The sequence below is a fragment of the Sphingobacterium alkalisoli genome, from assembly GCF_005049105.1.
In the GTDB taxonomy this organism is placed as follows: Bacteria; Bacteroidota; Bacteroidia; order Sphingobacteriales; family Sphingobacteriaceae; genus Sphingobacterium; species Sphingobacterium alkalisoli.
The window spans coordinates 1-56,760 of record NZ_SUKA01000003.1 but is presented as its reverse complement, the minus strand read 5'-3'; the positions used below and the strand labels follow the sequence as shown (position 1 = coordinate 56,760).

The following is a 56,760-nucleotide window of genomic DNA, read 5'->3' as shown; positions in this document are numbered from 1 at the left end:
AGATTCATCCTTTACGTCGAATGCTTTTTGACCCACGAGTTCTCCTTTTTTAAATACTTTGTGATATGTCTTGATATCGTACTTATATTGATCCAAGAAAGTCTTCTTGATATCATTGGGTATATTATCTGGAAAACGGAACATCTTCGGGTTTGTTTCTTCTGCTGAGACCTGTGTGATTCCGGTGTCTAAAGCACATATCAGCGCGTTGAACTTACGGGAGAAGCTCGAGCCGGCATCCTCCGCCAGACGGCGGGCATACAAGCGCTTCAAATCTTCCTCCGCTATTCCTTCTAATATCGGATAGATGCGCAGCTTACCACTGAAAAATCGATAAGCATCCAGTAGTAACTCGACATTATTCTCGACGGCTTTGGATAAAAACAGCTGGTTTGGCAATGTCATACGTTCGATGGTCTTCTTCGCACCTCGGTAATTATCGCCAAACTTGATGTCTTTGCCTTTCTCCCTGCTGAAAAGTAGCGATTTGTAGTTACCATTGAATATACTCAGCTCCTCAAATTCTACTTCTTTTCGTGAATACGAAATCAAATATTCGTAATGCGTCTCGTTAGAGATGAAGTCTATTTCAAACTTTACGGGCCTATCTTGGGCCTCTTCATCCAACAAGAAAGGTTCATAACACTTAATGGATTTATCAGGCTTAAAGTCGGCTGAGTTAAGCACCAAGAACTCCAGTGCCTGAAAGGCTTTTAAAAACCCACTTTTGCCGGAAGCATTAGCACCATATATAACCGAAGTCGCCAAGAGCTTGCGGTCCTGTGCTTCGAAATAATTTCCAGTGTGCCCCTTCAAAGCGGATCTGGTCATATCTAATTCGATACGATCCCGTAATGACCTGAAGTTTTCTACTGTAAATTTTAATAACATAATTTTATATTTTATCCATTACAAAAATACATAATAATGGATATAAAAACGAATTTAACAAAAAATCCGTTTTATTTGTAATTATATCTATCAAAATTTGTTTAAAATCAATATTTGTAGCTGATAGACTACAAATGGTTATTAAGGGAGGGTTCATAAGATATTCTTATTTCCCCCTGTTAACATCTTCTGTACTATCGTCGACTTTTTCTTTGCCGTTCTTCCAGATGGCATTCAATCCGTCGATCATAATATTTTGACTCCTGATGATGGTATTCATCTGATCAATCTGTTTTTCCTGATTTCGTACTATAGTGTCCACTCTCCAATACCACAGCATAACACCGCGGAAGAGTAGAAATATCACAATGGCTGTGGCTAGAGAAAACAAAAACACAAAAACAGATGCGATCCCGGATAATTCTGAAACTGCGGCTTGTAATAATATTGTATTCATGACTTATAACTATTTAAATTAAAATTTTGTATGGCATCTAGTACTACTACACGTTACTGATAGAAGTATTTCATTTTAATGATCGAAGCCAATGAATTATTTATGTTGCCAGCACCTTCCTCCCCCACTCACTTTGCGTTGACAGGGCCCTCCTTTTTGGGTGGGTGCTCCGCAAAGAGTAGAAGTTGAGGGTTGTTCGGTTGACCCGGAAGATGGTGCATTATATCTTGTCGTTACACTACTATTACCCGACTGTGTTGTCAGTCTAGAACCATTTCTTAATATATGGACATGCATTAATCCGTCGTTAGCGGAAAGTGTATTAGCCGTCACGTGGAGGTCAAAAATAACCGTGTTACGGAATTCAATCCTCCAATGTTTCCGTTGGTCTTGAATGGATACGTAACGTTCATTTGCATCGAGATAACTAATACTACAATGATCGCACTCCACCTCATAACCGTAAACATCTTCATCCTGCTGCTCTTTACTACATCCGGTGAGTAGCAAGAGCAAAATAAGTACTGGTAAAAACTGTTTCATAGGATATTTTAATTTTAGCTGTTAATAATTAGTCACCGTCTCAGTGATTTGTTCCGCGTGTGCATAGATATCATCGAGCGCTACCAAATCATGTTTGGTCTCCTTCTTGTCCTTATCGAATAGTCCGATCCGTAAGCGATTCGGGGTGAAGTAAAATCGGCAAATAGGTCTACGGTTATTATCATCTAGCAGGATACCGCAATAGGATTGACTATCTCGCATAAAGATCCGCCCGACTTCGATCTCCTTGCGAAGAATAGATTTAACGATCAGGAATCCGTCAATTTCATCCTGTGTGGTTACAACCAGCGACTCGGGTTCTAATGATGCTGGGACATGCTGCGCTTCGCTTTCTGTTTCTTTCTTCAGCGCACTTTTCAATCGCTCACTGATCTGATCGTGTACAATTTGCGTAAACACCCGCTTAACCAACGGCGTGAACTGCTCCAAGATCTTGGCCGTAACTACGCTTGGATAAACCTGCTTGGCAAAGTAACGTACGAATTCGTCGCTAGGGGTCTGCATTTCGCCGGTAGCAAGAATCGTAAGCTCATTAAAATACTTGAGTTCGCTGGCTGCACTGGAAATACTATCCAGATCAAACACCGATTTATGAAACTTCCGAAGCTCAGCAATCTCCGTGTCCTTGATATCTGTAATCTTAAATTCAAAAAATGGCTTCTCGTCCATTTTATTGGAAGTAACGAGGTCTGTATAGAATCGATATTCCAACCCATTTGTCAATAAGCTAAATCGGGCTTCGGTGGTGTGAAAATAGCGAAAGAGCTGCGAATTATGGGGATCAAGTCCGTCTGCATAGTGTTTGCATTCGATCAAGATTACCGGCTTGTCGTCGCGAAGGATAGCATAGTCTACCTTCTCCCCTTTCTTGATGCCGATATCGGCAATAAACTCAGGGTGCACCTCAAACGGATCGAATACATCGTATCCCAATATTTTCAGAAAAGGCATAATAAGCGAGGTCTTGGTCGCTTCCTCTGTTTTGATCTGTGGTAACAACCTGTCGACTCGTTTGGCAAATTGCCGTATTTCATCTTTAAAATCCATCATGTAATCAGTTAATATTTTATTCAGTTATTTATTTTTTATTCTTCCCAACCGCAAAGTGTCTTCCCTTCTTTGCTCGCCTTCTTGATGGTGGTCTTTATGGTTTTAGCACGACAGTTGCTAAATCCCCTACAATTTTTCGTCAAATGGTACCGCTTACCGTTGTTACTTCCGCAGATGTATACAGTGTTTTTATCGGCTTCTAATCCTACCGTTGCCTTGACACTAGTACAATTATTATACAATAGCGTTAGCAGAAAAATGGTAATCGCTTTTATCATGGTTTAAAGTTATATAGGTATAGCCGGGTTGCCTTACGGGAAACCGTAATCCATCCGCAATTCTTTTGATTTAATTTGACAAAATATATTTAGAATTATATATACAGGGACTTACGATAAACATATTACAGGACGAAAAAAACGTCCAGAATATCACACTAAATCTGTAGTCATAATAATAATTGTTTAAAAGAATACATCTCTGCTAAACGTATAAATTGAAAATAAACAAAAAAACTATGAAAAACCAACCAGTGTCTCTTTTAACCAGCCTATTTTTCTTAACAGCTTTATATGGCTGTAGTGGTGTCTCTCAGAAAGAGCACGATAAACTAAAAGAGGAAAATAAAGCACTCCAAGAGCAAATCGATGAACTAAAGTTTGGACCTTCAAAACTTATCTCCCAGGCCAAAATATATATTGATAATAAGAATTTCAACAAAGCTAAATCGGAGATTGAAACGCTAATGAACAAACACCCGTCGTCTCGAGAATCGGCAGAAGCTAGACAATTGGTACCCATTGTCAATAAAGGTATAAAGGACCAAGAATTGGCTAAGGAAAGACTCAAACTTGAAAAAGAGCGAAACGAAAAACAACGACTTGCAAATGCAACAAAGAAATTACGGACGAACTACGATGACATTAAAGAAGTCACTTGGTACTACGACAGGGGAACTCCTCAATATACTAATTACAACAGCTTCCACATCTATATAGGCAAAACAAAAAATGGAGCACCTTGGCTGCGGCTTCGAATTCAATATACTGGCGATGACTGGCTGTTTATCGAAAAATATGTTATAAAGACAGATACTGATTCTTACACAATCGAAACTACCTATCGTGACGTAGATAAAGATAATGGTTCCGGTGCTATCTGGGAATGGTACGACGCACAGATGAACGACAAGCTATACCGCATCGTGAAAGAGGTAATTAAATCGAAGTCAGCAAAAATTCGTCATAATGGAAAGCAATATTACGAAGACCGAACAATAACACAAAAGGAAAAGCAAAGTCTTCAAAATATCCTTGACGCTTACGAAGTTCTCGGTGGTAAAACAGATTTCTAAAGCCTTGATAACTAATTCAAACCAGATCGGAATTAAATATGAAAGAACTTTTACGTGTAATAATCCTGATAGTGCTTGTCTGTACGCTCTATGCCCTGAATCAAAATGCTAGTACTCAGGACAGCCAAACACTTTCGCCACAAAACAATGAAAATCAGGAACATGTCAGTGACGATAAAAACGCGAGCACGCTCACAAAAAAGGCAGCAACCAAACTCGCCACCTCTACAGCAGGAAATAATAACAATACAACTTCGAAAACGCGTAAACCGTCTGCAAAGGAAACTTTGGCAAGAAACCATATTACTGGTCCTCGTGGCGGTTGCTATTACATCAATAGCAATGGAAATAAAACTTACGTAGACAGAAGCTTCTGTAGATAGCTATCTACAGATAAACAACAAAAAGCTTTAGGTACATAGCACCTAGAGCTTTTGTTGTTTATCAAAGTCTGAGAGACGCTACGGTGTCCTCAATGCAAGGACTGTACTATAAGATGTCCCCCTGCTATTGGTCGCATAGCTCCTAACATAATATGTGGTATTGCGCTTCAAACTGCTTATATTGACTTCGAAACTACCGGTGCCGTTACCGACCTGCACACGTGTGCCATAATTTAGTGTGGGATTTGTAGTCGCTGAACTATAGACAAATCCTCTACTGGTAATCGTCGCTCCACCATCTGTGCCAATACTTCCTTTTAATAAAGCGGTAGTGGATGATAATGCACGAGCAGAACTCGTGACCACACCCCCTGGTGCAGATGCCGAGGAGGTAGTGAACCGTTGCGTAGAGCTGTAGCTGGTTCCAGCTTCATTCGTCGCATAGGCTCGGTAATAATAGGAAGTAGAGGCATTCAATCCCCCAACGGCTACTTGAAATGAGCCTGTCCCCCCTCCTGAACTAAAGACCACACCATTCCCTACAGTCGGTGTGCTTGTAGTACTACTGACAACAATACCACGTTGTTTTATGATTCCTCCGCCAGCATTAGAGACAAACCCAGATATTGACGCTGAGGTTAGTGTAATCGAATTTGCCGCATATGCACTTATTCCCGAAGGAAGATTGGGTTTAGCAGTGCTAAAGGTATAAGCGTTACTGTAGGACGTACCGGCTTCATTGGTTGCATACGCGCGTACGTAATACGTAGTAGCGGGATCTAAACTATTGATCGATGTGCTATAGGAACCAGTTCCCGTACCCGAAGTGATTACTGTCCCGTTTGTTATTGTCGGCTGCGTTGTAGTCCTGCTAAAGCATATCCCTCTTGCGCTGATTGTACCACCGCCTGCATTTCCGATGGTACTGTGGCATACTGCTGAATTCGTTGTGACTGAAAATACATTAGTTACAAGGATCGAAGAAGGCAAATTTGGAAGACCAGTCCTAACGCTCACGAGATTACCATATGCAGTACCTGCGCTATTGGTTGCGAAAGATCGGATGTAATACATAGTACTAGCCGTTAGATTGGTCAATGTACTCGAAAAGCTTCCTTTTCCACTGCCTGCTTGAGAAATGGTAGCATTTGTAATAGTTGGAACATTTGTCGTTCTGCTATAACAAAATCCACGAGCGGTAATAGCCGAATTGTTATCCTGAAGTATCTGCCCGCTTATGATCATAGAACTAGCGGTAATATTTGTAGGATAAGTGGTTGACAATCCTGTCGCAAGAATGGCTGGGCTTGTGGTAAAAGATACAGAATTACCGTATGCTGTACCCATGCTAGTGACTGCGTATGCCCGGGCGTAGTATCGCTTGCCCGCCTGAAGATCGGCTAACATGATATGGAAGCTCGTACCCTCTCCTTGAAAATCAACGACTGTATTGTTGATGGTCGGCGTACTGGTCGTATTGCTATAGCAGATCCCCTTTCTGGTCACCTTGTACCCTCCATGATCAGTTACAAGACCAGAGATGGATGCTGATGAGCGAGTGATTTCTGTCGCTTCGCCAGTAGTCAACGACGCAGCAGTTCCTTGCAGTGTAGAAAAAAACAAAGTTTTACCATAGGCTGTACCATGCGCATTCTTTGCGTAAGCCCGGTAATAATATTGTGTACTAGGAGTGAGCTCGGCAATTTCTATTGAAAACATACCGGTATCACTCTTATCATGGCGATTCACGTACATGGTCAGAGACTCAGGTCGATCAGAAATACCGTATTCGAAACCCACTTCGCTCAACTTCGATTTGTTCACGGTATTTACTTGGCCCAAAAGTATCGCGGTATTCCGATCGAAGTCGGTTGGCTGATGACTTGTCACTGCTTGAACATTTTCATGTTCGTAACTGAACTCTGACCCCTTCTCACAGGCTAATAGAAGAGTTAATAGCACAAGTAGGCTAATTGGCTTAAGGTAGGAAAACATGCTATTTAAGGTTAAAGGTAATTCCGATGGTATATTCGGGTTTGGTAAACTGATCTGTATATTTCTTGTTGATATCCATAAAAGATGCGCCTCCAATAAAGTTGAAGACAGATCCTGTGCGAAGTGTGACACCGGTATATCCAGATATATAACTAGATTTCTTCACGCCACTTAGATCTCGGTAATCGTCACGATAGTTGTGGAAGAAATATCCGTATCCGGCACCTATATTCCAAAATAACCAGCTGGCCAGTTTCACATTAGGCCCTGCAATCACTTCATTCTTGTTGGGAACAGCACCATACGTGGTTTGTACATCTTGCGAGTTTACCAACGAAGTACGCACTGTGGTAAAAAGGCCTATGGCTCGCCCTCCTACTTCAAATCGCAATCCATAAGGAGCGATCTCTCCATACTCATAACCTACACTAAAGAACATACGACGTTTAGCTCTTCTGATGGCTTTTTCGCGCTGAGCAAGCGAAGATTTTTTCAGCCTATTGAATTGCTGGTCATTTGCGCCAAAATTTCTATTGAGATCTGCAAGTGCCATATCAATATGCCGTCGATTTTCAGGTTGGGTAACGCCATAAAATTCTTGATAAGCGACTAAGTCTGTCCTCACCTTACTGACATCGGGTGCAGCGATCTTACTGTAATAGGTATCTTTTTGATCAAGCAACTGCTTATAGGCAGACATCGCTTGAAAAAATGCAAAAGACGCTGCCATCTCGGACTTCGGCTCGAACGTATCAGTGGCCTGCATAACGATCGTATAATGTCCACGGTAGTAATCAGATTGTAGCTTTCCCAACTTTTCTCCTCTTGACCTTTCTATTGCGGCCAAGCGCTCTGATTCCAACATGGTTTGGAAATCTTCAAGCGTTTTCGGATATTTTTGGACTATCTCCTCTACAGTACGACGCGCTTCATCATCGAGAGTATTCTCATTTAAGTACGTCTCTGATAAGAGATGCAACTCTTCGATAGCACGAAAATCTTTTCTGTTAGTCAATTTGAACAGCTCATTCTTGGCAAGAATCTCATAGTAATCAAATTGGTGCGAGCCAATCCCATCCTGTCTCGCATCGGCAACACGTTTCAGTACCGCTTCATATTCATGAGTATGGTATGATCTCTCCAAAGTAGCCAAAGCATCTGCCTGCCTACGTTGAAAAGCTAAGCGATGTTGTTCGGTTAGCCAATCATCATAGTCCGAACGGGTCTTCGGATAGTGAAGGTCTAGATTGTCAGATATGTCGGTGATCTCCGCACGCTTCCCTGTTTTAAATTTTTCTAGATACTGTTTTGATAATGTGCGTATTGCTTGGATGTTATCGTACCCCTGGTTTTCGTAGCCTATAAGGACCTGGTAACGGGCTTTGATTGAAAAGTAATAAAAACGCTCATCTATCACCGCTTGTCTCTTCTGACCCTCGAGCTGTGCTAGTGCAGATAGCGCTGCCTCATACTGGCCTGTGCCAACATGATCTGCCGCTTGTCTAATGATCCGATCGTGCGACGACGGGGAAGTTTGTGCCGATAAAAAAGTTGATATCAGCAGACTACAAATTATTAAAAGTAATATTCTCATTTCTCATTAATGTATGTATGGACTATTCGGATCAGGTTTTATTCGTGACTACTGCATAACAGTTCTATACCACTCCGCATAACCTTCATAATGTAGATGTAACTTCTGAAGTGATTGAGCGACATGGTTACTGACGGATTTTCGTTTTCTTACGTCGGATGGAACAGCATTCAGTTCCTTTTTGAGCATACTGTATTTTTCTTCATTGAACCCACCGTATCCTAAAGCAATAAATGAGTTAACTTTCTGCGGTAAGGTGCTGGAATAGTATGTTATCGTTTTAAGATTTGACTTGATGGTGGAGAGGCGTTTGTTGGTACCAAATGTACTTTCCAAATGTTGTACAAGTGTATTGATCTGTCCATAATCCAATGAAGTAGCGGCCATCAATACCTGTAACTTTTGATAGGCAAGATCTTGATAACGTGTATCTAATTGCTCAACCAACATCTTTTTTATATCTGCATTGAACAGGTTCTGATCGTATCCTGTGTTGATCTCGATCAATAAGACATTGTACAAACTGGGACTGAAACTCTTCATATCCATATTATCGATCTTAGCCTCCAATCCACTATGTACACCGGTAGCAATTGTACCTGTCTCCTTAATTGGTGGAGTATGTATTGACTGGCTAACGTACATCATGAATATGATTAGGAGCCCAACGCTGACTGTTCCTACTAAAAAGTAAAAAGTCCTGTATTTGCTATTCAGTATTGATTTCATTTTCATGCTTCAGGGCTAGTATTTGTAGTCTTATTATTTACAGCACCTTTGGACTCGACACCATTCTTGGTAGTCGAAGCTGCTTTTTCGTACGAAGTGCTTTCTGTGCCAGACTTTTTCTCGCTTTGCCTAGTAACCTTCGGTAGACCGCTTGGCAAACTATCTTTCACGGAAATAGCAGAAAACCGTTTCAGCTCCTCAATGAATAAATCGACCATTCCAGTGTCATTTTTTAACAAAGAATTTAGTTCAGTTCTTGTGAGTTCTTTTTCATTCGCCCCCTTATCCTTTTGTACGAGTCGCCATGTCGGCTGCTTTGGATCGTATTTGAAATAATATTTATTTAGGGTATCGCTTGCTGCAGTATCCGTCTCCAATAAAAAGGCGTTACTGTTGCTATTATTGATTGTTAAATGGAAGTGATGAGTCGGTTCCTGTACCAAAACCTCTGCTGGTTTTAAAACAGTTCTTTTGAAATACGGAAAATCGAAATATTGACCGCCAAAATAACCGCCTGCAACCCCTACCACTAGCGCTAACAAAGCGAGCCAATAAGGTCCAGATGATGAAGAACCGCGCGATGAGCGATGCTTATATGTTGGTCTAGGGGCAGGCTGTGGCCTCTGTAACACTAAATGATTGTTGGATAGAAGTGTTTTTTTATTGTTATTTAAAATAGAGGTATAATGAATTTGATCCGTACTCAAACATGCGAGCTTGAAGGTACTTGTTTTGATTTGGCTATAGTCCAAACGGATATCATTTATCCATAATCCGCTCAAAACACTCTCCGGGTTTTCGATAGTTATGTCTTTAATATGGCCATACATAGCCTTAAAATCCTTCATACCTGCGTCCCTCAAAGATGACTCACTATCTTTATCGATTTCGTCTAACAAATAGGTTTTGTGAAATAGTTCGAGTTTAAAACTATTGAGTACGCTATCGCTTTGCTCCGCAAAATCGATAAAGGTATAGCAAGTTACTTTATAGATAGTGTTACCTAAGAGCATGCCTAGCGGCTGAGTATTAGCATTGAGTTCTTGTAAGATACCATCATAATTTAATGCGTTGATGGTATTACTCTCGAGATGTTGATCATAGTTTTGAGCAATCTTTTGCAATACCTTATATACATGGGGTATTCGCACATTCCGAGGAACTATCAATCGAATGGCATAAAAGCCCTTTCGTTTGGAAACATCCAATACGCGATTATTGATGTACGAATATACTTTGGATTCCGCTGTATTGGTGATGGAAAGCACCACGCTACAATCTAATTGATTGATTTCCTTCCGCTCATCGTAGAGGATTCCGCTTGCTTCAAACTCTCTTTCATTGATGGGTTCGGATGTGTAGTCGATGTCTAATCCATTCAATGTACGCTGTATAATTAATTTTATAGTATTCATCTATATTAAAATCTAAATTTCCAAAATGCTCCGCCGCTTACCACAAAACTGTCTTCCAACAGATTGTTTACCAAAACCTTTGCATGATCACCCTTGTATTCCAAAAGAATCTTTTCATTAACTACGTCTCCAATAGAAAATGGCAACGCTTTAATTTTAAACTTGTTCCGGGCTCTTTCCCTCGCGTCTTTACAAGCAGCCAAAAGGGATGAAAAATTTTGCTCAAGAAATTCAAGTGCTAGCTCTTCATCTGGACGCTCATCAAATAAATATCGGTCTTTCTTTAGCGCGTCAAACTTGTTGACCACAAAATAGATCGCATCCGTGCGATCCAATATTCTATGGTCGCGAAACATAGCCAATATATTATTATAGGCTATACTTTGATCAAGCGCATTAAAGTGTTCCGGATTGGTGAATTTTTCGATTTCGGCAATTACGTCAATCACGAAAACCAAAATCTTCTTGTTCTTATTCTTGATGTAATTAACAAAACCCTTGATGTATTCCGTCTCACTCTTTATCCCCTCTGAAAACATCCTAGCATAATTCTCACCGGGTACTTCGACAATATTAAAAGGATGCTTCGTACCCTTTTGGTCTTTGAATGACGTAGCTATGTAATTGTAACTCCCTTTTACCGTACCCATGGGAAGTACGCCGTAATCAAGATCCCGCTTTAACTGGCCCATGTAGGTATTACCTTCTTGGTTGTAGGTGTCCGGAATGAAAACAGCATTGTCATCCGCATACTTAAACATACCGGCTAACATAGTTGATTTTCCGGAAGCAGCCATACCTACCATATATACATCGGTACGACCTTCCTCCATGGGAGCCAGATCTGTTATATTGTAAAATTTTGAAATACCCTTCTTAGTATTAAAATATTTTATTGAGTTAATCGCTTTTTGCAATACTCCTCCCGTCTCTAGGTCTTCAAAAGACAACTTACGTTCCTTTAACAGAAAATCGATTTCCTGTAGACTTAGCTCCCCATTTAAAATTTTCTCAATAGGAGTTGGTGCCACTGGAGTAGCTTTGGGTTTATCCGGTAAAGCTGGGGTTGCTGATAAAGTAGCGACCGTAGGTTCATCCTGTAATACGCCACTTCTAATATCAGCGAGACGCCGTAGTTCTTTTAACTTGTCCGCTGATAAGCGGTGCGATTCAAACTCTTTGATCTCGAACACCCGGTTCGAGATATACTGATCCAGCGCCTCGACTGGAATATCGTTACAGTTCAATAAAATGATTTGCTTTTCGTGTCTATCCATAATATCTATAATTCTATTGTGCCTTTGCGGGCATGGTTACTATCTCCTTCGGATAATCTCGGGTAGATTCTAATCTTATGCGTAAAGAAGGGAATAAGGATAAACAGATGCATGATCAATACAATAACTGCGGGAACCAGATAATCGGGTTTATGCAATTGCGCTAATCGAACGGGATGATCTAACGGCAGAGACGCATTCCGCTGGACCATTGTGATCTGCTCCTTCTGAACGGGAAGCTCTTTAATTCGTGCATTAATGTATACTTCTGTCTCCTCTAATGCTTGATTCATCTTAAGGTATGATTTCATGACGTTCAACCTATCCCAGTAAAGGATAGGCGCGGTACTACTCGCGACTTGCTGAACCTGAAGGCTATCAATATTTTTTTTGTTTAGCGCAATCTTGGAGCGATGTGCCTGTAAGATTGCATTACTGCTTTCTGCTATATCGATCGCGTTGGAGGGACTCTTTAATATGGCTTCTGGTAGCTTATAGGGTTCGTTGCTAAGCTCATCCCAAAGAATATTACTCCGTGTTTGTTTATACGCTTGCAGCTTGCGCTTGAAATTAGACTCAAAGGTCTGCATAGCGTCGGATGCGAGTGCAAAGTAATTTTCAGAAGCTTCTTTTGCTTCGGATACAATTTGTTTCGCTTCGGATTGGATATGTGGCTTTACATTATGCTCAATATTAATCAAGTGGGTAAAAAGCAGAAAGCTACCAGTTCCAAAAATGAAGAAAATAAAAAAGAATAACATGCCGGGGTCTTTATACCTCTTATTAGCCATACGCTCCTTGCTTCGCTTCAACAGCTGTAAAATGAAGTAATAAAATACAACGACAAGCAGGCTTATGATTAGGCTTACACCAAAATTAGCGTCAGTAATGTACAACAGACCTAAGAAATTCACCATCAATAATATTAATAAGAAGATAGAGGACACGATGTCTACGAATAAGAAATTCTCCTGTTTCATTTGATTTAAATGTTTATGGTTAATTATATAGAAAATTGGTTTGAAGACCCGATGGATCGGGTTGTATCTACGGGCACGAATGTCTCGATATCCGGGACGGCTTCGTTCCGATGAAAAAAAATGGGTTGGCTCGTAAAAAGTCTGTACCAAAACACCATAGCAAAAATCAAAGCTACAAGTAAGATCAGATAGTAGTAAAATGGGTATCGAGTATGCATATCAGTTAGTTTGGACAGTTTACAATATATTCCCATACGGTATTGTCATTGGGTGCTGACACTTCTACATAGCAGTAGTTGGGTTTACCGGAATCGACGTCATAGTGCCATTTAAGTTCGCCCTGACCTGAAACCATGCCATCGGTTACAGCCACGACCTTATCTTCGTAAATCAGCTTAAGTTCATCCGGTACTAGTTGCGTGTCGTACTGAAGGATTACAGTGCCCGAATTATTTCCTAAGACATGCTTCGTCCGAGTAAAACCTTGTCCCCCAGAATTCACCTTAGCATTACAATTGACGGTGGTAATAGGTAATGTAGGTTTCGTTGCCGCTATCGTCGCCGCCTGGCGACAATCTTCCAGTTGTTTCGTCAATACCTGTACATGCGACCGCTTTACGGGTTGCCATAGTAGCGCATAGATCAATACTCCAAGAAGTAGGAAGAATAAAAGATAGTATAGCCACCAGGTTTTATAAAAAAATGTATTCATCGATCTAGAATTATTAAATGGTCACTGATTTGTACATAAAAACGAACGCGATCAAGACCAAAAGGATGATCAATAACCACCAATATCGGCCAGCGAAATATTTTAAGAAAGCCAGAAAGCTATGGTTCAAAGGAGGCTTGACATACAGGTTGTCTACTTCTTCGGCAGGTAGATCCATAGGCGGTGGCTCCACCCTATCCGACCAAAAATCGTCTTCGATAGGTACGGCCGGTTCATCGGCCGGTGTGTTTTCTTTGGGCTTTACGCTGATCCTGTCGTTTTCCCGATCCGAATTTGCCTCGAATTCATTTAATTCTGAAAGTTTCTCATCCTCCGCAGTGCCATTTTGCAATAGATCGGGTCGTCCTATCTGATTGTTCTCGAACTTCCATCCCCAAATAATACTGATATCTGAGCCATTCGTAAACAGCAGATTATTCTCGGGGTTGAAAACTTTTTTTAACAGGGAAACCCAATCCCGTGTATTGTCATTATCTTGCCGTCCTAACTCGAGTATCTTAGATTCTAGCGCTGTGTAGAAATCCCAATACGCTCGCTGCGCATTCTCTTTTACGGCAGACGATTCAATAGACAGCAGCTCGTCGTAAGGTGAGTACCAATGGATATCGAAATTGCTTTTTATCGGTTTGGCCAGCATATGTCGATATTTCTTATCTAAATGAAGGGACAAGAAATTAGCTAACTTGTCATAGTGATTGAACAAATAAGCATTATCATGCGATAGCGGGACAAAGGAGTCTGTGGGTATACTATAAAAATGGTTCATGTTAGGAATGCAATTGAATAGGTTTATACTGATCGATCATGCTTTTCAAACTTTCATTTGCCTTCTCATCATAGTCTACGAAACCGGCGTTAACCAACAATGATGCGCGAAAACTTTCAATCCATTTGTTATATTTTTGGAGCGTAATCGTGCGTGTATCTAGATTGTTGTTATCGAATAGTCCTGCGATGGCATCGCTGGATTCATCTTTTGCATGATTCGGTGCAAATAACTTACTATTTGAAAACATGTGTCTAGCTTCATCAAGTTCGGTCTCCGAGAAGAAGTTCGTATCAAAATTGACAGCAAGGTCGTTGACGATCAATGTAAAGGTTTCAGCGAGAAAGAATTCATGTCCGTGATTGACATGAATCTGCGAAACGACACCGTCTAAGATATAAATCAGTTTGTCCGCAATCTTTCGCTTCTCTAAGATATGCTGCAGATGTGACGTGATAAAATCGATGCTCCCCCGGGTTAATCCCAGCTCTGCAAGTTGGTCAAAATTGTTACTGGAAGTGATCTGGTTCTTCCAATATGCCAGGACCAACCTTGTGTAGTATTCTGATTTTGACTCTGATCGATGATCTGTATACAATTCTTCTAATTGGATCCCTCCGGCTTGAAGGAAATTGATTACATCTACTTCGTTAGCCAACCATAATTTTTCTTTCAGCACGTTAATGACTTCTGCTTTGGATTTGAGATTAGCTAGCTCCGCATATTGACTCTTTAAAATAGCGGCCGGGGTATTCTCGTCTGTGACCTGGTCACTCATCTCCAATACCATATTTTGATTTAATAGCTGATATATATCCAACGGTATCAACGAGATCTTTTCAATGAACGTATTAAACAGACTTAAATTCCGTGCTAAAATTGTATTAAAGGACATCTGAAACTGATTTACTTTGGCCATACTAGATGCGCGGTGCTTTGCAATATCATCTGTATAGACGAATCGTCCTAAATCTTCTTTAATCTCTTGAAGCAGGTTGTTAGCTCGGTTGAGATAATGGTTGATCTTTGTCTTATTATTTGATACTTGGGCTAAATTGTCCACGATCAACTGCGCCCCATCGTTATTCAACGTAGCAGCAGAATCCCACGACTGACTTGGCGAAGCAAAATGACGCTGTACGAAGGGGTGGTTGATAAAGGATGACTGTAACGACTTCAGGAATTTCGATCTATCTGGATTCACCTCGGACTCTTCCCCCTGCTCTGCATAACCTCGAAAACTATCCTCTGAATATTTAAAATCCCTTAATAAATAGAAGTTTTGAAAATACGGATGCCTATCTGACCAGTCGGTATGCCAGTCTTTGCTCTGCGTAACGATCTCTTGCTCAAAAAAACGCTCAAAGCGGATCTGCCATTTATAATCAAGATGGTTAGGAGACAATGCATACTGTGTATCATTTGTGGTATCGTACTTCAATTGGTTGTTGAAGAATGTAAAAATCACGAAGAGTGGCGGGATACCAACGTTTTTTAGCGTGATACCTCTATCCCGTACGTTATCACCAATATTGTTCGAAATCCAATCGGACAGAAGCGAGGGAATCTCGCTAACCTCCAGCTGCTTATCATTTGTGCAGAATAGGAGGTTATTGATATTGAAATCGTCTGAATACTTATTGAATAAATAAGATACCTTCCCGCGTAATAACATACCGTCTAGATGTTTCTCGGAGACTTCTTCTTGATCCAGTGGCATACGGCTTCTGGCTCCGGGAAAATCCAATAGGTCAGAATGATTGAGGAATTCCCGCCCTTTACTCAACTCGGCAGGAATGGCCAGCACAAGTTCGGCTACCAATGCTGCAAGATATGAAATCTGTAATTCGACTACGGTTCCATCAGCTCTCTTAACTTTGGTGTATCTGTCGCACTGATCCAACTCCTGAAGTCTTTTGACATCAAGGATTTCGCCTTTGCCGCGAAGCACGTTGTCAAATGCGATGTAGCCGCTATCCACGAAGCCCAATAATTCCTGCTTCGCTATCAATCCGCTAAATAAGCCGGAAAGATATTCATTCCGATTCCATAGTACATTGAATACATCCGTCCATCGCCTTGGCGGTATGTGTAGTATGATATCAGCAATGCGTTCGAAAAAGCGGATCTCGTACAATGACTGAAAAAGGATGGTATGCTTCGACAAATGCTTTTGAAAGTAGCTTTGGATCTCCAAAATATCATATTCTGATAAATAGGATTGCGTATCGTGCCCCTGATGTTGTTCGAGCTTCAATAGATGTTCTTCAAGGTCTTTCTTACTGATAAACGACGTAATCTTCTTGAGATCTAAAAAGTAAGAGTCTAAGATAATATTCAGCACATCTTTGGGAGAGAGTATATTAATTCGTATAGGATATTCTTCAAAAAGTGTCTTGTTATCGGCCGTGAACCGGGTAACTACACCTGTGCTCTCCGCGCCTGTTCCCGGGGGATTGATATCTTTTAAGAAATCATACTTTTCACGTCCATTATTGATATAAAATGGTTGTCCTTTGCTACTAAGCAGATTTTTAATCAAATAGGATTTGCCCACCTGACTCGCTCCGAAAACTGCCATCACAGGTTTGTTTCCTATACCCCTATCTATCTTTCTAAGGGTATTCAGATTCTTCTTGCATGTGGCCAATAGCTTGTTGCGTTCCTCATACTTCAACGAATTGTCAACCCATTGAATGGTATCATTGATAAGAACAATATTGTCAGAAAGTATTTCTTTAATCTTTGTGACGTCTTCTTTAGAATAATTTTTCATCTTTACCTGTTCTTATAGCACGAATTCGCATGTGTCCAACCAATATCCCTCGGCGCTCTCGAGGGTCTGATAACCCAGCGATAAATGCTTTACGGGAAGACTATTACCGAGGATATTCTCGACTTCTAATATGCGAAGCAATTCTTTGCTCTCCTCTATTTCTCTACTTACAGTTACCTTAAGCGGCATATTTTGAAGGATGTTATTCCGCTCAATACTGCCCTGCTCGCGGTAAAAATTTTCATCTCGACCAACGTAACGCTGCCGAACACTTTTATCAATCTCCTTCATATTGACGTTAAGGCTGTAAAGTGAAGAGTACGGATAGTTGCGCGCCATGAATTTGCTATAGCCAAATTGGTAAGGTAACTGCTTGACGAGAAAATTGCGATCAGACAATGTGGGGGATAAAATTTCTTCTTTCACATTACCGTTTAATTTGACAATATGGTCTGCGGTTGAGATCAATGACTGAGACAGAGACGTGGTATTCAGCTTAAAATCTGGAAGCTTTTTCAGCTTACCGGACATCAGTGAAATTATAGCCCCGACACTAACGATGGTCTTGGGATCATTGATTACGCCCGTATGATCAGCGAAAGGATACCATTTGCCTATCCAGTACTTATTCAGGTTCACAATATTGTTGGGCGAGCAGGATAAATACTGTTTGAAAAGATTTTCGAAACTCGACAATGACGCTGGCTTTCCAGAGAGTACGACATAGTCGCATTCGTAATGATTGAGCACAACGGCTATCTGGCGTACCATCGAATCGAATACGCCGTGGACAATGGCATTCACCGTTGCGCTAGATATGTTCCATTTCACATCAAGAAAATTAAATCCAAAATGCTGCTCGAAATAGGCCACTAACTCCTTATTTTTAAACGCTTGGCCTATGATCTCTTCAAAGGTCTTTGTCTGATCCGAGCCCTCGTTAGCGCACTCAAGGCATTTATAGATAATAGGAATACCTACTTGGTGAACGAAGGCTTTGCGCATCATCTTGGCCGCATAGCCCATATTATTGGTATTCTCGCCGAAAAATCCATTGAGTTTATTGTAAGTATTTTCGATCCCCTTATCGAGGGCGTATTGTTCAAGAATTCCAAGCCCGTTTAATTGTTCCGTTCCAAAGGAATTTCCTTTGATAAGTATCTTTAGCAATAGCTCCTTCAGCAAGTCATCGCCTGCCAACTTAAAGCTATCCCAGAAGAGCGGTTTGGGTTCGAAATTCTGGACAGTCAGATCTTCGTTTAAGTGATACTCATTGATCATGAGATCGGTCGTGCCAGCTCCTATGTCGATAGATCCAATCCTTAGGCCATTCTTTCCTTTAAACAGGAAGTGGTCGATAACATAATTGTTGCCCTTAAGCTTTTTGGCCAAAAGGCTGTATACAAACACCAACTGACTACAGGTGGCCTCATCATAAATCCAATCTTTTCTGGTATCCAGTTGACTTATCCGCTTTGCTATGTCCTGCGTAGCGGGTATAATTTCGGGTATGGTAAACCAATTCCGGTTCTCATCCTGATCAAAATAGAACTTCTGATAATTGGATAGTAGTAAACAGGCTTCTTCAGCCGCCCTTCTTAGCGCAACCTGTTCGTGCTGTATCATACCTGTAGGACAGGATATCGTAATCCGACGAATACTCCGAGGCACGGTCATATCGCCGTGCTCTTCTCTAAATTTGAACGAATTAATCTGTATATGTGCGTGGATCAGCAATTCTAAAAACACGAATTTCATTAAGGATCCCTTGGAAAACAGCGATTTACTACCAAAAAAACCTTCTTTATCTAACAACGACCCATCGGTATTGAGCTGCTCTGAAATACCATTGAGGTAAACTTTTTTTACGGAACCAGAACGATCATGCGGATGAAACTCCCATTCCCTTTCAGAAGGATTGGTATCCCACAGGTATCTCTTTGGACTTGAATTATAAGTTTTTAGCTCATAGCCCAGATCCAGATTAAGCATTGAGCCGTTGATCAATTCTTCTGCTTCATAACCGATACGTACTAAACTGGGTATGATAAACTTTTTGTTGTGATAGATATCTTTATTAATTTCTCCAAATTTTGACTCAGCAAATACGACATTCATCGGAAATGGCTTATCATATTCCTGATGTGGATTGGAGTAATCCTGAATAATGAGCTTCTTGACGCTATCAAATTCGAAGGTGCTATCATCCTTGTTCTCAAACAGTAGTGCACAGGTGGCTGAATTTCCGATATCGACTACTAAATCGACGGTTTTCTTACGTATATCGTCGGTAAACAACTGCACTTCCGGAAAGTCCAGGTGGGATGACAGCCATTTGATCAAAAGGATATAGCTGCCGAGGTACTCCTTAAATGGCTGCTCATAGCGGCGGTCATCATTTTGGCCATAGTACAGGTTAGCAAGGTATTTATCTATCCATGCATTTGTAGATTTATTCGCGTAGAAGTTACGTGCTATATTTAGCTCCTTTGACTCCAGCTTAAAAATATTTTCGTCTGGATTTAAACTTAATGTTGGGCTAGTCTTATCGTTATCACTGCGTGATAAGGTTGTATCTACTGCAACAACAATCCGTGCCATAGTATACTGCTCGTCGCAGCTGATATACAGCCGCACCCAGTCTGTAGGGTACAAGAGATCTTTATTGATTGAATTGTCTTTGAAATACGGAAGTGGTATCCAACTGTTTTGATAATTCTTTAAGACGCGTTTAAGATTGAACTCTTCAAAGCTATCAAAAACTTGATTGCAAGACGATAGGTCGACATCGTCCTTCAATCTATTATTGACAATAAATCCATGATCTTCGAGTTCTTCTCTACGGTAGAATATTTCGACGCCTTCTTGGTTAACTTTGAATAAGGGGTCTAGTATAAAACTTAGGACGCTTTTATCATAAGGTTGATGGTAATAGACTCGATTTGACTTTCCAAACGCCAAATCGATTTCTACTTCGTACTTATAATACTGAATATTTGAATTCGCTATTAATGAAATTCTTCTCATGTTTGATCTGATACGCTATAGGAAATGATTATTGAAAGTCTCTACCTTTGGGGTTGGTGCCATACTCGTTTTGCCCAACGTCGCTATCTCCAAAGGCCAGCCAAAGTGCATAAAAAGGAACCAATATGAAAAATCCAGAATTTCCACGGTCATGACATCTTTTAGTTCCTTGTGCGAGCGCAAACCATATTATAGGTATGTAAAGTAGAACTGCTAAACCATTAGACGCGGTGGAAGTATTCGACTCTAAAGCAGCGGCGACTAAGGCGGTAGTTATGTGTACTATAATAACTGAAACCCACCACTCCGTACGTCTAATCCGACCATTGAAACTAAAGGGGCGCTTGAAAAACCCATTATTATCGAGAACGGTATATTGATTGCTCACCTCGTGAACTGTACTTTCGGCGTATGCGACTTGGGAGATATCCTCAGCTTCGATGACAGGAGTTCCCGGCTCTTCTTCTTTTTCTTCTTCGATAGCAGCAGGCTCGTCAACTTCGACCTGTTCGACGGGATGAAAAATACTTTGGATCTCTTCGACGTCTTCGGCATATTGCCAGGATGGTAGGCCTTCAAACCAAATAAGTGTTTGAGGAGTGATATTCTCAAACCTCAGTTCTACTAAGCTGTATGGTCCAAACTTTTCCGAATTTCTGGCGTAATAAAATTCTTTCATATCTTTATTCGTTAACTATGGTATAGCTTCTTAAAAGCTAACGAACAAATCTACTGCCGTGACTTAAATATAATTTACGGTTTCCCGTAACCCATATAGGTTTTGCAAAAAAAAAGACTGCCGATTTCGACAGTCTTTAGTTAGAATTAATAATTGCAAATATTATTCAGATAGTTCACCCCAAAGCCCTCGTTTCTTCTTGCGGGCTTGTTTTTGAAGATTGGTAAACAGCTCCGCATATTTTACATTAGGTGGATAGGTATCGACTACAGCATATCCTTGTTCTACCAAGGTGGCATTTAGAAACGTATTATCCTCTAGATAAATGTAGGCAAGCTGACGCTTATACCTATCGACAGATTGCACATCGAACTCCAAACGTACCCATTGATGTTCTGTTTTAAACCGAACGTATTCTTTAGCTTCCTTAGCGTAGTGCCCTTTCTCTTTCCAGCGAGAGTTCCGTGTTTCCGGAGCATCAATACCGATAAACCTTACTTTGAAAGTTTGCCTACCGTTATCTACCCAAAAGGTATCACCATCAATGACTTTAGTCACGTAGGTAAAACCGTCCTTCCAGCGTTTTTCTTTTTCCGTAAGTGAAGGCTCATTTTCATGGAGCGAATGCCTTTCTTCGTTCCTTATATCTTTCGTATAGTCGGATTGACTTTGACAAGAGAGCCCAACAAACAGAATAATAAAACCATAAGTGAGAACATGCGGGTATGTACGCATACACCAAAACTTCATATTTCTAGTTTAGATAAGTCCTTTTTCTTTGCAATAAACTGCAAGTTGCTCGTTCTTGGTAAACCCTAGCGTCTCTTTCATTAAATTGAGTCTCTTCTCCACACTGCTCAGGCTAGAGGGCTTGATGTTTCTTCGTTTCAAACATTCCGGGATATTCTTTTGAAGTTCGCCCTGATACAACAACGAAACGATCGCGATATCTACTGTTGTAAATTCATACGAGTTCTTGTCACGAATGGATTGCTTAACGTCGGATGGTTGATAAGATTTGTGATTATATACTGCTCGAAGGGCTTCTTTGAGGTGATCGGCGTCGTGCCTTGCTTTGCGGACGTATCCGTCAATTCCGTGCACCTTAAATAGATCATCGATAATACTTGGACGGCTCTCGACCGAAAATACGATCACTTTTAGATCGGGCTGGATAGCGCGGGCTGCTTTAATAAGATCGATGCCATTGGTAATCTGTTGGGTGGTATTATCTTCCTCAAAACTGAGGTCGGTAATCAACACCTCGTAGGGATCTTGATCGCGAATGGCATTTTTTAACCAGCTAAAAGCGTGATCGCAATAATACACGTAGTCTGCATTATCGATAGTTAAATCTTGAAGTGTCTTCTGCACCGAAATGTTGGAACTTTGGTGATCTTCAGCAATGAGTATTTTTTTAAACATACATTATCCTTTTAAAGAAATGGAATCGTGATCTCTACTTTGAGTCCTTTTACCGTTTCATCGTCAAAGTTAATTTTGCCTCCTAATTTTTCAATACGGGAAACCGTATTTGTTAGTCCATTGCCGTGAACGGTATCTTTTTTTATGCCAATACCATCATCACTATAATAAATATGTAATTGATGGCCTGTCTTTTCGAAACGAACCACGACATGATCAGCTTGGCTATGTTTATCCATATTGACCATCAACTCTTGTAACACGTGGCGAATATTGTCTTTACCTTCTTGATCGGCGGCATGCCATAGTTCTGCGTCATTCCCGGCTATCAATACTCGGCGGTTCTCGGTAGCAAAAGATTTGATGAGCTCGGTGAGCCGCTCGTGATAGGGTTGTTCAATTTTCGGTTGCTCCTCGCTTTCATATGATATATCCCGGGACCGGTTGTACATCTCTTCCAACTTATCAAGTGTATACTCGCGATCGATTACCTGCTTATACTCGATTTCTTTCATGACGCGGTAGAGGCCATTGGCAACGACATCGTGTACTTTTTTGGAGGTTTCTAATTTGCTGGCCTTGATTTGGTTCTGTGCTTCGAGCTCGAGTCGTTGCTTGCGCTTTTTGTAATAGAAGCTTCCGCCGAAAATCGCAACAAAGAGAACAAGGCTTACGCCGCCAGTGATCGCGCGTTGTTGGGTGAGCCGGTTGGCTTTCTCTGCATTGTCTTTTTGCAATAGTAAATTATCGGATTTGTTTTTTTCTACTTCGTAACGAATTAATGCAAATTGATTCTTTGCGGCTGCTCGGGCAACCTGGACGCTGTCTTTAAGGGTACTATAACTTAAGAAATAATTCTTGATTGAGTCGGAAGGTCCCACTGTTATCTTTTTTTCTAAAGCTTGAATTTGATCGGGCGCGCTACGTATTTTTTGAGCTGTCGTGTACATTTTGCTGGCGTAGAAAAAAGCAGAATCTGTTTTTTCTTTTTCATAATAATCAGCAAGATGGGAAAAACTCGCATTCTGTCCCCAGAGATCCTTTTCTCTTTCCCTGATTTTCAATGCAGTTAAAAAATCCGGAACCGCCTGATAACCTGGGTCTTTTAACCATTTGGCTCTTGCAAGATTAGACAACACCCGTGCGTATTCTCGCGAGTTATCAATTGTCTGGTTAAGGATCTCGTTATATAGATCTATTGCTTCATCATACCGTTCAAGATATTGATAACTTATTGCCTTATTGTTTTGGTAAATAAGGGTATTTAAAGAATCATCGGAAAACTTAATTGCTAAATCATAAAAGGAAATCGCTTGATCAAAATCTTTTAAATTATCACTTGTAGTGGCGAGATTGTTGTAATTTGTACTAATATAGATCCGATGGTCGGGGTTTAGCTCGTCTAGATAGTCTCGGGCTTGTAATGATGTTTCCTGGGCGCCAAAATAATCTCCCTGCTCGCGCTGTGTAATCGCCATATTGATTAAACAGTTTGCTGTATTGAGGCTATCTTTTGCTTCAATAAATAGATTTTTCGCTTTGTCGAACGTGAGGAATGCACTATCTGTCTTGCCTGCATCGAGATATTCGAATGCTTTCGTGTAGTACGGACGTGCATCGACTGGGGGTTGTGTAACTTCTTCTTGTGCACAGGACAAGAGGGTTAAAAATAATAGGTATAGGTATAAGTATTTCAAGGCATTCAATTTGAATTTGAATGTACGAAAAAATATAGAATAAAAAAGGGACAGCCGTAAGCTGCCCCAAGTTTAAAAATAAATAATACTTCCCTAGGAACTATGGTAACATAGGAGGTATAGGTAGTGGACAAATTGGAGGTACAGGAATCGGAAGCGGTGGAATTGGAGGGCGAACTGTACCTGTTTCTCCACCTGTTCCACCATCGCCATCGCCATTATCGGTGACCTGTACGGTGATCTGCGCATTGTTTATAGGTGTAATGGATGGGGAACCTAGTCCCATTAAAGCGGTGATAATTAAATAAAGCATTGTTCAAAAAATTAAAAAGTCAAAAACTTGGTAGGTCCGCGTGCTCCATGCACAGGATTGCTACATTTGTTTTCAGAAGGCCTTCTGAATTTTTTGGGAAGTATGAGCTTCAATCGCGGGAGTCAGTAACTGCTTCCCAAACCGGCTAATAACTACCGCGATGTCTTCTCGTTTTGAAATCTGTTTCGTATCTTTATTCTGCTCGAACTAATCGATATGTGAACTGATTACGAAAGCAAATTTATGACGCATAACAACCTAATCATCAGACAATTCCGATGTTTCCGATAATTCCGATACTATTCCGAAGATTCCGATGGATTTCCGATTATTCCGGTAAAGGATGGCTTGAAAAAGAGATAATTAGTTTACGGTTTTCCGTAAATTCCGATGGTGCAGTTGATTTAATTTTGTGGTGATGTTTGAAAAGTTTCAATTGGCAGTACGAAATGCCTACCTAGATTTAAAGAAAAATAATAAGCTTCGCTTTGACCGTGAATGGCCATCTCCTGGTGAGCTACAAGATTGGTGCTTGGTAGTGTACAGTAAAGGCATATCTAAAGATGATGAGATTATATTCACCAGAGTTTTCGATCGTGACAATACTGCTGGGACACTTGAAACACTGATACAAAACTTTGATATCGACAGGCTCCGACCTTTACGGAACTTTATAATTGGTGAAACTAACAGAAGACCTGACGAAAATCTTGTGAAGCTACTAGCTATACTTATTGATTTTAGCCCAAGACCATACAGGTTTCAAGATTGGATTATTGATCAAAACCCCGAAAATTCAGATGTTAATATTGATAATAAAATAGGGGATAAAAATGATCAAGATGAACATAACATCTTATCAGATGAGCCGACAAAAAATGAAATAAATACTGATCTAGAAAAAGGTGGTCTGACTTCAACGGAAGATGGAAGACAGACAGTGGAAGAGGAAGTTATTGGCATTGTTGAAGAGGAGGAATTTAATAACGTAGAAGAGATTAAGGGTAAAGATACTGGAAAAAAGGAGTCGCCTTTTGTGAAACCGGCTTCATTTTTTAGGCCTACCACACCGATTCCACCTAAGCAAAATCGGCGGATATTTTACCAAACAGGGGCTGTATTGGCAGCCATTGGGCTATCTATTGCAATATACTTATTGCCCCAAAACCAATGCATGTGCTGGCAGGAGGATCACTACGTGGCGGTGGATTGTGAGGAGAAAATATTAGGTACTGAAGTCATCGCTTTAGACGATGATAAATTGAAATACTTTGAAAAGATTACCAGGCCAGACACCCTCACCAAGGAGCATGTAAATAGGGTTTGGTATTCAAAGATTAATAATCAGGTGGAATTCTTTACGGGTCCTGGAATGCACCCGGTGCATGATCATAGGTCGCTAAAGGCTGCGACCATCCATATCATAGAATCCTACGCCTTAAACGATACCACTGCGAATGACCTCGTGCGGGACTGAGGCATCAACCATCAAATGAGGACTTTCTTAAATATACCTATTACTTTGAAATCAAGCAGATCATCGTCTGCAAGTTCAATAGGTTCGTAGCCGAGGTCGTGCGAAAGAGGTCTTAAGATGATCCGCTCGTGTTGCCAAGTCTCCTCTCCTACGGCTTTATGACTATCATATTCCTTAATGGTATAACGGCCTCCGTGGTCCGGATCTTGTATATTCGACGAGCTAACCAACGTGATCAGGCCTTTGCGGCTGCCGCCAGCATATCTTTTAAAAAGGCACACACTTCCATCTGGAATGATCTTATTCATAGAGTTCCCTATTACCTGACACGCAAAAAGGTCGTCGGAATATTGGACATCTTCTGGAAGCACGATATAGCGAATCTCGTCCGATACTTGCTCTCCCGTAAAATAGCCGGCTGCAACCTTAACATCATAAAAGGGTACTGACCGTTCGGTCGGCAAATCGGAAAACTGTATCGTGGGTTTCTGAGGTTGGCTCGATACCATCTCTATATACTGCGCAAAATAGGCTCGTAAACGTGGATTACAAACGTAGATATATGTTCCGCGGATGCCCCGAAGACAGATGGTCTTGTATATATTGAGGATATAGTCGTGCAGTTCTTGTTCCGAGCGGACGGACGTCTTTCCTGCTTTGTCGTGGTAAGCACTTTTGTTGACTTCGATATGCTGGGTCTCTGGATTATAGTCTATCTCGTTTCCGAAGATTACTGCAGCATAATTGAGATCATACCCTTGCGTGGTATGAATGCATCCCACTTCGTCAATCGCAGTTTTACTGTTCACCCAATCGGTACTGGTCTGATTCCAGCGGAGCTGAATATCATCGATTTCAATATCGAAAAGGCTACTGTCTTTCTTCGATTTCCAGGGCCAGGCATAACCTGCTATTAATCGGGCTAACCCATATTCTTTTTCTCGCTGCTGCACGGCATCAATCATGTCGGAAAGCTTGTCGAAGAGCTTAAGATCGTAAGATTTCGGTGTGTAGCGCGCCGCCTCGCCCGGTCGGTATAATATCTGCTCTAGAAAATTGACATAGTCTTCACCGCCCAGTACCCGAAACTGCGTTTTTAACCGTAGCTCCTGTGTGTTCGGCTGCTGTAAGAGCTTATCGAATTCGTCTTGCCGGATATCGGACGGTTTGATGCTCTGCTGCCTGTCGTAAAACAGAATGGCTTTGTTGGACTGTTCCTGTATCCACTCTAATTCATTTGTCTCTTCCGGGATCTTACCCATCCGCTGTGCGGCCTGATCGAAGTAATTGAAGTAACTACCTAACACCACCCTTCGCCGTAGGCGATGGGATTCGTCAACTAATACGATGTCGTACTTTCCGTTGGTCACCTCGCTCGGGCCGACGACCATCTTGGGTGACAGTCCTTTTACTTTCTTGAAGACCTTCGCGAGTGTCTTCCGGAAAGATGCCATAGGTACGACCAGAGCCATTTTAGGGTGCGGATATTTTGCTTTTAACTGTTTAACGAGTGTGACAAAATCCCGCTCACGCTCGCCAAATTCGGTGAAGTTAAAATCGGCAAGATCGGTATTTAATAGTTTGAATAGGAAGATCGCCAAGACGGTTTTACCTGTGCCCGCACCACCATGTACAAGTACATTTTTCTTCTGATCGTCGAGAAGTACCTCCATGATTTGATAAAGCCCTTCAAGTTGATCTTTGCTTAAATTCTTGTAGGGTGAATATTTAAATAGATCGGAATTGCTTATCGTCTCGATGGATTGTGTCGTGATGCCTTTCTTGCGAAGTTCATCCCATATTTCGCGAAAGATATTCCAATAAACGTCTTTGCGTTGGTAAAAGTTGTGATTGGCTAGACCAAGATTTCCGTTCTGGAGCCGGTACTTGCCGTCGCCAGCCATATAGCGGATCAGATTGGCTTCAATATCCAGTGTGGCCGATTTATTGAAGAGTTCGGAGGATATGAGGTGAACGGTGGTTAAATTCCTTTTTCGCTCGTGTTGGAGGTGCTTCGTCATACGGCTAATGCTATCGGCCGTCTCGCCCACATAGGCCTCGCAGATCTTTTCATCGCTCAGGATATAGACTAACGGCCAATTGTCGTATTCATAGATATTGGACTGTACGGATCTGCCCAGCCCGTTGTTAAAGGGATATTTGTTTATGGCAAACTTTAATCCGTCACTCATAGTTCGTTATACTTCTTTGCTGTGCCTTTGGCTTTATCCACTGGATATTTTTGATTATTGAGGGCTATTTTGTCTTGAATAATCTGCTTAACATCAAACCCATTCTTATCGGCTAATAGCAGCGCATACATAAATACATCGGCTAGCTCCTCTTTCAGCTTGTCCGGATTAGCATCCTCATTGCCTTTCCACAGGAAGAGTTCCAATAGTTCCGATGCTTCGATATTTAGCGCCAATGCCAAGTCCTTAGAATTGTGGAATTGTTCCCAATCCCGCGCATCCCTAAACGCACGTATCTGTTGTATGAGTTGTTCAATATCTGTCATGATCTGCTTTGAAGATAAGCTACTGGCTAAATTTAAGAAATTTATGCTTGCCTTGACACATTAAATGTAAAAGATGGATTACTCCTTGCTCTTACATCTATTATATGTGGATATGTTCTGAAGCGATGGGGAGAAACTTCAAATTAGTATACCCCATTAATTTCAATGGGAGTTTTTGTTGCCATTTTGATGTTTATAGATATTTTCATTCTGTAATTTACGCTAATAACTGGGATACATATCGCAGCAGGTTTCTATACAATATAAGTCGTTTTGACGATTGATTTCAGCAAAAATTGCTATCTTAGTCCTTTATATCTAGCAGTTTATGAGCAGCATTATAGTCCGTTTCAAGGAAATTGTGGTCAAACAAAAAGAATTGAATTACCATTTCCCGAACATACTACGAAAACCTGCTTCCATGCAGGATATCCGAAAGACTGAACTAGCACTTGACCTAACTTTTAATGACGAGCTCAAGGAACTTTATCTCTTCGCTGATGGAACCGATATTGATAATGTAACACCCTCGGGCTTTACAGGGCTAATACCGATACACAACTTTTTATCGTTGGAAGACGCCGTACGCTACTACTATGAAAGTATGGAGTTTGAAGAAAGCTTTCATAACTGGACGAGAGACTTTTGCCCAGGTCGGCACTTATTTCCTTTCCTGGAAGATGGTGCCGGAAATTGCTATTGGGTCGACTTAAATGAGGGCACACCCGACTATGGCAAAATATTTTGGACAAATACATTTGGTACGGATCCTGATTATTGCTACAACTCATTGGCAACTATGTTCGAGGTCATTGCAGATGCTTATCGGACAAATATCATATTCGTGGATGATGAAGGTTATCTAGACTGCAATTTTGAGGCCTTTGAAAAACTTTCTCAAAAGACTTCCAATTAAATATGAATAAAAAAGATGGTCATATTGTATTCGGTGTTACAGGCAAAGCGATATTAAATGTAAAGGAGCAGTTGTTGCAATTTTTGCGACAAATTATTTAATTTTCCCGTCTTGCTTTTACTTGGGTATAACTTTCTAATCTATGTATAATTTCTTTATCAAACCGCGTTTCTATTCTTTCTCTTTCCTGCTTATATAAATCGTTTTCCAATATCCAACCCGTGCCTCCGTTATATACCGCCCTTATAGCTATACTTATCTTTTCCGAGTCGGCAAGCATTGTGGAATCGCCCATAAAAGACACGTAATACATCTCTTCCGGGTTTTCGTTAAAGTAAAATATTCTGGCTTCCAAAAATCCATACCCTCTCTCTGCCCAGTTATCTCTATCCTGCCATTTATCCGGCATTTTATATTCGGGATATCTTAAGTAAAAAATATCTATAGCGTTATTTAATGCTCTTTTTGATGTTGGAAAAGTGCGTTTATCGAATCCACCTAAGGTGCCACCCGATATACAGCTGCTAAAAAATATTATTATTATAAATATTTGCTTTTTCATCGTAACTATCTTATAAGTACTCCAACAGTTGAGGTTCCTTTAATGGACGCTCTCGTCGTCACAAAATCTCGCATCATTACGACCTCTCGGACTCAAATAAAAACGTTCGTCATTCTATTTTTGAATTTTCAATCTACATAATGATCCACGCCATTCACCATAATAGAAGATATGATGCCCAATCTACCTTTCGCCCATACTTGCAGACCAACATTTTTATACTCATAAACATAATGTGGCTCGTCTCCTTCATCTGTATAAAGTTCATCCTCCTCACCATAATCTTCATCAACTAATACAGAAAATTGATCTATATGCAGCCCTATCAAATTAGTCCCTTTATATAGCAATTCCTCATAACATCCTATGAAATCAATCAGGTTATCACTTACAAATAAAGTTATTTCAGGATTAGATAGCCTATAGTTTATCGTGGGAGCAACCATATACTCACTCATATCATCGACTTCAAATTCAAACTTTTCCAAATATTGAACAATCTCTGTCCCTAAGACAAAAACACCGACTTGTTTAAATGGAATTAATACTGGAACCATATCTATCGTTTATTAGCCTTAGAATGTTCTTCTCCCCTCTTTGCCTTCAGCGCACTTTCTTTAATATTTTTTGATCTTTTGCAATATCTTTTTCTTCTCATTTCCAATAGCAGACAACAATTCTCTTCAAGGTCACGTAATTGCTTTTCCACTTTATTTTCGGTTTTTCCGGTATCTCCGTGACGACCATTTTTCCCATTAGAACCACTCTCACTATTTATACGGTTCATCCATTGCGTTAGCCATCTATCCCATACGTATTTGCTATATCAAGATAGATCTTTGCTATTTCCTCGTTTTTATTTATACCGATACCATAATAATAACATCGTCCTACTTCATAAATTGCTTGTTTATCTCCCAATAAACAGGCTTTTGAATAGTACATAAAAGACTTTCTTGTATCCTTTCTTACTCCGAATCCATTTTCATAACACACGGCTAAATCGAAACATGCCGACTCATTATTCTGTGTCGCAGCACAATGTAATAATTCAGTTGCTTTTTTATAGTCTCTTTTTACGTATTTACTGTGAAGATACCATGTAGCCAAAGCATATTCAGCCTTATTATACCTAACTGTGTTTCTTTACCTGCTTCTTGAAGAGCTTTTAAATAAATCCTGTCTCCTTGTGGCATAATATATTTTTTTATTGTTCTTAGGGGGCCATGGGCCTTCCCAATTCGATGGTACTTTTCGTAGAGGCGACCTATCCACGATTAAGCGTATGGAGATTTACCCATATGCTTTGTATGCTGCGTCAACGGATCCATCGCGTTCCTCCATCCAATTGCATCATAAAATCTCGAACCGTAATTGGACTGTCATCCAAACTCGCCCTGGAGTTATTTACTTATTTTTCTTTGTTCCGTTATCAACAATCTTTTTATACTCCTCCAAAGTCGGTACATTCTTATTTTTAAAGACTTCCTTAATTTCTTCACTCGCAAGTTCCTTGTTCAAATAATAAGCCTGTAACAAATGGTAAATTGCATCTTTTTTCAAGTTTTCGTCCAAACTCAATTCAGCGCCATCTATTGTGGCTTCCGCAGTCATAATAATATATATATCGAAATGTGCATAGGAACAATTGTGCTTTTTTGCCATAAAATATGCATAATAAAAAAATTCTTCCCAATTCTCTTCTGCAAAACGATGCTCCGAAGCTAACCTGTAGGCGTCACAATCTCCAATATTAATTGCGTTAGCTAGTTTTTCGTGCATGCCAGTATCCAACTCTTTCTGCCAATTGCTGACACGTTTGTTCTCATCTATTTTTTCCCTCCAAGAATTAATACAAGAAGAAAACAACAAACAAATAAATACAACAAATATTCTATTTTTCATATTTCTTATCGCCAATAAATGTTTTGGGCGCAATCCTGATAACTGGTCGCTTACTGATTTGCTTTCCTTCCCTAAATTTTATGAAACCACCATTATTATATTCGTTATTAAAGCACCTGTTAATAAAAACTATCTGTATTCATTTATTTTTAATTCTAAATCATGTATAACATTTTTATTAAGCATGGTATTAAAGCTATTTTCAATAAGGTTTATAAATACCTGACGCTTTTTATCATCCATATGATCGAAAGAATTGACTAAACGATAGAAAGCGGTTGGATAATGTTCTTTCATTAAAATAGTGCTGACTTTACTTAGATGTACATCATCGTACAACGTTAAATTTACCGCAGCCTGTAGCTTAACCAAGCGTTGCTTTGTCTTCTTAAAAGCTGTGCAATTAATTGTATAAAATCTCAAAGGCTCAATTTTAATACTGTTAAATAAAACCCAGTCTAAAACCGCTAGTTTAGTAAGTTCATAATACCTTCCACTAACAATTTCTTCGGCCTTAGATAATAATTCAAGACCATAAAAATCTATATTAACAGATAAATCGAAAATGTTCTCCAGTAATTCATTGTTACTGCTTGTTAAATGTTCATTTATCCACTGCACAAGAATGGATCTATTTCCATCTTTCTCGAAATGGGAATAATTTAATATGAATTCATTTCTTAAATCTCTATCTAATAAACATTTTATCACTAGGTTTCCAGAGAGACGTTGTGAAAAATCTACAACTTCAGGTTTAACATTAGTATCCTCTACTGTTTCTCTTCTGCTTATTTTTTTCATTTCTTCTTTTTAATTCGGTATTGATTGAGGCGACAATTTATTATCATATTTTCCTTGCTTTTCCCTTTACCTTATCTTTTCCGCCAAAACTTGCTCCGTAATCGTACTGTCTTCCAAGCTCGCCCTGGAGTTATTTACTTATTTTCTTTGTTCCGTTATCAACAATCTTTTTATATTCCTCCAAAGTTGGTACATTCCTATTTTTAAAGACTTCTTTAATTTCTTCGCTTGCAAGTTCCTTGTTCAAATAATAAGCCTGTAACAAATGGTAAATAGCTTCCTTTCTTAAACCATCATCCAAACTCAGTTCGGCATTGTTTATCGTCAACTCCTCATTCATAAAATAATAGATATCATAATGAGCATAAGCGCAATTGTACTTTTTCGTCATAAAAAAGGCGTAATAAAAGAATTCTTGCCAATTGTCATCAGCAAAATAATATTCTGATGCAGACTTATATGCTTCACAGTCTCCACTATTTATAGCTTGGGACAAATTGGCGTACATGCCATCTCTCAAGCCTTTTTTCCAAGATTCAACACGCAAGTTGTCTTCTTCCGTTTCTCTATTCGAACTATTACAAGAAACAAATAAGATAGTAATCAACAAAATTAAACTACTTGAGATTCTTTTTATGTCCCGAGGCTGTAGTCTTACTGTCAATATAAATAAACGGTCTCTTTCTAATTCTTTCTCCATTTCTAAATTTTATAAAGCTTCCATTACTATTTTCATTCTTAACACCTTTTATTTTATTAGTATCTGTTCCATACATTACGAACCCATCAGCAGCTATGACAGTAGTATTATTGAGTTTGGAAATTTTCTCTGCATCGGATTTTTACTGGTATATACGTACGGAGAAAATATCCAATATTTTCCCCCTGCGGATCAATAACATTCTACCTGCCGATTTCAGCATCGTAAAACTTGCTCCTTAATTGCGCTGATGCTAGTTAATTACCCTATCCTTAAAAATGGATGTTCCCCTAAGTGTACTATCAATCCTCCAATAATATGCGTTAAAAGCACAACTTGAAATTAAATTCTCATTTAAATTAACTTTCGTAATAAATGAACAGGAAATATGTAGATCATCGGGAGAATGAGCTTTCGATACCTCATGGAACTTATCACATCCTGATTTTAAATATTGATCTATATAAGATTTATAATCCCTAAATTCACTGTCATACTCCTCTCGAAACACCAATATCTTATTGACGTATTTAAATTTGTAACCTATGGATCGGTCTAAATCAAAAACTAATCCCTCATATATCGAACTTGAAAGACTATTGAATTCAAAAATAATAACATTCTTCATTCTAGGACTTTTGTTTTCGATAAAATCAACGATGTACTTTAGGGATTTTCTTAGTCTGGACTTATTTAATCTTGCACTGCTAATATTTGAATCATTGTTCTCCGTAGATCCAGTTGGAGAGTAATTGAAATAGTTAAGTAAAGCAGCATGCTGTTCTTCTTTAATTTTGGAATAGGTACTGGACTGTCTACAACTTGACAAGCATAATATACAAAACAATAAACAATTTAATATTTTCATCATGGGATTGGGTTAGTATTCATATATCTATCTAGCAACTCTTTAGCTACTGCGGTTGGCGTATATATTATGTCGCCACCTGGTACCTTACCGGATTTTTGAATTACTTTTCCTGTATGGTAATGTGTCCTAGCTTTATACCCTTGCTCAAATTTCAACAAGTTTTCCATTAAAACCGCATATATTTCATCCTTAGTTACTCTTCCTTCTGTATCTACTATTTTTTGATACTTAAACCATTCATCTTTTCTACCTGAAAAGTTTTTAGAAAATGAGAATCCATGGCTTATTTCATGAAATAATGTGAGATGGTAGGGTTTAGGAGCATCTTTTTGATTAAAATCAGTATAAATATCCCCTTCGTGATGAAAATTTCTATTCTTTAATCGCTCTAGTTGTGATTCATTTTTCCTTATCGAAACAATAGAACCTTGCCCCGTAATCGTACTGCCTTCCGCAACTTTTCCGCGGTTTCCCGAACTAGCTAACACCAAAAAAAAGCAAGCTTCTCAAAAAGACGTTAACCACATCCCGATAATATCATCGAACCTGAACTCCTGATACAATTCGGAATCGAAAAAATTCTCCTCTTCAAAACTTTAAGAGCACTCGGACTCAAATGAAAACGTTCATCATTCTATTTTTTAAATTTTCAATCTGCATAATGTTCTTTCCGATATACCACAACAGAATCTATTACACCAAGTTTACCCTTCGCCCAAACTTGCAAGCCAACTTGGTTAAACTCGTAAACATATCGTACATCCTCTTCATTAACATATAATCTATCTTCATCCGAGTAATCATCTTCAACATGGTTAGAAAATTGCTGTACGCTAAGACCAATCAGATTAACACCTTTGTACAATAATTCTTCGTAGCATTCTATATAGTCAATTATACCATCAATCTCTACAAATAAAGTAATTTCAGGATTCGAAAATGTATAACAAATTACAGGAGTAACCTTGTCATCACTCATATCATCAATTGAAAACTCAAATCTATCTAAATATTCTTTTATACTATCTCCTAATATAAAATCGCCTACTTGCTTAAATAGTACTAATACAGGAATCATTTCTCTATCTTTTATTTGCTTTTGAATGTTCTTCACCTTTCCTTGCTTTTTGAGCACTAGTTTTGATTCTTTCAATTTTAGTTTTTATTCTCTTCTTTTCCGTACCTGCCGCAGAAGATAATTTCTCTTCAAGTTCACGTAATTGCTTTTCTACTTTACTTTGCGTTCTTCCTCCATCACCATGACGTTCATTTTTTCCATTAGATCTACTTTTACCATTTATATTGTCTCTATAACTTTCAGGTATCAATTCTGGACTATATATACTTGTAGGATCGGCACCTAGCCAAATTAAAGTCTCAGCGACTGCTAGAGATATAGGCACTACATTATCAGATATAGTTTTTCCTGCCATCCAACCAGCTCCACCAGCGGCAGCTACAGGACCAGACAAAGATAAAAGGAAAGCAGAACAAAAAGTATTGACCCCACGGTCAACCAGCCATATTTGCGCTTTTCCTGTTTAGACCACTTTTCATATCTGTCAAAGTATTTTATGTATTTATCCTGCCTGAAAACAAATACATAACAGATCAGACCAGAGCCGACCCCACAGCCTATTATAAGCGGTGTGGATATGCTTATCTTCAACATCATCAGAACCGAAAAAAAGAAGAGAGCCAAACCGCCCCAAAGAAAACCACCGGCAGCTACAGTACTAAGACCGAACCTCTTGTCTCCCCATGCCTTGTTGATTTCCTGATGAATATCAATCCCAAGCTCTTCATAGCGCTTTCTCTGAAAAGGCAATTTATGTATAAGATTTGCCAGGTTGATTCTTTCGGTAAACAAATGAACTTTATAAAAAGCCTTATAAAGGCAAAAATGTATAATATTAAAGTATTTCTCCATAACTCCCCTATCTACCGTGATAATAGTTGATTGACCGGTCCCCTACATTACTTCCCGTGTAGCCTCCCACAACAGTTCCTCTACCTGCCCATTTATACATCCCAGCAGCCCTATATGCTCCCGAACGGCTTCCCGTATATTGATTCCCTCCCCATGAACTATTATAATATTTCCCGTTCTTGCCAAGCCATTGGTTGCCGGGCGCAACAGCTGTACCAAAAGCTCCATAAAATCCACCAGCGTAATCCAAAGCTGATTTTGTCCCATCAAATCCAAAGTGAGAGGTTGTAACAGAGTTAATGCTGCCAATTAAACAACAGCATCACTCACCCGTCCCTGTACATCACTGAGCCATCCGCCGCTCTCGAAAGAGCTTCTTCCTGTTACGGTAACTGCGTCCAATTCCCAGCTAAAGCCATTACCGGCACTGATGATATGGTTTGACATATCATTTATAGATGCGCCACTGCTATTGTTCAGATAATTGAAGAACGAAGAAATTTCATCGGGATCATCTATGGTTATATTACCCTTTGCATCCACACGGTACATGCCGTTGGGGTCGTGGAAAAGGATGGGATCGTTTCCTACATAGGCATAAGGAGAATACGAAGAATACATCTCCGCCAGCGGGTCAACAACATTCCACCTGCCGATCTCCGCATCATAGAACCTCGCCCCGTAATCGTACTGCCTTCCAAGCTCGCCCTGGAGGTATTTACTTATTTTCTTTGTTCCGTTATCAACAATCTTTTTATACTCCTCCAAAGTTGGTACATTCCTATTTTTAAAGACTTCCTTAATTTCTTCACTCGAAAGTTCCTTGTTCAAATAATAAGCCTGTAACAAATGGTAAATTGCATCTTTTTTCAAGTTTTCGTCCAAACTCAATTCAGCGCCATCTATTGTGGATTCCGCAGTCATAATAATATATATATCGAAATGTGCATAGGAACAATTGTACTTTTTTGCCATAAAATATGCATAATAAAAAAATTCTTCCCAATTCTCTTCTGCAAAACGATGCTCCGAAGCTAACCTGTAGGTGTCACAATCTCCAATATTAATTGCGTTAGCTAGTTTTTCGTGCATGCCAGTATCCAACTCTTTTTGCCAATTGCTGACACGTTTGTTCTCATCTATCTTTTCCCTCCAAGAGTTAATACAAGAAGAAAACAACAAACAAATAAATACAACGAATATTCTATTTTTCATATTTCTTATCGCCAGTAAATGTTTTGGGCGCAATCCTGATAACTGGTCGCTTACTAATTTGCTTTCCATCCCTAAACTTTATTCCCATCCCATCAGAAAAACTACCTCCTCCTTCGTTTGTCCATGTGGTCTCACTTCATGAAGATTTATTCCAAAGATCATTGATAAAGGATTGGGAAAGCATTCCAATCTGGATCTATAAAGTTGATCGGATTGTTATTGGTATACACGTACGGAGAAAATATCCTATATTTTTCCGCCTGTGGATCAATAACATTCCACCTGCCGATTTCAGCATCGTAAAACCTTGCTCCGTAATCACAAGTGAAAGTAGCCACATTCAGCTATATCGAACGCTGGTACAATAACGATAGGATATATTCTGCGTTAGGATTTTCCTCGGTCATCATCGCTTTCCAATTATGTTTTGTCTATACATATACCCCAGTTATTATTAATTTTTAAAAATGTAATCTTTTCATTTCTAAAACTATTCATATTTCCGCATTTGTCAAAACGATAATTAATAACTTCTTCAACAGGAAATTTTTCAGACTTTATTTGAAAAGATATTTCATCAAATTTCCCGCAGTTGCCGTTCAAAGAAGTTGAACAAATAACCTTTGAGATTTTTAGCTTTTTCATTTTCTTTGAAATCGTTTCAAGATATCGAATATTACCGTTTTTACTATATTTCTGTTCTATTGTAAATACAATTATATTTTTATCGTTGTTGACATCTATAAGTTTAATATTATCGATTATCCCCTTTTTCAATAAATTAAAATCATATTCATTTCTTGCGAATTCACTTTTTAATAGAGTTTCATTATTATTATTACATGAAACTATCATCGAAAAAAATAGCACGTTCAAAAAGGTATTCCTTAAAATCAAAAAATATTTCTTCATCGTTATTTTATTCTATAATTTATTCTTTCTTCCAAAACTCTTGTTTTCAAAGTATTTCCCCCTTGTTTTAAAAGAGTTTTTGCATGTTTACGTCCTACAGATATTGCTCGTTGCTCCCAAGGTTCATCATTTCTACCACGAGTTCCCTTTTCAGCCAGCCAATTAGGATCAATTAATGCACCGTGATAAACTCCCATCAGGATCAATATACCTTAGAGGATTCATACGCATAGCGATAAGGAGACCATCGTCTGTTCTCGTCCGCCACCGGATCTACTACATTCCACCGTCCTATCTCCGTATCGTAAAAACGCACTTCGTAATCGTAATACTGTACACTTTTTTCATTTGCCTATCCAAATTACTCATAACGAAATGGATTGAATCCATATGAAATATCAAATTCGGGTACTTTTCTTAAATTTTGAATTCCAGGATAAAATTCGATTAAAACATGTTGATTAGGCAATACAAATATTGTTCTTACTGAGTATGCATCCGCCCTTTCAGACAATACTTCAACTTTCCGAAAACCAATACCTAATGTCTTTTTTATAGTCTTGTATTTGTATGGATTGTTATTTATACTATCTTTTGTAATTACCTCTCCATCTACCTTCACTTCTGCATCAATACTATAGCCGTCTGATGTTGGTGATGACATGCCCAGATATATGGTCGTTTCATACTTTAGACCAAAGAGAAAAAAAGTTATCAGCGCCAGAACAAACATCCAAATTATAATTTTCCGTTTCATTGCTATTTATTTACTTGTGCCGCAGGCCCACATCATTTATATAACCATCATTGGTCACTCTCTAACATCAATCGTATTTAAAATGAATATGGAGGCTATCTAAAGAATTGCCATATACTTTATAAATGCTATCACGCACATGCTCGCTGTCAGGATCCTTCCTTGGCCAGAAGCTTAAAGCGTCGAGCATCTTCCTTCTCAGTTTGGTCTTATTATCAAAGAAAAAGAACAGTTGAAAACCTACATCATTTTTAGGAACACGGAAGGTAGTATCTTTTTCATTGACGCTAAGATGGATAACATTGTTTTCGTCCTTCGACAGCGCAAATTCCTTTATGAGAATATATGTATCAACTCTGTAGTTAGCTATCATGGTGTCCACTAATATTCCCCCATTCAGATAAATCTGCACTTTACTACTATCAATATTCTCAGTACGCGCTCCGTTGTAATAAATTTTGCTGGCCATTTTACCGTTATCACATGAGACGATACCCCCTAAATTGACACTTAAGAAAAATCCAATGTATATATTCATCGCACTCTGGTTTATTTTTTATAGGCAAAACTAAGCTCGGCAATCAGATTTTCTACCGCCTGATAGGTTTCGCTTCGACACCTTGCTCAATTCCTTTCAATAATCCTCGATTCCTAGCCTTCTCCAATTCTATTTTTATTCATAGTAAAAAGGATTGAATCCATATGAAATATCAAATTCAGGTACTTTTCTTAAATTTTGAATTCCAGGATAAAATTCGATTAAAACATGTTGATTAGGCAATACAAATATTGTTCTTACTGAGTATGCATCCGCCCTTTCAGACAATACCTCAACTTTCCGAAAACCAATACCTAATGTCTTTTTTATAGTCTTGTATAGCATGATCAATATCGTTACCGAGAGTGAATGATTTTCCCATAGCTGGAGCTATATTTGCTAAATAGTCAACATAAGGAAACGTTGCGTTCAAATATTGCTCAATAGCGTCAAAATTTAAGCTTCCATACGATGCATCAGAAAACAAATCAATATCAACGGATACACGGTGTCCCAAATGCAAATTCGAAGCTGTACCGCCCACTAATCTAAACGGATTAAACACTGCTGCATGCATCAGCGTTGTGAGCGTATTTTGTAATAGATCATTTACGGTATGGTAATGCAACATAAATTTATCTTTTTTGTAATGTCATTGGCTCTATCTTATGATCAGCTAAAACCTGCTTTACTTTTTCCGACCCATAAAATCGTGTAATTTCATCTTTTTCAGATTGGTTTCCTCGTTCAAAAACACGTTTTATAACTGCTTTATATTGATTTTCCCAATCAATCTTATCGATATCAGTATCCCAAAAAAGAGCTTTCCTCAGTAAGCTAAGATCAGGAATCTGGTTTTTAAAAGTATTACCTTTGACTTTCTCAATATCATGATAGGTCTGCAACAACGCAAATGTCCCCTCTTCAACTCCTAGGGCTTTATCTACTTTTAAAGACAAAGGGACAGGAATACCTCTCTTGCCTCTGATGATTGCATTAAAAACCTGTCTGTGCGTATCTATTGATAAGGCAAAGGGACTCGGTTTAATTGTCCGCTTTTTTAACTCCCGTTCCAGAATCAGACCGGGATGGATTCCTTTGAACCGTTCAAAACTTCTTTCCATAACATAAATGTAATCAATTTTGATTACAAATAATAGCTATCCCTCAAAAAGCTGCCCTTTGAAATTGAGATATAATACCTGCTAACATCACACATAATAGGGCAAAATTTCAAACAAATAAAAGAATAAAAAAACTATTTTTTTTAGCAATTTCAAAAGTTTAGTAAAAGGATTTTGCTAGATTTGCTAGAGAGATCCCATTTATGAAGAATAGTACAAAGATAACGAATGCGAGTATAGAGTCGGCTGGCTTACCGAAGGATGCAAAACAGGTCATTGCTGAATATATATGGAATGGATTTGACGCTAAAGCTTCAACAGTATCTATGGATATCAGTAGCAATCAACTGGGCTATATAGAGCGTATCCGTATCTCGGACAATGGTGAAGGTATTGCTCCTGATACCCTAAATTATTCTTTTGGCAACTTTCTAGACTCTTTAAAAAAAGGGCAGCCGAAACGCACGTCGTATACTCGTGGTAAGAAAGGAAAAGGACGTTTTTCTTTCTCACTATTTGCAACACGTGCTACTTGGCATACCGTGGTCGCTATAAGTGATCAGTTGATGGGATATAAACTCCTAATCGATAGGGATACTAAAGAAGAATACGAAAACTCAGAACCACAACCTACTACAGCGTCGAGTACGGGTACTATGGTGGTACTGGAAGGGGTATTTGGTGTGAATGCCGCGACATTGCAGTCTGAAGAATTTGTAGATTTTCTGGCGCAAGAGTTTGGTTGGTTCTTGCATCTCAACAAGGATGCAGGATACAGTATCCAGATCAATGGAAAAGCTATCTCTTACCAACAGCTGATTCAGGAGACGGACGAGACTTCGTTTACGATATACAGTCCCGAAGAGAACTCTTTTGTGTTTAAGGTGAATTATATCCGGTGGCAATATCCTATTGGAGATCGCTACTACTACTATTTTTTAAACAGCCATAAAGTGGAGGTGGCCAAGCAGTTGAGTAGCTTCAATAATAATGCGATTGAATTCCATCATTCGGTGTATGTGGAATCAGCTTTTTTTAACGGGTTTGACCTATCAGACATGACATTGTCGACTGAAGGAAACTTATTCAGTGAAAAGGAACAGCAGATAGTTTACCGCAAATTATTGTTGGAACTGCGTGAGATGCTTGAGCGTAAACAAAAGAAATACGTGCGCGAACAAGCGGTGGGTGTTAAGCTACAGGAACTGCTACAAAAGAATCTACTTCCACACTACAGTTCTTCTGCTAGCGATCAGAAACGTAAAAATACATTATTGCAACTGATACAGGAGCTATATATTGCTGACCCACGGGCGTTTGTGGGTATCAAAGTAGATTTGATCAGAACGTATCTCGGATTCTTGGACTTGTTGCTACAGACAGATCGCAAAACGGAAATATTACCTATCGTGGAGCAAGCCATCCCGCTATCCGACAAAGAACGCGAACGGATGCGGAAGATTTTGGGTTAGATTAAAGCATTAAGAATTCGCTACGCAGTGCGTGATGAATTAGAGGGTGTACTGCTGCAGCATCTTATAGGCTCTCTCCGCTTGATCCTATCCCGTAATATTTTCGGGGCCAACACCTCGATACACTCACCAAAACCGATCAGTTCGCGCTCCAGTTCAAAATTGAGGACGACATCCATCCGGATCAGGATCCCGCCATCCTCCTCGGTTTTCAAGAGTTGTTGAGAGGCATGCAGTGGCTTCGTAAGCACATAGGGCGCATTGCCCTGATCCACCCGTAGGATTACCCGATGTCCCCGATCCCTTTCGGATTTGGTTACACCGATGGTATCGGCATAGTAGCGTTCAAAATCGACACCATCATATTCCACGTACCCCGATTTTGCCATTTCTGCGATATCCTCGATACGGTCCAGGGCCAAGGTGACGAGTGTCTTTCCTTTTTTTGGCCTACAGATCAAGAACCACCGGTTACGGTACTCTTTGAGCAGGTAGGGGAAATACACGGTATCTTGAGGCGCTTGGGATTTGAAGGATTTATAACTGATCAGCAACGGAATATTTTCGCGTATAGCCCTATACAGCGGCGTGATCCAGTTCAACCCCTTGAGCAGTTTGTTATTTTCCAACTGGATGTACGAGACCGATGTATGGTCGCGCTTAGAGAGATTGTTTTCCAATCGGGCGATCATATCGCTCATCTCATCGAAATAGGCGAAACCGTTGAGGTGTTTTAAGATATCTACTGCATCTCTCATCTTGGACATGTCGCTATCCGACAGAGGCGAATTGCTGATCGAGTAGCTTAGGTCACTGTAGGTATAATACTTACGCTTGGTCACGACGATAGGCGCATTGTAACCGAGCTTGTTGCTGCTCATCAGCTGTATATCGCCCTGTACCGTCCTTTTGGACACCCCACTATGGATGCCTTTCAATTCGCACAAGCCCTCCGAGACTTTTTCGATCAAGTCTTCCAATGTCCACTTCCGGTGGGGTTTCCGTAAACAATCATCGATGATTTTATATAGGATCAGTGCCAGTTTATTGATTGACATCGTGTCTTTTTTTATGACGAATACCTATTCTAAAGGTATAGGCTTTGCACATACTACGCAACAGAGATGCGCAATACAGATAAAAACTACCTTACCTAAGTATTATTTAAAATTTATCACCCTATTTTACAACGAATTAACAATAAAAACAAACTGTTATATCAATTGCGCAAAACTACTGCGCAGATATGCTCGCACCTTTGTAGTGTCAGGTATGACAAACGTTCTTTGATGAAGAAAAGCAAGTCGCTTTAGTCGGCAAATAGTGGGACCACCGAGTCGTCGCTCGCTCAGACTAAAGCTGTACACACGATATGTGCCCTGTGGCACAAAGAAACCTTTCAACTGGATACGGCGTCCCGGTCTCCTGTTTCTGTATAGCAGGATAGTGTTGGTTCGGTAGAATACAATATACTGGCAAAGTGGACAGTTGCAAGGGGAATAGTGCTAATGTCGCAGGTTCGAATCCTGCTCCCGGTTGATCGGGATAGCTCAGGGGTAGAGCATAGCTCCACAGAGAGGGTTCGAATCCCTCGCTCATCCGTCACATGGGTTCATTGGTTGGAGGAACGAAAGTTCCAATGTAAGTTAAGGCTTTCTTTCAAAAAGTCACTCGGGAAGCTTTTCGTCTTTTGTTCCGTTGCTTGTTGCTGGTCTTATCCCCTGTCGGGGATAAGGAGCGAATCCGCCAGATCGACAGCAGGCAGCAATCGTCACCTTACTTTGCAGATCAGGACAGCTGGCTCGCTGAGGTAAAGCCCCGTCGGCACGCTACACGCACTCCGAATGGTCTTTACAAGGCAAACAGTCCTTCTGGTCTCCGCGAGGCAGCGATGAACGAAACACGGGAAGCTTTTTTTACACGAAATAATAGATTTAATCATAAATAACAACAATAATGAAACGCATCACCGTACAGGTAAATCAAGTTGGTCTGGTCGTCAAAAACAACGCCGTCATGCGTGTATTGGCTACCGGGAAGTATTGGCTAGGCTTCGGCGAGCATGTAGAGATACATCCGCTATCCGGTCCCGTGCAGACCGCACATGACATGGATGTACTCTTACAGGTAGCTGGCTTCCGCGAGATGGTGGACGTGGTGGAGATCCCGGATCATGCGTTGTGCCTCGTGTACGTCAACAACAACTTTGACCGCGTGCTGTCTGCCGGCCGACATGTCTTCTGGAAGGGCTTGGCAGATTACAGATTCCAGATCGAAGATATCTCGAGCATAACGATCGCACCGACTATAGACCGTCCACTCTTGGACAGGCTGGTCTTGGCCAATTGTGTCCGCTGCTTTAAGCTGGAGCCCTCGGAGAAAGGCTTGTTGTTCGTAGACGGCAAGTACGTCCAGACCTTGGAAGCCAGGACATACTACTGGTGGAAAAATGCCGTGACCCTATCCGTCAGCAAAGCCGATCTGCGTATCACCGCGATGGAAATCCCGGGACAGGAAATCCTGACCCGGGACAAAGTCCAGATCCGGGTCAACTTCTCGGTCAACTACCAAGTTACCGATATCGTGAAAGCCCTGTTGGAAAACAAGGAGTACGAGAAGCAGTTGTATACCCTGATGCAATTGGTTTTACGTCAGTACATCGGGCAGATGACCTTGGACGAACTGATGGAAAGCAAGGCCGAGATCGCAAAATACGTGATCGACACTACTGTCAGCGAGGCCGCCGCATTGGGACTGACCTTACATAATGGCGGTGTCAAGGATATCATCCTGCCCGGTGAAGTACGTGAGATCATGAACCAGGTGTTGATCGCCGAAAAGCGGGCGCAGGCCAATATCATCACCCGTCGGGAAGAGACCGCATCCACCCGTAGCTTACTGAATACCGCTAAGCTGATGGAGGAGAATACGATGCTGTTCAAGTTGAAGGAAATGGAGTACGTGGAGAAAATCGCCGAGAAGATCAATACCATCTCCGTATCGGGCAACGGGCAGATCGTCGATCAGTTGAAACAACTGTTTGTCAAATAATCGTCGTAACAAAAGAGGCGCAAGGAACAACGTAAAGAGGTTATTGTTCCTTGCTTAACAAAACTTTCATGATCCATTGAATCACCAACAGGCATGAAAGTTCTTGATGGCCTTTGAGATAGACACTTTCAGAAAAAAAATTAGGAATATACATACCCCACATGACCATGGAAAACCAACGAATCAACGGCAATGACCTACTTGCCATAGGCTATCAAGAAAATCACGCTATGGGCGTAGCGTTGAAAATCAACAAGAAAAGATTGGGCTTCACCCGTGAGGAGATGCTGGTCACATTCAAGGCCGTGCTGGAGCAGCCCGAGTCCTACCTGCACGACCCTGTCTTCAAGCCATTGGCTGAGGTGCTACTATCCATCGACACGCTGGAAGACGAGACCATTGCCCTAAAAGAGGAAGCCCTCAACTATGCGGTATACGGAGCGGAGCATATCGAAGACGGAGCCAAGAAGCAGATGCATGTCGCTATGAAACTTCCGGTCACTGTTGCCGGTGCGCTGATGCCCGATGCGCATCAAGGCTATGGCCTTCCGATCGGGGGCGTATTGGCGACGAACAACGCCGTCATTCCCTATGGCGTCGGTGTGGACATCGGTTGCCGCATGGCGCTATCGGTATTTGATCTGCCTGCAGAATACCTGAACACCCACCACGACACGTTGAAAAACGTATTGAAGCATAGCACCCGGTTTGGTGCTGGTCATGGTTTTCTGCGACATGAGCGCACAGATCACGCGGTACTGGACCACAGCCTATTTGAAACCCACGATTTTATCCGCTCCCTGAAGGACAAGGCCTGGACTCAGCTGGGTTCGTCCGGTGGCGGCAACCACTTTGTGGAGTTTGGGATTATGGAATTTGCCAGCGCAGATGCCACCCTAGGTGTAGCACCCGGCAAGTATCTGGCCTTACTGACGCATTCTGGATCACGGGGACTAGGAGCAACCATCGCAGGACATTATACCAAACTGGCGAAAGAGATCTGTAAATTGCCCTATGAGGCGCAACATCTTGCCTACCTGGATCTACATACGGCCGAAGGGCAGGAATATTGGTTAGCGATGAACCTAGCAGGCGACTATGCATCCGCCTGTCATGAGGTGATCCACGACAAGATCCGAAAAGCCCTGGGCGCAGAATTGCTGACCAAGGTCGAAAACCATCACAACTTTGCGTGGAAAGAGCAATTTGAAGGTGAAGAGGTGATCGTCCACCGAAAGGGGGCTACGCCTGCCGGCAAAGATACGATGGGTATCATCCCCGGATCGATGGCGACCCTTGGTTTTTTGGTACGGGGCAAAGGCGAAGAGACCGCCATCAACTCGGCCTCTCATGGCGCCGGACGCTTGATGAGCCGTACACAGGCCATCAAGACCCTGTCGGCTACCGACTTAAAGACCCTACTCGAAGACCAAGGCGTCACCTTGCTTGGCGCCGGTATAGACGAAGCCCCGATGGCGTACAAGGATATCCATACAGTGATGTCTGCGCAGACCGATCTGGTGGATATCGTGGCGACCTTTTCCCCCAAGATCGTGCGTATGGCCGATGACGGTTCGAGAGAGGACTAAAACAAATGGGGCGGCACCGTACTATGATACGGCATGAGCTGCCCCGTATTTGTAATTCTGTAGACTTGTTTAATTTGGTTATCCGATTATTCATAACGAAATGGATTACATCCATTTAATATATCAAACTCTGGTTTTTCTCCTTCAGACCTTAATCTGGGATAAAATTAGATACGATTGAAGAGCCGAACGAGGCAAGGGCAGCGTGTCGGGCTTAATAAAAATAAAGTGTTCAGCAATTCGGATGAATTCTTGACTAAAAATCTCCGCTACTTAAGCGTACTCGATAGTGATGTCATGAAGAGAATAGACCTGGAGAGAAAGATAAAAATTAAAAAGATCGTTTGACAAAGTTACACAAGCCTGTATCCCTCAACCGCTTCTATTTCATCTGCACTCAATTGCTCCACTTTAATCGCTGGACTACCATCTTTCAGAAAAGCATTAACTAAGGACTCTGGGTAATAGATCGTCTGGACGACGTTATCAAAAGGTCGAGTTCGTTTCTCAAAATATTTCCGCTTAGCACGTTTCAGCGCCGAATCTGGAAGCTCCTTAAAATCTAGAATGTAGACTACAAAAATACAATTTGCATCGTGCTTGATCGGGAATTCGCTCGTTATAATCGCTTGACTAATTTGATGGATATAATCGTCAGAGGAATTTACCTCATTTATTCTTTCAATCAATAAATGTAAATGATTTTTTAAAGTGGCAACCTTAAATATACGAGGCGTCCTTTTATAAGCAAGCAACTTTCCCCGCAAAGAAATCTTCCATAATCCTTCAAAATCTGTCAATTCAATATAGCCTAACGAATCTAACCAGTGCAATACTTCTTGTGATTTTATAAAATCTATGGATAACCATTCAGAAACTACCTGTGCTGAAATAAATTGGTCACCAGTTCTTCTTAACAGTTTTCGAATTTTTAGTTGGTCAATCATTATATTTGTATCTATGAAATTAATCGAGATCGTTCTAGCAATCCTAATCAATTTAATCTCAAGCTATTTTTTCGTAAAAATAGTCGAATTTCTAAAAAATATTTCTATTTTTCAAATAAAGGGGAGTCGAACCTAACCGCATACAAAACAACAACAAGCATCTACATAACAGATACTTAAAAAAATAAACCAAAGGTATCTGACAACCAATTTTGACAACTGTATTGTAAACAGGTATTTTTTTTATATCATTAAATATCTAATAGAGAGAACTTTAATACATATATTTGTTAATGCATAGTAAATTCTTGTATACAAAAAATAGCTTAACTTAACAAAAATCACTAATTGTCAAATGGTTATGTAATGGATTCGTTAAAAATGGTAAATTTTTTATTCCCAAGGATTCAGGAAACGATATCACTATCAAAATTTGTCAAAGCAGTTAAACTGGGATTTCATACAAACGAAAATTTTGGTAACGAACACATAAAGTTGACATATGTAATTAAAGGCAATGATTCCTATAATGGATTAGATTATAATGATCAGCGAGAGATGTTCCGGGGAGCATCCCATTATATTTTTACGCTTTCTACTTATTCGGATACGAATTATGGTAACTTCAGAGAAAAGTTATTACGAATACTAGAGTTTAAACATATCTACCAAAGTATCGCTACATATATTACCTTCCAACTGGAGGGAGCCCTAATGCCTAACACCGCAATTAAAATTCAGGAAATCGACCTATGGCCTGAGGGGATTTATGCAGAAAAATATCTAAGTAACCCCAATTATCGGGAGGACAAAAGGAATGTACGCGACGCTTACAGAGCAGACGTAAGGCAATGGAGTCACCTACGCAACTTAGCACAGGAAACTAAGAAACAGGTAGCCGAACAATGTGATCAGATGTGTATTACCGATTTAGAAATCAACAAGTTATTTGATATAGATTTACACAGACTTCGAGGACTTCTGGTACAATATAAGATACCTATTAAAATCTCTAGAAAAAAGATCATCGATAAGATTGAGATACATGCTCAGGCGCTAGTTAGAGCGATTAAGACAGAATTGGACTCGGATGATTTCTACGGTCAGAGATACCCACTCTACAAACTTGTACAGTACATGTACAACACTTATCTGAGTGGAGAAAAAACTGATCTCATAGAAGATCAAAAGTCCAACTTTCTTAGGGATTTTAAAATACAACCAGGCGACATCCTTCAACTAAGCGATAACCGGCTTGTTACAGTTGTTTCTGTTAATATCACAGAACGGAATGAGATCGAAATCGAATACTCAATTTTAAAGGTTAATCTGGAACTGAGTGTGAGGACGCGAAAAATATCTTGTAAAAACGTTACACACGTTTTAAAGGAAAAAGAATTCTTGGAGTTTAAGAATTACTCATCCACAGCTCGCATGTCAATATTGACTAAATGGATGGCAAAAAGAAAGCAGAAATTCATTTGGACTCCTTTCACGCCCAATTTACTCTCGGCAATATAGTGCATACGAACGTTGCATCAATAGTTCAAAGTCGAGAAAAGGCCGGACGAAACCAGCCTTCCAATGTCCCGTGATCTCATCCCTCCTAATTCGTAACTTGGCTATATATAGCAAATCGCCCGGTTGGGCTAAATTGCCCCCTCCGAACACGTAATTGAAGCTTAGCAGATGCAAGGCATCGTCGGAGCTTGACGAAACAACATATAGTGCCACCGGCGTGGGCGCCGTTTCCGACGAATCACCTAGTCGAACAGAAGTGAAACAAATGGCGGATATGGTTTCGCCTATTATGAGTCCGTCGGGTGATAACGACCAACTTTACCACATTTCACTACGTTGAACAAAAACATGGACAGAACAAGCCTAATTCATCTTCCTTCCAAAAACCTATTTATAACATCTTCCTTCATAATATATGGATCCCTCATGTTTTCATATTATAACTCATTCCCGTTGACAAGATTATTTCCTTTATCGTTCCTTCTTTTTTTTGCAATTGGTTTGAAATATCCCGCTAACCTTTCTTATGGTCTTATCAGTGAATTTACGCAGTCAGAGATGATATTGTTTTGTAGCAAGTTTTTAGTAATTTTAAAAACAATTATTAGTTTATAAAATTTACGAAAAATAGAAATGTATCTGTAGATTAACCAAAACCGATGAAAAAAACAATTGACCTAAGACAAGTACGTTTAGTGCTTTGCATAGCCGCTATGGCTAGTATATTTTCAACTCGCGAGGCTAGCGCTCAGACTACCGACACCGTATATTTTAACGCAAAATGGGAAAAGACGGATCGTGATAATAAACACTTTTACCGTGCTATATCCCGTGAAGGAAATAACAGACCAATCCGTGTACAGGACTTTTATCCAAATGGAGTTAAGCAAATGGATGGATGGTATAGCTCATTAGAGCCTGAGGTAAGAGACGGGGATTTTACTTGGTGGCATGAGGACGGGATAAAGCACCGCCAGATGACTTTTGACAAAGGAGAGCCCACGAAGATCACCGAGTGGGATAAAGAGGGAAAAATAACACGACAGCAGGAGGCTGTAAAAACGGTTAGTCATATTAATGGTGAACGCGTGCGCGACCGCAAAGCACTGGAGAAAGCGCCTGTCTTCAATCGCGGAAAATCTTCGTTTCCAGATTATGTAACCAGACATCTTGAATATCCAGCTGCCGCGGAAGGAATAAGTGGAGAGGTAGTAGTCCGTTTTGTGGTGGATAAAAATGGAAGAACAAGGGATGCCGAAGTGGTACAAAGTGTGCATAAAGTTCTCGACGACACTGCACTTGACTTGATAAACTCTCTACCGCAGTGGACACCGGGAGTATTGGATGGTAAGAATGTCGACATTAAGATGGAGCTACCATTACGTTTTAATCGCTGAAACCTACTATCGTTTAAATTGTATAGTTTTTCGGATATTCCATAACGTTTAAGGATTCGAAAAAACCGCATGCAGAAACATTAACTGTTAAAAGCACACAAGAAACTGGACAAAAATATTTTGATAGGTTGAAAGAACTTACAGTCGAATTATTAGCTCAGATACACGTGTTAGGAATTTCCAAACAACTGAAATTCTGGATCAAAGGAATATATTTAGATTGATTAGTGCTGCTTGCTGGATGAAAACCCGCAGTACACAAGAGCCCGACTGATACAGGACCTAGAGGAGCTGCTACAGGTCGAGATCATACTGATACCGCAGGATAACTAGATTATAAAGAAAAAGCTTATCCCGACCACGCCATAGGTTGTTATGTAAATTATCTGGAAATTGCCAAGCTGATCGTATTGCCTGTTTTAGAAGTTCGGGGCAATAAAGATCTAGAAGTCGTTGATCTGTTTCATCAGATATTTCCTGACAGCCATATTGAAACCATAAACTTCAACGCCGTAGGTCATTTCGGCGGATTACTGAATTGTGTAAGCTGGAATATTTTCTGCCCAAATAAACAAGAATTATGATTGTAGGATAAAAGCTAATTTGGAATTGTCGCCACGTTGTGGCGACAATCTTGATACAGAAATTTCATTGATAGTGGCATGTCGGAAATTCCGACATGCCACTATCCTCTTGTTTTTATATGCTGCTAATCAAGGCTTTGACAGTACTTGTAAAATTGAGGGCAACGTAGTCTCACTTAAAGTTATTCCAAGGTTTTGCCATCATTGCTGTATTTCCTGAATAGTTCATTGATACAATGATATAAAAAAGTCATTTTGTTTTTTCACAACGTCATATTCTTCTAAATTAAACATTTAAAATACGCTATACTCCCATTTCACTATTTTTCGGAAAAAACTTATTAAGATATTCGTTACCTAATGGCGAAAGCTCGTAACCAACATTATGACTTATCGTTAAGCCTAAGTTTTTCAGTTTTCGAATATTTAGTTTTAACCACTCTTTTTCAAAGCCTGTTAGCTTTGCAATACCGATGGCGTGTAAATTGGGATTATCTTTTATCGTAAACAGTATTTTTTCAGTCCAATGGCCTTGTTTACTGTAAAGGTCTAAGCGCTCTAATCGACCTCTTAACTCTTCAAATTGCTGTTCTGACAATCCTGTTTGCTCCCTCAACTTAATTCGTGGGTCTTCGGCATGATAACGAACGGATATTTTAAAAAACGTTCCTGTGCTGTTGTGAGTAAATGATTTTAGCAACTGCTTTTTGTCTGTAAAGCCTGCCTGTACTGCATCTTTGTTGGTTATATCATTTTCGTTTACAGCTTCAATTTTGCCGATTTCGAGCAAACCAACAGATGTATGCAATAGACTTCCGCTTTTAACGGAAACCTTTTGCCACTTACGAAATGCCAAAGTGATTTCTCCCGATTTAATACCTTGCAGGTGTACTCCCTTAAATAGCATAATTATAATTCTTTTACATACTTGTTCAAATCAAATGACTTTCTACCAAGTAATTTTTCAAGTATACTGTCCACATGTGAAAATTCGCCTATCTTAATCCCGTTGGCCATACTGACCAATAAATCCACGACTTCGACAGGCATTTGATAGCTAATCAGTTCTTCTCTGAAAACTTCATCCGAAATATCTGCGTGGTTTACGGTTATACTTTTTTCTTTACTTATCACCCCTGCCAATTCATCAAATGAAAATGCTGTGTTACCTGTTATTTCATAGGTCTGGTTTCCATGTGCATTTCCCGTTAATACGTTTGCAATGGCTTCCGCTATGTCTGTCCGTGATACAAAACTTACTTTTCCGCTTCCCGATGGATAACGGATTTCGTTCGTTTGCAAGGCATTTCCAATCAGTTCGGGTATGGCTTCCATATACATTCTGTTTCTGAAAAAGGTATAAGGGATATTGGTTCTCCTTATCAGTTCTTCCGTATGGTATTGTGTTTGCGTTCCTTGAAAAACGGTGTTCGGTCGGGCTTGTACCATACTTGTATAAACAATGTGCTTTACGTTGTTTTCCACTATTGCATTTACCACATTTCTTTCCTGCTGTTTGGCTGTTTCAATATCCACTCCGATTGTGGATATTTGCAATACTGTCTCTACACCTTTGAAGACCTCTTTAAGTGTGTTGTAATCGTTGTAATCCGCTTGTCTGGTGGTTACGCCCTTTTCCTTAAATTCATTTACCGTTTCGGGGTTTCTGACAATGGCAACAATATCGGTCGGTGCGACTTTCTGTAACAAAAATTGAATGGTCGATTTGCCTAAATTTCCGTTTGCTCCTGTAATGGCTATCATAACTTTAATTTTTCTGTAAAATTAACAGCCTTGCTTTACTGAAAATTGGATAAAACCGACAACCGGAGGAATTGCGAGGAAGAGGAGTTTAGTAAATTTGAGAACGACAACTTCAATCGTCATTTTCGAGGATAAACGTAAATTGCTTATATTCGCAGTATGAAAAAGTCGGATTAGCATATACAAAGGAAATAGTTTCTTCTTGAGGCAAGATCTTATTGCCCTGTTTTTCTATTGTATTTATTTTTAAAAATATGCTAAAATGATGAATTTTTTCGAAAGCCCTTTTAAAGGCAAAATAATCAAAGACCACATCACGAACCCGAACATTATTGCTGGGAAATATTCTTACTATTCGGGTTACTACCACGGACATTCTTTTGATGATTGCGCACGTTATCTATTCCCTGACAGAAGCGATGTTGATAAACTGATTATAGGTTCGTTTTGTTCTATCGGAAGCGGAGCCAGCTTTATAATGGCAGGAAATCAAGGTCACCGGTACGATTGGATTTCCAGTTTCCCTTTCTTTTACATGATGGAGCAAGTCGATGGTTTCAAAAGTGCCGTTGACGGGTTTGCTGGTGCCGGGAACACGGTCGTCGGTAACGATGTTTGGATTGGCAGCGAAGCCATGATTATGCCCGGTGTGACGATTGGAGATGGTGCAGTCATTGGTAGCAGAGCATTAGTTACTAAGGATGTTGCCCCTTATACAATAGTCGGTGGCAATCCTGCAAAACCAATAAAAAAGAGATTTACAGACGATGAAATCGAAATGCTCTTAGAAATTGAATGGTGGAACTGGGAGGAAAAAGTTTTGGCAGAAGCTATTCCCTTAATTTGCACCGGGGATGTAAAATCGCTTTATGAGTTTTACTACAAACAGGTGAAATAGCTATTTTAAGTCCCCTAAGCGGGGACTTATTATTTTAAAATCGAATCTTTTTCACTTTACACCTGCTTAGCAGAACCGAAAGGCGATTAGATCTTCCATTCGGGAAAGTTCGCTACCTGCTCGTTCGCCTGACGTAAGAAGCGTTTCGGACTTGTTCCCGAAAATTCTTTGAACTCTCTGATAAAGTGCGATTGGTCGTAATAATTGCATTGATAGGCTATGTCGGTCAGCTTGTCAAATTGGGTTTGGCGTATGTTTTCTAAAGCTAATTGAAAGCGGTTTATCCTTGCATATAGGTTTGGGGATATACCTATATGCTGTTTAAAATGCCGTTCTAATGAACGTTCGGATAGGTTCAGTTCACTCTGTATTTTTGGTAAACTCACTCCTTTTTGAAGCTGTGCGGTTGCAAAATTTACTTTTTCGTTTTCGGTACTTCTTTGTTCAGCAAGATGTATCAAAAAGGAAGACAGCAACTCTATTCGCTGGTTGGAAGAAGTCGTATCGGAAAGTTGGTCAGTTATATTGGTATTAACCAGTTCGTCTATGCTAATATGCTGATTTGTCAACTCATTAGCATCTACTCCAAAAATGGATTTTAATGCGGTCGGTTCAAAATAAACGCCAATGTTTCGGAAATTTTTTATTGCTCTGTGTTCTGTGTATCGTGTAGTCTGCCCATATAAAAACAATTGCGGTAACTCTTGATTGTCTTTGTCATGGAATGCTTTTTTGCTTTCCTGAAAAATAAGTCCTGGCAAGCCGTCCGACATTATCTTGAACGTCTTTTGAGAAAAGTCTAAACTATCATCTTCCAATATCCAAAAATAGCGAACGTATTTCCGCAATGGTTCTGTTGGATATATTTGTTGGTAGTTCATTCTTCTTCTTTTATAAACCATTAAAGTAATAAAATTTTACAACAAAATCACTTTTTCACCCTTGCTCGCGCTGGTTTGTAACCAGTGCGCATCATCTCCCGTACATCACCTCTTGCCAGAGGTCTGCCAAGCCCAACAACCATGCAAAGCATTTGCTCCGCGGAGTATCCCTCCGGTCGGTTCCGGCGCTAGTCTTAGTATCGTATCACTAAACCGGAAAATCCTATTAAAAAACAAGAGCCATTCCTATGTAGAATCGCTCTTACTATAATATCTCAAAAAAGATAAAGACTTCTCAAATTCTTCGATGCTTACAGCGCATTTACTTGTTCTACTGTAAGGCCTAATGCCTTTGCAATATCAGCAATTGCTACACCCATTTTCTTAAATTCTAAAGCAGAATCAAGTTTCTCAGCTAATTTTTCGGCCTCGGCCCTAGCACGTTCTTTCTCGATACCTTGTTTAATTCCTGCTTGCCGTTCTTGCTTTTTTAATATTTCTATTACACCCATGTCTATTGTGCCTCCAGTCACTTGGTAAATATATGAATCAAATATACGATTTATTTGCTTATCTTCTATAAACAGAAAATTTTTAAGGAACCCTAAAAAACTGATAATACGGTCCTTATCATATTTCTTGCTGCCGATCAGTGCCCGGGCTATCGTGCTCCGGTGCTCCGCCAGCTCCTCTTCGGCAACCCTGCCCTCCAACAGCGCTTTCTGGCAGGCAAGTACAATATAGCCAAAGATATTATCCGTCTTTAGTAATTCTTCCTCCGAATTATCAAAAATATGGTACGACAGGTACCGGAATTCAATGGATGTACGAATACCATCGTGCCGGTACAACGATGGACGGTGCTGCCTATGATCGCCGGTAAATACTGCAATACTCTCTACGGGAACTTCATAGCGATCCAAAATTCTGTAATGGTACTGAAAAAATCGAAATGGGAACTCTTTACTGCTCCCTCCTTCGATTTCTATATTTACCAAAATCCACTTTTCGGTACCATCTTTAAGGTATACTTTTACAAGCAGGTCAGCTATTCGCTTTCCCTTCTTTTGCTCGCGTTGGGGAATGACTTCGAGAAGCTCTTTGTCCATAAATGTGAATCCCCGCGATAAATCAAAAAGATCTGCCGAATTGGGATACATAAACTGTAAAAAATCAGGAAAGTTTTCCTCGAAAACACCTTTTAACAGTTCATCGTTCCGCCTACGCGGCTTTCTCTGGCCTTGTTGTCTGGAAGTAGTCATAAGCTAAGGGTAATAACGAAGTAAATTAGGTAACTCTTTACTTGCTTTATCTCGTAATATTTTCATAACTAATAATGTTGGTTAATGATACAAGTATACAAAACCTAAATTACAAAAACTAATTTTTTTAGCAAAAAAAATAAAAATTTAATCGTCGATGCACCCTATTGGGGGCACCAGCTTCCACAGTCCATTGATGTCGCCCGAAACTATTTTACTTTTAAGAATCCGGCTGATTTTTTCAAATTCACTGGCCCCTTGCTACACATCATCGGTATCAACTGTGTTATTCGATTTTGGAAAAGGGATAAGAAAGTGCGGTGGTGTATTTACGCAATTGGTTCTGGTCTGTATGATCGCTAGAATGTGTAGAACTCAATTGTCGTATCAGTGATACGACAAACTTTTCATCAGAAAAAACGGTAGTGAACTGCATCATCCTTCATAGATTTTTTTCTAAAAACGATGTGTCCCTTAAGGGATCGTGAAATAATTTCTCTCTTCTTCAAACTATTTTTGTGCTGCAATAATCAATGATCCAGCCGACATTAAAAGGGCATTCATGCGTTACCTTGTCTATGGCAACCCAAAGTGCAATTCTAAATCACGGGAAAACAAATTATCTAGTGCTTTGTTATCAATCTTGTTTGTGATGTACTATGAAAGATACAGAAATTTTAATTCATGAATTAAAAAAGTTGCTAAACGGCGGTACAGCTCATGCCGGATTAAAAGATGCTTTAAATGGAATACCATTTGGTGTTTTAGGAGAAAGGCCTTATGGGTTGCCGTACAGCATCTGGCAATTGGTTGATCATATCAGGATTGCGCAATGGGATATGTTCGAATTCTCTAAGCATGGAAATCATATTTCACCAAAATGGCCTGATGAATACTGGGCAAAAAATCCTGAACCGAAAGATGAAAGCGAATGGATGGGTATTTCGGAGTAATGGTGCCATTGATTTCGGTCAAACCGTGCCACTTAAAAGATCATACAATTATATAAAAAAGTTATCGTTATTCCTGTTTCAATATTCCCTTTCTCATCGATTCACCTTTC

Annotated in this window: 65 protein-coding genes and 1 pseudogene (1 of these 66 only partly in view); 14 read left to right on the top strand and 52 right to left on the bottom strand. The window is 40.0% G+C overall.

The genetic code is table 11. The features are described 5' to 3' along the window. From FAZ19_RS09950 to FAZ19_RS09930, 5 genes are all read right to left on the bottom strand, one after another. A protein-coding gene (locus FAZ19_RS09950) for an AAA family ATPase (RefSeq protein WP_136820584.1) crosses the window boundary here: on the bottom strand, positions 1-891 show its 5' portion. Its footprint begins 396 nt before the window's first position; the window shows 891 of its 1,287 coding nt (coding positions 1-891); its start codon is at positions 889-891; its stop codon lies off the left edge, out of view. A gap of 166 nt (positions 892-1,057) precedes the next feature. Continuing rightward, positions 1,058-1,348, bottom strand: coding sequence for a hypothetical protein (locus FAZ19_RS09945; RefSeq protein ID WP_136820583.1), 291 nt, complete (start codon positions 1,346-1,348; stop codon positions 1,058-1,060). Between the two features lie 96 nt (positions 1,349-1,444). Further along, positions 1,445-1,891 carry a hypothetical protein gene (locus FAZ19_RS09940; RefSeq protein WP_136820582.1) on the bottom strand — a complete coding sequence of 149 codons (447 nt, stop codon included), beginning with the start codon at positions 1,889-1,891 and terminating at the stop codon, positions 1,445-1,447. A 21-nt stretch (positions 1,892-1,912) separates the two neighbouring features. Next, on the bottom strand, positions 1,913-2,962 hold the full coding sequence (locus FAZ19_RS09935) for a type I restriction endonuclease (RefSeq protein WP_211245482.1): 1,050 nt from the start codon (positions 2,960-2,962) through the stop codon (positions 1,913-1,915). A 35-nt stretch (positions 2,963-2,997) separates the two neighbouring features. Beyond that, positions 2,998-3,240: a hypothetical protein gene (locus tag FAZ19_RS09930; RefSeq protein ID WP_211245481.1), complete on the bottom strand. Its 243-nt coding sequence runs from the start codon at positions 3,238-3,240 to the stop codon at positions 2,998-3,000. A gap of 239 nt (positions 3,241-3,479) precedes the next feature. On the opposite strand from FAZ19_RS09930, the gene FAZ19_RS09925 reads away from it, so the two are divergent. After that, positions 3,480-4,316 (top strand): outer membrane protein assembly factor BamD, encoded by an 837-nt coding sequence (locus tag FAZ19_RS09925; protein WP_136820581.1) that lies wholly within the window; start codon positions 3,480-3,482, stop codon positions 4,314-4,316. 38 nt (positions 4,317-4,354) lie between these two features. Further along, entirely contained in the window at positions 4,355-4,699 is a 345-nt protein-coding gene (locus tag FAZ19_RS09920; protein ID WP_136820580.1) for a hypothetical protein, read from the top strand. Positions 4,700-4,777: 78 nt separating this feature from the next. Here FAZ19_RS09920 and FAZ19_RS09915 read toward each other — a convergent pair whose 3' ends face one another. The 15 genes from FAZ19_RS09915 to FAZ19_RS09845 form a co-directional block, all read right to left on the bottom strand. Next, positions 4,778-6,694, bottom strand: a complete 1,917-nt coding sequence (locus FAZ19_RS09915; RefSeq protein WP_136820579.1) for an autotransporter outer membrane beta-barrel domain-containing protein — start codon at positions 6,692-6,694, stop codon at positions 4,778-4,780. 1 nt (position 6,695) lies between these two features. Then, on the bottom strand, positions 6,696-8,288 hold the full coding sequence (locus FAZ19_RS09910; RefSeq protein ID WP_136820578.1) for a hypothetical protein: 1,593 nt from the start codon (positions 8,286-8,288) through the stop codon (positions 6,696-6,698). A 48-nt stretch (positions 8,289-8,336) separates the two neighbouring features. Further along, positions 8,337-8,936 carry a hypothetical protein gene (locus FAZ19_RS09905; RefSeq protein WP_136820577.1) on the bottom strand — a complete coding sequence of 200 codons (600 nt, stop codon included), beginning with the start codon at positions 8,934-8,936 and terminating at the stop codon, positions 8,337-8,339. An 83-nt stretch (positions 8,937-9,019) separates the two neighbouring features. Beyond that, on the bottom strand, positions 9,020-10,432 hold the full coding sequence (locus tag FAZ19_RS09900; protein ID WP_136820576.1) for a hypothetical protein: 1,413 nt from the start codon (positions 10,430-10,432) through the stop codon (positions 9,020-9,022). A gap of 5 nt (positions 10,433-10,437) precedes the next feature. After that, complete coding sequence (locus FAZ19_RS09895) at positions 10,438-11,709, bottom strand: hypothetical protein (protein ID WP_136820575.1); 1,272 nt, start codon at positions 11,707-11,709, stop codon at positions 10,438-10,440. Positions 11,710-11,714: 5 nt separating this feature from the next. Then, positions 11,715-12,689, bottom strand: a complete 975-nt coding sequence (locus FAZ19_RS09890) for a hypothetical protein (RefSeq protein ID WP_136820574.1) — start codon at positions 12,687-12,689, stop codon at positions 11,715-11,717. Between the two features lie 223 nt (positions 12,690-12,912). Then, positions 12,913-13,401, bottom strand: a complete 489-nt coding sequence (locus FAZ19_RS09885; RefSeq protein WP_136820573.1) for a hypothetical protein — start codon at positions 13,399-13,401, stop codon at positions 12,913-12,915. A gap of 13 nt (positions 13,402-13,414) precedes the next feature. Continuing rightward, positions 13,415-14,188: a hypothetical protein gene (locus FAZ19_RS09880; RefSeq protein WP_136820572.1), complete on the bottom strand. Its 774-nt coding sequence runs from the start codon at positions 14,186-14,188 to the stop codon at positions 13,415-13,417. A gap of 1 nt (position 14,189) precedes the next feature. Then, positions 14,190-16,964, bottom strand: a complete 2,775-nt coding sequence (locus FAZ19_RS09875; protein ID WP_136820571.1) for a virulence factor SrfC family protein — start codon at positions 16,962-16,964, stop codon at positions 14,190-14,192. Between the two features lie 12 nt (positions 16,965-16,976). Beyond that, positions 16,977-19,991, bottom strand: a complete 3,015-nt coding sequence (locus FAZ19_RS09870; RefSeq protein WP_136820570.1) for a virulence factor SrfB — start codon at positions 19,989-19,991, stop codon at positions 16,977-16,979. A gap of 28 nt (positions 19,992-20,019) precedes the next feature. Then, positions 20,020-20,670: a DUF805 domain-containing protein gene (locus FAZ19_RS09865; RefSeq protein WP_136820569.1), complete on the bottom strand. Its 651-nt coding sequence runs from the start codon at positions 20,668-20,670 to the stop codon at positions 20,020-20,022. A 162-nt stretch (positions 20,671-20,832) separates the two neighbouring features. Next, positions 20,833-21,420 carry a thermonuclease family protein gene (locus tag FAZ19_RS09860; RefSeq protein WP_211245480.1) on the bottom strand — a complete coding sequence of 196 codons (588 nt, stop codon included), beginning with the start codon at positions 21,418-21,420 and terminating at the stop codon, positions 20,833-20,835. 9 nt (positions 21,421-21,429) lie between these two features. Further along, positions 21,430-22,095, bottom strand: coding sequence for a response regulator (locus tag FAZ19_RS09855; RefSeq protein ID WP_136820568.1), 666 nt, complete (start codon positions 22,093-22,095; stop codon positions 21,430-21,432). A gap of 11 nt (positions 22,096-22,106) precedes the next feature. After that, positions 22,107-23,792 carry a tetratricopeptide repeat-containing sensor histidine kinase gene (locus FAZ19_RS09850; RefSeq protein ID WP_229707528.1) on the bottom strand — a complete coding sequence of 562 codons (1,686 nt, stop codon included), beginning with the start codon at positions 23,790-23,792 and terminating at the stop codon, positions 22,107-22,109. A gap of 100 nt (positions 23,793-23,892) precedes the next feature. After that, positions 23,893-24,105, bottom strand: coding sequence for a hypothetical protein (locus FAZ19_RS09845; RefSeq protein ID WP_136820567.1), 213 nt, complete (start codon positions 24,103-24,105; stop codon positions 23,893-23,895). A 418-nt stretch (positions 24,106-24,523) separates the two neighbouring features. Here FAZ19_RS09845 and FAZ19_RS09840 point away from each other — a divergent pair, with 418 nt between their 5' ends. Continuing rightward, complete coding sequence (locus tag FAZ19_RS09840) at positions 24,524-25,582, top strand: hypothetical protein (RefSeq protein ID WP_136820566.1); 1,059 nt, start codon at positions 24,524-24,526, stop codon at positions 25,580-25,582. A gap of 11 nt (positions 25,583-25,593) precedes the next feature. Here FAZ19_RS09840 and FAZ19_RS09835 read toward each other — a convergent pair whose 3' ends face one another. Together FAZ19_RS09835 and FAZ19_RS09830 are read right to left on the bottom strand one after the other, a co-directional pair. Next, positions 25,594-27,774, bottom strand: a complete 2,181-nt coding sequence (locus FAZ19_RS09835; RefSeq protein WP_136820565.1) for a DNA/RNA helicase domain-containing protein — start codon at positions 27,772-27,774, stop codon at positions 25,594-25,596. Further along, positions 27,771-28,100, bottom strand: a complete 330-nt coding sequence (locus FAZ19_RS09830; RefSeq protein WP_136820564.1) for a nucleotide pyrophosphohydrolase — start codon at positions 28,098-28,100, stop codon at positions 27,771-27,773. The genes FAZ19_RS09835 and FAZ19_RS09830 overlap by 4 nt, the downstream gene beginning before the upstream one ends. A gap of 328 nt (positions 28,101-28,428) precedes the next feature. On the opposite strand from FAZ19_RS09830, the gene FAZ19_RS09825 reads away from it, so the two are divergent. Further along, positions 28,429-29,016 (top strand): SMI1/KNR4 family protein, encoded by a 588-nt coding sequence (locus FAZ19_RS09825; protein WP_136820563.1) that lies wholly within the window; start codon positions 28,429-28,431, stop codon positions 29,014-29,016. Positions 29,017-29,113: 97 nt separating this feature from the next. On the opposite strand, the gene FAZ19_RS09820 is transcribed toward FAZ19_RS09825, so the two are convergent. From FAZ19_RS09820 to FAZ19_RS09785, 8 genes and pseudogenes are all read right to left on the bottom strand, one after another. Further along, complete coding sequence (locus tag FAZ19_RS09820; RefSeq protein ID WP_136820562.1) at positions 29,114-29,578, bottom strand: hypothetical protein; 465 nt, start codon at positions 29,576-29,578, stop codon at positions 29,114-29,116. Between the two features lie 128 nt (positions 29,579-29,706). Further along, entirely contained in the window at positions 29,707-30,135 is a 429-nt protein-coding gene (locus FAZ19_RS09815; protein WP_136820561.1) for a hypothetical protein, read from the bottom strand. 2 nt (positions 30,136-30,137) lie between these two features. Next, positions 30,138-30,365 (bottom strand): hypothetical protein, encoded by a 228-nt coding sequence (locus FAZ19_RS09810; RefSeq protein WP_136820560.1) that lies wholly within the window; start codon positions 30,363-30,365, stop codon positions 30,138-30,140. Positions 30,366-30,373: 8 nt separating this feature from the next. After that, entirely contained in the window at positions 30,374-30,523 is a 150-nt protein-coding gene (locus tag FAZ19_RS24480; protein WP_136821180.1) for a sel1 repeat family protein, read from the bottom strand. Further along, positions 30,503-30,691, bottom strand: a pseudogene (locus tag FAZ19_RS24475) (tetratricopeptide repeat protein); the annotation flags it as partial. The pseudogene FAZ19_RS24475 and the gene FAZ19_RS24480, both read right to left, overlap by 21 nt. A 294-nt stretch (positions 30,692-30,985) precedes the next feature. Beyond that, a complete protein-coding gene (locus tag FAZ19_RS09795; protein WP_136820559.1) occupies positions 30,986-31,483 on the bottom strand; it encodes a hypothetical protein in 498 nt (165 codons plus the stop codon). Positions 31,484-31,612: 129 nt separating this feature from the next. Then, the gene (locus FAZ19_RS09790) at positions 31,613-32,284 is read right to left on the bottom strand and encodes a hypothetical protein (RefSeq protein ID WP_136820558.1); all 672 of its coding nucleotides are present in this window, start codon (positions 32,282-32,284) and stop codon (positions 31,613-31,615) included. 130 nt (positions 32,285-32,414) lie between these two features. Continuing rightward, on the bottom strand, positions 32,415-32,984 hold the full coding sequence (locus FAZ19_RS09785) for a hypothetical protein (RefSeq protein WP_136820557.1): 570 nt from the start codon (positions 32,982-32,984) through the stop codon (positions 32,415-32,417). A gap of 95 nt (positions 32,985-33,079) precedes the next feature. Here FAZ19_RS09785 and FAZ19_RS23865 point away from each other — a divergent pair, with 95 nt between their 5' ends. Then, positions 33,080-33,226, top strand: a complete 147-nt coding sequence (locus FAZ19_RS23865; RefSeq protein WP_169305622.1) for a hypothetical protein — start codon at positions 33,080-33,082, stop codon at positions 33,224-33,226. An 11-nt stretch (positions 33,227-33,237) separates the two neighbouring features. On the opposite strand, the gene FAZ19_RS09780 is transcribed toward FAZ19_RS23865, so the two are convergent. From FAZ19_RS09780 to FAZ19_RS09715, 14 genes are all read right to left on the bottom strand, one after another. After that, complete coding sequence (locus tag FAZ19_RS09780; RefSeq protein WP_136820556.1) at positions 33,238-33,612, bottom strand: hypothetical protein; 375 nt, start codon at positions 33,610-33,612, stop codon at positions 33,238-33,240. Positions 33,613-33,851: 239 nt separating this feature from the next. Then, positions 33,852-34,346, bottom strand: coding sequence for a hypothetical protein (locus FAZ19_RS09775; protein WP_136820555.1), 495 nt, complete (start codon positions 34,344-34,346; stop codon positions 33,852-33,854). A gap of 158 nt (positions 34,347-34,504) precedes the next feature. Beyond that, complete coding sequence (locus tag FAZ19_RS09770) at positions 34,505-34,969, bottom strand: hypothetical protein (protein ID WP_136820554.1); 465 nt, start codon at positions 34,967-34,969, stop codon at positions 34,505-34,507. Continuing rightward, the gene (locus FAZ19_RS09765; RefSeq protein WP_136820553.1) at positions 34,938-35,288 is read right to left on the bottom strand and encodes a hypothetical protein; all 351 of its coding nucleotides are present in this window, start codon (positions 35,286-35,288) and stop codon (positions 34,938-34,940) included. Before FAZ19_RS09765 ends, FAZ19_RS09770 begins: the two co-directional genes overlap by 32 nt. A gap of 23 nt (positions 35,289-35,311) precedes the next feature. Continuing rightward, positions 35,312-35,785 carry a hypothetical protein gene (locus tag FAZ19_RS09760; RefSeq protein ID WP_136820552.1) on the bottom strand — a complete coding sequence of 158 codons (474 nt, stop codon included), beginning with the start codon at positions 35,783-35,785 and terminating at the stop codon, positions 35,312-35,314. 42 nt (positions 35,786-35,827) lie between these two features. Then, positions 35,828-36,094, bottom strand: coding sequence for a hypothetical protein (locus FAZ19_RS09755; protein ID WP_188876128.1), 267 nt, complete (start codon positions 36,092-36,094; stop codon positions 35,828-35,830). After that, positions 36,095-37,000, bottom strand: coding sequence for an RHS repeat domain-containing protein (locus tag FAZ19_RS09750; protein WP_244927454.1), 906 nt, complete (start codon positions 36,998-37,000; stop codon positions 36,095-36,097). A gap of 158 nt (positions 37,001-37,158) precedes the next feature. After that, positions 37,159-37,338, bottom strand: a complete 180-nt coding sequence (locus tag FAZ19_RS09745; protein ID WP_229707530.1) for an RHS repeat-associated core domain-containing protein — start codon at positions 37,336-37,338, stop codon at positions 37,159-37,161. 82 nt (positions 37,339-37,420) lie between these two features. Then, positions 37,421-37,912 (bottom strand): hypothetical protein, encoded by a 492-nt coding sequence (locus FAZ19_RS09740; protein WP_136820549.1) that lies wholly within the window; start codon positions 37,910-37,912, stop codon positions 37,421-37,423. A 2-nt stretch (positions 37,913-37,914) separates the two neighbouring features. After that, positions 37,915-38,109 carry a hypothetical protein gene (locus FAZ19_RS09735; protein WP_136820548.1) on the bottom strand — a complete coding sequence of 65 codons (195 nt, stop codon included), beginning with the start codon at positions 38,107-38,109 and terminating at the stop codon, positions 37,915-37,917. 164 nt (positions 38,110-38,273) lie between these two features. Further along, positions 38,274-38,669 (bottom strand): hypothetical protein, encoded by a 396-nt coding sequence (locus FAZ19_RS09730; protein ID WP_136820547.1) that lies wholly within the window; start codon positions 38,667-38,669, stop codon positions 38,274-38,276. 67 nt (positions 38,670-38,736) lie between these two features. Next, positions 38,737-39,207 (bottom strand): hypothetical protein, encoded by a 471-nt coding sequence (locus FAZ19_RS09725; protein WP_136820546.1) that lies wholly within the window; start codon positions 39,205-39,207, stop codon positions 38,737-38,739. 292 nt (positions 39,208-39,499) lie between these two features. Further along, the gene (locus FAZ19_RS09720) at positions 39,500-39,838 is read right to left on the bottom strand and encodes a nucleotidyl transferase AbiEii/AbiGii toxin family protein (RefSeq protein WP_136820545.1); all 339 of its coding nucleotides are present in this window, start codon (positions 39,836-39,838) and stop codon (positions 39,500-39,502) included. A gap of 4 nt (positions 39,839-39,842) precedes the next feature. Then, on the bottom strand, positions 39,843-40,331 hold the full coding sequence (locus tag FAZ19_RS09715; protein ID WP_136820544.1) for a helix-turn-helix transcriptional regulator: 489 nt from the start codon (positions 40,329-40,331) through the stop codon (positions 39,843-39,845). A 203-nt stretch (positions 40,332-40,534) separates the two neighbouring features. Here FAZ19_RS09715 and FAZ19_RS09710 point away from each other — a divergent pair, with 203 nt between their 5' ends. After that, complete coding sequence (locus FAZ19_RS09710; RefSeq protein ID WP_136820543.1) at positions 40,535-41,803, top strand: ATP-binding protein; 1,269 nt, start codon at positions 40,535-40,537, stop codon at positions 41,801-41,803. A 20-nt stretch (positions 41,804-41,823) separates the two neighbouring features. Here FAZ19_RS09710 and FAZ19_RS09705 read toward each other — a convergent pair whose 3' ends face one another. Together FAZ19_RS09705 and FAZ19_RS09700 are read right to left on the bottom strand one after the other, a co-directional pair. After that, positions 41,824-42,861, bottom strand: coding sequence for a helix-turn-helix transcriptional regulator (locus FAZ19_RS09705; protein WP_136820542.1), 1,038 nt, complete (start codon positions 42,859-42,861; stop codon positions 41,824-41,826). Positions 42,862-43,156: 295 nt separating this feature from the next. Next, on the bottom strand, positions 43,157-43,402 hold the full coding sequence (locus tag FAZ19_RS09700) for a hypothetical protein (RefSeq protein ID WP_136820541.1): 246 nt from the start codon (positions 43,400-43,402) through the stop codon (positions 43,157-43,159). Positions 43,403-43,508: 106 nt separating this feature from the next. Between FAZ19_RS09700 and FAZ19_RS09695 the strand changes: the two genes are divergently transcribed. From FAZ19_RS09695 to FAZ19_RS09685, 3 genes are all read left to right on the top strand, one after another. After that, positions 43,509-43,751, top strand: a complete 243-nt coding sequence (locus FAZ19_RS09695; RefSeq protein ID WP_169305619.1) for a hypothetical protein — start codon at positions 43,509-43,511, stop codon at positions 43,749-43,751. An 8-nt stretch (positions 43,752-43,759) separates the two neighbouring features. Continuing rightward, positions 43,760-44,854 carry a slipin family protein gene (locus tag FAZ19_RS09690; RefSeq protein WP_136820539.1) on the top strand — a complete coding sequence of 365 codons (1,095 nt, stop codon included), beginning with the start codon at positions 43,760-43,762 and terminating at the stop codon, positions 44,852-44,854. A gap of 167 nt (positions 44,855-45,021) precedes the next feature. Next, complete coding sequence (locus tag FAZ19_RS09685) at positions 45,022-46,443, top strand: RtcB family protein (RefSeq protein ID WP_136820538.1); 1,422 nt, start codon at positions 45,022-45,024, stop codon at positions 46,441-46,443. Positions 46,444-46,796: 353 nt separating this feature from the next. Here FAZ19_RS09685 and FAZ19_RS09680 read toward each other — a convergent pair whose 3' ends face one another. Further along, a complete protein-coding gene (locus FAZ19_RS09680) occupies positions 46,797-47,390 on the bottom strand; it encodes a hypothetical protein (RefSeq protein WP_136820537.1) in 594 nt (197 codons plus the stop codon). Positions 47,391-47,771: 381 nt separating this feature from the next. On the opposite strand from FAZ19_RS09680, the gene FAZ19_RS09675 reads away from it, so the two are divergent. From FAZ19_RS09675 to FAZ19_RS24470, 3 genes are all read left to right on the top strand, one after another. Beyond that, positions 47,772-48,911 carry a hypothetical protein gene (locus FAZ19_RS09675; protein ID WP_136820536.1) on the top strand — a complete coding sequence of 380 codons (1,140 nt, stop codon included), beginning with the start codon at positions 47,772-47,774 and terminating at the stop codon, positions 48,909-48,911. Positions 48,912-49,570: 659 nt separating this feature from the next. Then, a complete protein-coding gene (locus FAZ19_RS09670; protein WP_136820535.1) occupies positions 49,571-50,308 on the top strand; it encodes an energy transducer TonB in 738 nt (245 codons plus the stop codon). 365 nt (positions 50,309-50,673) lie between these two features. Further along, positions 50,674-50,892, top strand: a complete 219-nt coding sequence (locus FAZ19_RS24470) for an agmatine deiminase family protein (protein WP_136821178.1) — start codon at positions 50,674-50,676, stop codon at positions 50,890-50,892. 304 nt (positions 50,893-51,196) lie between these two features. On the opposite strand, the gene FAZ19_RS09660 is transcribed toward FAZ19_RS24470, so the two are convergent. Further along, the gene (locus FAZ19_RS09660; protein ID WP_136820534.1) at positions 51,197-51,748 is read right to left on the bottom strand and encodes a hypothetical protein; all 552 of its coding nucleotides are present in this window, start codon (positions 51,746-51,748) and stop codon (positions 51,197-51,199) included. A gap of 53 nt (positions 51,749-51,801) precedes the next feature. Beyond that, positions 51,802-52,656 (bottom strand): SDR family oxidoreductase, encoded by an 855-nt coding sequence (locus FAZ19_RS09655; RefSeq protein WP_136820533.1) that lies wholly within the window; start codon positions 52,654-52,656, stop codon positions 51,802-51,804. 262 nt (positions 52,657-52,918) lie between these two features. Here FAZ19_RS09655 and catB point away from each other — a divergent pair, with 262 nt between their 5' ends. Continuing rightward, on the top strand, positions 52,919-53,554 hold the full coding sequence (gene catB, locus FAZ19_RS09650) for a type B chloramphenicol O-acetyltransferase (protein ID WP_136820532.1): 636 nt from the start codon (positions 52,919-52,921) through the stop codon (positions 53,552-53,554). A gap of 86 nt (positions 53,555-53,640) precedes the next feature. Here the strand turns inward: catB and FAZ19_RS09645 are convergent, their stop codons facing one another. The 3 genes from FAZ19_RS09645 to FAZ19_RS24100 all read right to left on the bottom strand — a co-directional run bounded on the left by FAZ19_RS09645 (position 53,641) and on the right by FAZ19_RS24100 (position 56,136). Further along, positions 53,641-54,435: a helix-turn-helix domain-containing protein gene (locus tag FAZ19_RS09645; RefSeq protein ID WP_169305618.1), complete on the bottom strand. Its 795-nt coding sequence runs from the start codon at positions 54,433-54,435 to the stop codon at positions 53,641-53,643. 311 nt (positions 54,436-54,746) lie between these two features. After that, a complete protein-coding gene (locus FAZ19_RS09640) occupies positions 54,747-55,697 on the bottom strand; it encodes an RpnC/YadD family protein (RefSeq protein ID WP_136820530.1) in 951 nt (316 codons plus the stop codon). Positions 55,698-55,983: 286 nt separating this feature from the next. After that, positions 55,984-56,136 carry a hypothetical protein gene (locus FAZ19_RS24100; RefSeq protein ID WP_211245479.1) on the bottom strand — a complete coding sequence of 51 codons (153 nt, stop codon included), beginning with the start codon at positions 56,134-56,136 and terminating at the stop codon, positions 55,984-55,986. 220 nt (positions 56,137-56,356) lie between these two features. On the opposite strand from FAZ19_RS24100, the gene FAZ19_RS09630 reads away from it, so the two are divergent. Then, a complete protein-coding gene (locus FAZ19_RS09630; protein WP_136820529.1) occupies positions 56,357-56,650 on the top strand; it encodes a hypothetical protein in 294 nt (97 codons plus the stop codon). The last annotated feature ends 110 nt before the right edge of the window (positions 56,651-56,760 follow it).

Coding starts and splice junctions, on each gene's coding strand:
- FAZ19_RS09945 (WP_136820583.1), bottom strand. CDS start 1,348: ATGAATACAATATTATTACAAGCCGCAGTTTCAGAATTATCCGGGATC.
- FAZ19_RS09940 (WP_136820582.1), bottom strand. CDS start 1,891: ATGAAACAGTTTTTACCAGTACTTATTTTGCTCTTGCTACTCACCGGA.
- FAZ19_RS09935 (WP_211245482.1), bottom strand. CDS start 2,962: ATGATGGATTTTAAAGATGAAATACGGCAATTTGCCAAACGAGTCGAC.
- FAZ19_RS09930 (WP_211245481.1), bottom strand. CDS start 3,240: ATGATAAAAGCGATTACCATTTTTCTGCTAACGCTATTGTATAATAAT.
- FAZ19_RS09925 (WP_136820581.1), top strand. CDS start 3,480: ATGAAAAACCAACCAGTGTCTCTTTTAACCAGCCTATTTTTCTTAACA.
- FAZ19_RS09920 (WP_136820580.1), top strand. CDS start 4,355: ATGAAAGAACTTTTACGTGTAATAATCCTGATAGTGCTTGTCTGTACG.
- FAZ19_RS09915 (WP_136820579.1), bottom strand. CDS start 6,694: ATGTTTTCCTACCTTAAGCCAATTAGCCTACTTGTGCTATTAACTCTT.
- FAZ19_RS09910 (WP_136820578.1), bottom strand. CDS start 8,288: ATGAGAATATTACTTTTAATAATTTGTAGTCTGCTGATATCAACTTTT.
- FAZ19_RS09905 (WP_136820577.1), bottom strand. CDS start 8,936: ATGATGTACGTTAGCCAGTCAATACATACTCCACCAATTAAGGAGACA.
- FAZ19_RS09900 (WP_136820576.1), bottom strand. CDS start 10,432: ATGAATACTATAAAATTAATTATACAGCGTACATTGAATGGATTAGAC.
- FAZ19_RS09895 (WP_136820575.1), bottom strand. CDS start 11,709: ATGGATAGACACGAAAAGCAAATCATTTTATTGAACTGTAACGATATT.
- FAZ19_RS09890 (WP_136820574.1), bottom strand. CDS start 12,689: ATGAAACAGGAGAATTTCTTATTCGTAGACATCGTGTCCTCTATCTTC.
- FAZ19_RS09885 (WP_136820573.1), bottom strand. CDS start 13,401: ATGAATACATTTTTTTATAAAACCTGGTGGCTATACTATCTTTTATTC.
- FAZ19_RS09880 (WP_136820572.1), bottom strand. CDS start 14,188: ATGAACCATTTTTATAGTATACCCACAGACTCCTTTGTCCCGCTATCG.
- FAZ19_RS09875 (WP_136820571.1), bottom strand. CDS start 16,964: ATGAAAAATTATTCTAAAGAAGACGTCACAAAGATTAAAGAAATACTT.
- FAZ19_RS09870 (WP_136820570.1), bottom strand. CDS start 19,991: ATGAGAAGAATTTCATTAATAGCGAATTCAAATATTCAGTATTATAAG.
- FAZ19_RS09865 (WP_136820569.1), bottom strand. CDS start 20,670: ATGAAAGAATTTTATTACGCCAGAAATTCGGAAAAGTTTGGACCATAC.
- FAZ19_RS09860 (WP_211245480.1), bottom strand. CDS start 21,420: ATGAAGTTTTGGTGTATGCGTACATACCCGCATGTTCTCACTTATGGT.
- FAZ19_RS09855 (WP_136820568.1), bottom strand. CDS start 22,095: ATGTTTAAAAAAATACTCATTGCTGAAGATCACCAAAGTTCCAACATT.
- FAZ19_RS09845 (WP_136820567.1), bottom strand. CDS start 24,105: ATGCTTTATTTAATTATCACCGCTTTAATGGGACTAGGTTCCCCATCC.
- FAZ19_RS09840 (WP_136820566.1), top strand. CDS start 24,524: ATGTTTGAAAAGTTTCAATTGGCAGTACGAAATGCCTACCTAGATTTA.
- FAZ19_RS09835 (WP_136820565.1), bottom strand. CDS start 27,774: ATGAGTGACGGATTAAAGTTTGCCATAAACAAATATCCCTTTAACAAC.
- FAZ19_RS09830 (WP_136820564.1), bottom strand. CDS start 28,100: ATGACAGATATTGAACAACTCATACAACAGATACGTGCGTTTAGGGAT.
- FAZ19_RS09825 (WP_136820563.1), top strand. CDS start 28,429: ATGAGCAGCATTATAGTCCGTTTCAAGGAAATTGTGGTCAAACAAAAA.
- FAZ19_RS09820 (WP_136820562.1), bottom strand. CDS start 29,578: ATGAAAAAGCAAATATTTATAATAATAATATTTTTTAGCAGCTGTATA.
- FAZ19_RS09815 (WP_136820561.1), bottom strand. CDS start 30,135: ATGGTTCCAGTATTAATTCCATTTAAACAAGTCGGTGTTTTTGTCTTA.
- FAZ19_RS09810 (WP_136820560.1), bottom strand. CDS start 30,365: ATGAACCGTATAAATAGTGAGAGTGGTTCTAATGGGAAAAATGGTCGT.
- FAZ19_RS24480 (WP_136821180.1), bottom strand. CDS start 30,523: ATGTACTATTCAAAAGCCTGTTTATTGGGAGATAAACAAGCAATTTAT.
- FAZ19_RS09795 (WP_136820559.1), bottom strand. CDS start 31,483: ATGAAAAATAGAATATTTGTTGTATTTATTTGTTTGTTGTTTTCTTCT.
- FAZ19_RS09790 (WP_136820558.1), bottom strand. CDS start 32,284: ATGAAAAAAATAAGCAGAAGAGAAACAGTAGAGGATACTAATGTTAAA.
- FAZ19_RS09785 (WP_136820557.1), bottom strand. CDS start 32,984: ATGGAGAAAGAATTAGAAAGAGACCGTTTATTTATATTGACAGTAAGA.
- FAZ19_RS23865 (WP_169305622.1), top strand. CDS start 33,080: ATGACAGTAGTATTATTGAGTTTGGAAATTTTCTCTGCATCGGATTTT.
- FAZ19_RS09780 (WP_136820556.1), bottom strand. CDS start 33,612: ATGAAGAATGTTATTATTTTTGAATTCAATAGTCTTTCAAGTTCGATA.
- FAZ19_RS09765 (WP_136820553.1), bottom strand. CDS start 35,288: ATGGCAGGAAAAACTATATCTGATAATGTAGTGCCTATATCTCTAGCA.
- FAZ19_RS09760 (WP_136820552.1), bottom strand. CDS start 35,785: ATGGAGAAATACTTTAATATTATACATTTTTGCCTTTATAAGGCTTTT.
- FAZ19_RS09750 (WP_244927454.1), bottom strand. CDS start 37,000: ATGAAAAATAGAATATTCGTTGTATTTATTTGTTTGTTGTTTTCTTCT.
- FAZ19_RS09740 (WP_136820549.1), bottom strand. CDS start 37,912: ATGAAGAAATATTTTTTGATTTTAAGGAATACCTTTTTGAACGTGCTA.
- FAZ19_RS09735 (WP_136820548.1), bottom strand. CDS start 38,109: ATGGGAGTTTATCACGGTGCATTAATTGATCCTAATTGGCTGGCTGAA.
- FAZ19_RS09730 (WP_136820547.1), bottom strand. CDS start 38,669: ATGAAACGGAAAATTATAATTTGGATGTTTGTTCTGGCGCTGATAACT.
- FAZ19_RS09725 (WP_136820546.1), bottom strand. CDS start 39,207: ATGAATATATACATTGGATTTTTCTTAAGTGTCAATTTAGGGGGTATC.
- FAZ19_RS09720 (WP_136820545.1), bottom strand. CDS start 39,838: ATGTTGCATTACCATACCGTAAATGATCTATTACAAAATACGCTCACA.
- FAZ19_RS09715 (WP_136820544.1), bottom strand. CDS start 40,331: ATGGAAAGAAGTTTTGAACGGTTCAAAGGAATCCATCCCGGTCTGATT.
- FAZ19_RS09710 (WP_136820543.1), top strand. CDS start 40,535: ATGAAGAATAGTACAAAGATAACGAATGCGAGTATAGAGTCGGCTGGC.
- FAZ19_RS09705 (WP_136820542.1), bottom strand. CDS start 42,861: ATGTCAATCAATAAACTGGCACTGATCCTATATAAAATCATCGATGAT.
- FAZ19_RS09700 (WP_136820541.1), bottom strand. CDS start 43,402: ATGAGCGAGGGATTCGAACCCTCTCTGTGGAGCTATGCTCTACCCCTG.
- FAZ19_RS09690 (WP_136820539.1), top strand. CDS start 43,760: ATGAAACGCATCACCGTACAGGTAAATCAAGTTGGTCTGGTCGTCAAA.
- FAZ19_RS09685 (WP_136820538.1), top strand. CDS start 45,022: ATGGAAAACCAACGAATCAACGGCAATGACCTACTTGCCATAGGCTAT.
- FAZ19_RS09680 (WP_136820537.1), bottom strand. CDS start 47,390: ATGATTGACCAACTAAAAATTCGAAAACTGTTAAGAAGAACTGGTGAC.
- FAZ19_RS09675 (WP_136820536.1), top strand. CDS start 47,772: ATGGTAAATTTTTTATTCCCAAGGATTCAGGAAACGATATCACTATCA.
- FAZ19_RS09670 (WP_136820535.1), top strand. CDS start 49,571: ATGAAAAAAACAATTGACCTAAGACAAGTACGTTTAGTGCTTTGCATA.
- FAZ19_RS09655 (WP_136820533.1), bottom strand. CDS start 52,656: ATGATAGCCATTACAGGAGCAAACGGAAATTTAGGCAAATCGACCATT.
- catB (WP_136820532.1), top strand. CDS start 52,919: ATGATGAATTTTTTCGAAAGCCCTTTTAAAGGCAAAATAATCAAAGAC.
- FAZ19_RS09645 (WP_169305618.1), bottom strand. CDS start 54,435: ATGAACTACCAACAAATATATCCAACAGAACCATTGCGGAAATACGTT.
- FAZ19_RS09640 (WP_136820530.1), bottom strand. CDS start 55,697: ATGACTACTTCCAGACAACAAGGCCAGAGAAAGCCGCGTAGGCGGAAC.
- FAZ19_RS24100 (WP_211245479.1), bottom strand. CDS start 56,136: ATGATGCAGTTCACTACCGTTTTTTCTGATGAAAAGTTTGTCGTATCA.
- FAZ19_RS09630 (WP_136820529.1), top strand. CDS start 56,357: ATGAAAGATACAGAAATTTTAATTCATGAATTAAAAAAGTTGCTAAAC.